Origin of the sequence: Rhodococcus globerulus, assembly GCF_019334125.1 — a bacterium.
Lineage (GTDB): Bacteria > Actinomycetota > Actinomycetes > Mycobacteriales > Mycobacteriaceae > Rhodococcus_F > Rhodococcus_F globerula.
Genome location: NZ_CP079698.1, coordinates 4,060,546 through 4,118,216 on the forward strand (window position 1 = coordinate 4,060,546; position 57,671 = coordinate 4,118,216).

Annotated in this window: 54 protein-coding genes (2 of these 54 only partly in view); 32 read left to right on the top strand and 22 right to left on the bottom strand. The window is 61.9% G+C overall.

All coding sequences use genetic code 11. The features are described 5' to 3' along the window. From KYT97_RS18485 to KYT97_RS18490, 3 genes are all read right to left on the bottom strand, one after another. Window positions 1-22, bottom strand: the 5' end (the start) of a protein-coding gene (locus tag KYT97_RS18485; RefSeq protein WP_033233782.1) for a hypothetical protein. The gene continues 608 nt to the left of window position 1, outside the view; the window shows 22 of its 630 coding nt (coding positions 1-22); its start codon is at window positions 20-22; the stop codon falls past the left edge of the window. 338 nt (window positions 23-360) lie between these two features. Further along, a complete protein-coding gene (locus KYT97_RS31285) occupies window positions 361-717 on the bottom strand; it encodes a three-helix bundle dimerization domain-containing protein (protein WP_371851331.1) in 357 nt (118 codons plus the stop codon). Then, entirely contained in the window at window positions 695-913 is a 219-nt protein-coding gene (locus KYT97_RS18490; protein WP_092804864.1) for a hypothetical protein, read from the bottom strand. Before KYT97_RS18490 ends, KYT97_RS31285 begins: the two co-directional genes overlap by 23 nt. A gap of 432 nt (window positions 914-1,345) precedes the next feature. Between KYT97_RS18490 and KYT97_RS18495 the strand changes: the two genes are divergently transcribed. After that, on the top strand, window positions 1,346-2,551 hold the full coding sequence (locus KYT97_RS18495; RefSeq protein WP_179300782.1) for a beta-propeller fold lactonase family protein: 1,206 nt from the start codon (window positions 1,346-1,348) through the stop codon (window positions 2,549-2,551). A gap of 190 nt (window positions 2,552-2,741) precedes the next feature. Here the strand turns inward: KYT97_RS18495 and KYT97_RS18500 are convergent, their stop codons facing one another. Genes KYT97_RS18500 through KYT97_RS18510 form a run of 3 tightly spaced genes read right to left on the bottom strand, consistent with a single transcriptional unit; the run spans window position 2,742 to window position 5,713 of the window. Beyond that, window positions 2,742-3,440: a hypothetical protein gene (locus KYT97_RS18500; RefSeq protein ID WP_219110407.1), complete on the bottom strand. Its 699-nt coding sequence runs from the start codon at window positions 3,438-3,440 to the stop codon at window positions 2,742-2,744. Next, window positions 3,437-4,465 (bottom strand): NAD(P)H-dependent flavin oxidoreductase, encoded by a 1,029-nt coding sequence (locus tag KYT97_RS18505; protein WP_219110408.1) that lies wholly within the window; start codon window positions 4,463-4,465, stop codon window positions 3,437-3,439. Before KYT97_RS18505 ends, KYT97_RS18500 begins: the two co-directional genes overlap by 4 nt. Window positions 4,466-4,510: 45 nt before the next feature. Further along, window positions 4,511-5,713, bottom strand: a complete 1,203-nt coding sequence (locus KYT97_RS18510; RefSeq protein WP_219110409.1) for a YbfB/YjiJ family MFS transporter — start codon at window positions 5,711-5,713, stop codon at window positions 4,511-4,513. Window positions 5,714-5,808: 95 nt separating this feature from the next. Between KYT97_RS18510 and KYT97_RS18515 the strand changes: the two genes are divergently transcribed. Together KYT97_RS18515 and KYT97_RS18520 are read left to right on the top strand one after the other, a co-directional pair. Further along, window positions 5,809-6,729 (top strand): LysR family transcriptional regulator, encoded by a 921-nt coding sequence (locus KYT97_RS18515; protein WP_219110410.1) that lies wholly within the window; start codon window positions 5,809-5,811, stop codon window positions 6,727-6,729. Further along, a complete protein-coding gene (locus KYT97_RS18520) occupies window positions 6,726-7,421 on the top strand; it encodes a hypothetical protein (protein ID WP_219110411.1) in 696 nt (231 codons plus the stop codon). The genes KYT97_RS18515 and KYT97_RS18520 overlap by 4 nt, the downstream gene beginning before the upstream one ends. A 44-nt stretch (window positions 7,422-7,465) precedes the next feature. Here KYT97_RS18520 and KYT97_RS18525 read toward each other — a convergent pair whose 3' ends face one another. Together KYT97_RS18525 and KYT97_RS18530 are read right to left on the bottom strand one after the other, a co-directional pair. After that, a complete protein-coding gene (locus KYT97_RS18525) occupies window positions 7,466-8,098 on the bottom strand; it encodes a class I SAM-dependent methyltransferase (RefSeq protein WP_219110412.1) in 633 nt (210 codons plus the stop codon). A 131-nt stretch (window positions 8,099-8,229) separates the two neighbouring features. After that, entirely contained in the window at window positions 8,230-8,694 is a 465-nt protein-coding gene (locus KYT97_RS18530) for a hypothetical protein (protein WP_033233906.1), read from the bottom strand. 259 nt (window positions 8,695-8,953) lie between these two features. Here KYT97_RS18530 and KYT97_RS18535 point away from each other — a divergent pair, with 259 nt between their 5' ends. The 5 genes from KYT97_RS18535 to KYT97_RS18555 all read left to right on the top strand — a co-directional run bounded on the left by KYT97_RS18535 (window position 8,954) and on the right by KYT97_RS18555 (window position 14,425). Continuing rightward, window positions 8,954-9,802, top strand: a complete 849-nt coding sequence (locus KYT97_RS18535; RefSeq protein ID WP_051730436.1) for a mycofactocin-coupled SDR family oxidoreductase — start codon at window positions 8,954-8,956, stop codon at window positions 9,800-9,802. Window positions 9,803-9,898: 96 nt separating this feature from the next. Then, window positions 9,899-11,071, top strand: a complete 1,173-nt coding sequence (locus KYT97_RS18540; RefSeq protein ID WP_219110413.1) for a sensor histidine kinase — start codon at window positions 9,899-9,901, stop codon at window positions 11,069-11,071. 8 nt (window positions 11,072-11,079) lie between these two features. Beyond that, complete coding sequence (locus KYT97_RS18545; protein WP_202026459.1) at window positions 11,080-11,727, top strand: response regulator transcription factor; 648 nt, start codon at window positions 11,080-11,082, stop codon at window positions 11,725-11,727. A gap of 162 nt (window positions 11,728-11,889) precedes the next feature. After that, window positions 11,890-14,118: an MMPL family transporter gene (locus KYT97_RS18550; protein WP_219110414.1), complete on the top strand. Its 2,229-nt coding sequence runs from the start codon at window positions 11,890-11,892 to the stop codon at window positions 14,116-14,118. A 133-nt stretch (window positions 14,119-14,251) separates the two neighbouring features. Next, on the top strand, window positions 14,252-14,425 hold the full coding sequence (locus KYT97_RS18555) for a hypothetical protein (protein ID WP_162487728.1): 174 nt from the start codon (window positions 14,252-14,254) through the stop codon (window positions 14,423-14,425). 173 nt (window positions 14,426-14,598) lie between these two features. Here KYT97_RS18555 and KYT97_RS18560 read toward each other — a convergent pair whose 3' ends face one another. Continuing rightward, the gene (locus KYT97_RS18560; RefSeq protein ID WP_116102414.1) at window positions 14,599-15,201 is read right to left on the bottom strand and encodes a TetR/AcrR family transcriptional regulator; all 603 of its coding nucleotides are present in this window, start codon (window positions 15,199-15,201) and stop codon (window positions 14,599-14,601) included. A gap of 160 nt (window positions 15,202-15,361) precedes the next feature. On the opposite strand from KYT97_RS18560, the gene KYT97_RS18565 reads away from it, so the two are divergent. From KYT97_RS18565 to KYT97_RS18615, 11 genes are all read left to right on the top strand, one after another. Beyond that, window positions 15,362-16,438, top strand: a complete 1,077-nt coding sequence (locus KYT97_RS18565; RefSeq protein ID WP_219110415.1) for an alkene reductase — start codon at window positions 15,362-15,364, stop codon at window positions 16,436-16,438. A gap of 30 nt (window positions 16,439-16,468) precedes the next feature. After that, the gene (locus KYT97_RS18570) at window positions 16,469-17,182 is read left to right on the top strand and encodes an SDR family oxidoreductase (RefSeq protein ID WP_095887468.1); all 714 of its coding nucleotides are present in this window, start codon (window positions 16,469-16,471) and stop codon (window positions 17,180-17,182) included. Window positions 17,183-17,264: 82 nt separating this feature from the next. Next, the gene (locus tag KYT97_RS18575; RefSeq protein ID WP_219110416.1) at window positions 17,265-18,299 is read left to right on the top strand and encodes an NADP-dependent oxidoreductase; all 1,035 of its coding nucleotides are present in this window, start codon (window positions 17,265-17,267) and stop codon (window positions 18,297-18,299) included. Beyond that, a complete protein-coding gene (locus KYT97_RS18580; protein ID WP_219110417.1) occupies window positions 18,296-19,153 on the top strand; it encodes an alpha/beta fold hydrolase in 858 nt (285 codons plus the stop codon). Before KYT97_RS18575 ends, KYT97_RS18580 begins: the two co-directional genes overlap by 4 nt. Before the next feature lie 145 nt (window positions 19,154-19,298). Further along, window positions 19,299-20,132: an alpha/beta fold hydrolase gene (locus KYT97_RS18585; RefSeq protein WP_033233799.1), complete on the top strand. Its 834-nt coding sequence runs from the start codon at window positions 19,299-19,301 to the stop codon at window positions 20,130-20,132. A gap of 135 nt (window positions 20,133-20,267) precedes the next feature. After that, window positions 20,268-20,528: a DDE-type integrase/transposase/recombinase gene (locus KYT97_RS18590; RefSeq protein WP_084702556.1), complete on the top strand. Its 261-nt coding sequence runs from the start codon at window positions 20,268-20,270 to the stop codon at window positions 20,526-20,528. 595 nt (window positions 20,529-21,123) lie between these two features. Next, complete coding sequence (locus KYT97_RS18595) at window positions 21,124-22,365, top strand: M23 family metallopeptidase (protein ID WP_172937169.1); 1,242 nt, start codon at window positions 21,124-21,126, stop codon at window positions 22,363-22,365. Between the two features lie 11 nt (window positions 22,366-22,376). After that, entirely contained in the window at window positions 22,377-23,636 is a 1,260-nt protein-coding gene (locus tag KYT97_RS18600; RefSeq protein WP_219110418.1) for a M23 family metallopeptidase, read from the top strand. A 109-nt stretch (window positions 23,637-23,745) separates the two neighbouring features. Next, window positions 23,746-24,903: a serine hydrolase domain-containing protein gene (locus tag KYT97_RS18605; RefSeq protein ID WP_219110419.1), complete on the top strand. Its 1,158-nt coding sequence runs from the start codon at window positions 23,746-23,748 to the stop codon at window positions 24,901-24,903. A gap of 444 nt (window positions 24,904-25,347) precedes the next feature. Then, window positions 25,348-26,844, top strand: coding sequence for a hypothetical protein (locus tag KYT97_RS18610; protein WP_219110420.1), 1,497 nt, complete (start codon window positions 25,348-25,350; stop codon window positions 26,842-26,844). A gap of 252 nt (window positions 26,845-27,096) precedes the next feature. Beyond that, window positions 27,097-27,522, top strand: coding sequence for an acyl-CoA thioesterase (locus KYT97_RS18615; protein ID WP_219110421.1), 426 nt, complete (start codon window positions 27,097-27,099; stop codon window positions 27,520-27,522). A 189-nt stretch (window positions 27,523-27,711) separates the two neighbouring features. Here the strand turns inward: KYT97_RS18615 and KYT97_RS18620 are convergent, their stop codons facing one another. Both KYT97_RS18620 and KYT97_RS18625 read right to left on the bottom strand, forming a co-directional pair. Next, a complete protein-coding gene (locus KYT97_RS18620; RefSeq protein ID WP_219110422.1) occupies window positions 27,712-28,704 on the bottom strand; it encodes a phosphotriesterase family protein in 993 nt (330 codons plus the stop codon). A 568-nt stretch (window positions 28,705-29,272) separates the two neighbouring features. Then, a complete protein-coding gene (locus KYT97_RS18625) occupies window positions 29,273-30,052 on the bottom strand; it encodes a GntR family transcriptional regulator (protein WP_095887476.1) in 780 nt (259 codons plus the stop codon). A 471-nt stretch (window positions 30,053-30,523) separates the two neighbouring features. Between KYT97_RS18625 and KYT97_RS18630 the strand changes: the two genes are divergently transcribed. The 3 genes from KYT97_RS18630 to KYT97_RS18640 all read left to right on the top strand — a co-directional run bounded on the left by KYT97_RS18630 (window position 30,524) and on the right by KYT97_RS18640 (window position 33,811). Further along, window positions 30,524-32,074 (top strand): FAD-binding protein, encoded by a 1,551-nt coding sequence (locus tag KYT97_RS18630; RefSeq protein WP_257013273.1) that lies wholly within the window; start codon window positions 30,524-30,526, stop codon window positions 32,072-32,074. A gap of 309 nt (window positions 32,075-32,383) precedes the next feature. After that, window positions 32,384-33,178, top strand: coding sequence for a thioesterase family protein (locus KYT97_RS18635; RefSeq protein WP_095887478.1), 795 nt, complete (start codon window positions 32,384-32,386; stop codon window positions 33,176-33,178). Window positions 33,179-33,361: 183 nt separating this feature from the next. Next, window positions 33,362-33,811: a hypothetical protein gene (locus tag KYT97_RS18640; protein ID WP_033237099.1), complete on the top strand. Its 450-nt coding sequence runs from the start codon at window positions 33,362-33,364 to the stop codon at window positions 33,809-33,811. Window positions 33,812-33,993: 182 nt separating this feature from the next. Here the strand turns inward: KYT97_RS18640 and dnaB are convergent, their stop codons facing one another. The 5 genes from dnaB to rpsF all read right to left on the bottom strand — a co-directional run bounded on the left by dnaB (window position 33,994) and on the right by rpsF (window position 37,526). After that, window positions 33,994-35,400, bottom strand: a complete 1,407-nt coding sequence (dnaB, locus tag KYT97_RS18645; RefSeq protein ID WP_080711886.1) for a replicative DNA helicase — start codon at window positions 35,398-35,400, stop codon at window positions 33,994-33,996. 492 nt (window positions 35,401-35,892) lie between these two features. Next, window positions 35,893-36,348, bottom strand: coding sequence for a 50S ribosomal protein L9 (rplI, locus tag KYT97_RS18650; RefSeq protein ID WP_033237098.1), 456 nt, complete (start codon window positions 36,346-36,348; stop codon window positions 35,893-35,895). A gap of 18 nt (window positions 36,349-36,366) precedes the next feature. Continuing rightward, window positions 36,367-36,609: a 30S ribosomal protein S18 gene (gene rpsR, locus KYT97_RS18655; protein WP_003941245.1), complete on the bottom strand. Its 243-nt coding sequence runs from the start codon at window positions 36,607-36,609 to the stop codon at window positions 36,367-36,369. 39 nt (window positions 36,610-36,648) lie between these two features. Next, complete coding sequence (locus KYT97_RS18660) at window positions 36,649-37,173, bottom strand: single-stranded DNA-binding protein (RefSeq protein ID WP_033237097.1); 525 nt, start codon at window positions 37,171-37,173, stop codon at window positions 36,649-36,651. 65 nt (window positions 37,174-37,238) lie between these two features. Further along, a complete protein-coding gene (gene rpsF / locus KYT97_RS18665; RefSeq protein ID WP_003941237.1) occupies window positions 37,239-37,526 on the bottom strand; it encodes a 30S ribosomal protein S6 in 288 nt (95 codons plus the stop codon). 201 nt (window positions 37,527-37,727) lie between these two features. Here rpsF and KYT97_RS18670 point away from each other — a divergent pair, with 201 nt between their 5' ends. From KYT97_RS18670 to KYT97_RS18680, 3 genes are read left to right on the top strand one after another with little or no spacing between them, the layout of a single operon-like run. Further along, window positions 37,728-39,065 carry a glycosyltransferase family 87 protein gene (locus KYT97_RS18670; protein WP_219110423.1) on the top strand — a complete coding sequence of 446 codons (1,338 nt, stop codon included), beginning with the start codon at window positions 37,728-37,730 and terminating at the stop codon, window positions 39,063-39,065. Next, window positions 39,062-39,646, top strand: coding sequence for a GNAT family N-acetyltransferase (locus KYT97_RS18675; protein ID WP_033237096.1), 585 nt, complete (start codon window positions 39,062-39,064; stop codon window positions 39,644-39,646). Before KYT97_RS18670 ends, KYT97_RS18675 begins: the two co-directional genes overlap by 4 nt. A gap of 47 nt (window positions 39,647-39,693) precedes the next feature. Then, a complete protein-coding gene (locus KYT97_RS18680; protein WP_141485251.1) occupies window positions 39,694-40,446 on the top strand; it encodes a DUF4190 domain-containing protein in 753 nt (250 codons plus the stop codon). Window positions 40,447-40,453: 7 nt separating this feature from the next. On the opposite strand, the gene KYT97_RS18685 is transcribed toward KYT97_RS18680, so the two are convergent. Further along, window positions 40,454-44,299, bottom strand: coding sequence for an nSTAND1 domain-containing NTPase (locus KYT97_RS18685; RefSeq protein ID WP_219110424.1), 3,846 nt, complete (start codon window positions 44,297-44,299; stop codon window positions 40,454-40,456). 263 nt (window positions 44,300-44,562) lie between these two features. Between KYT97_RS18685 and KYT97_RS18690 the strand changes: the two genes are divergently transcribed. Beyond that, entirely contained in the window at window positions 44,563-44,799 is a 237-nt protein-coding gene (locus KYT97_RS18690) for a LuxR C-terminal-related transcriptional regulator (protein ID WP_307718111.1), read from the top strand. Between the two features lies 1 nt (window position 44,800). Here KYT97_RS18690 and KYT97_RS18695 read toward each other — a convergent pair whose 3' ends face one another. The 3 genes from KYT97_RS18695 to KYT97_RS18705 all read right to left on the bottom strand — a co-directional run bounded on the left by KYT97_RS18695 (window position 44,801) and on the right by KYT97_RS18705 (window position 49,597). After that, the gene (locus KYT97_RS18695; protein ID WP_425332388.1) at window positions 44,801-46,414 is read right to left on the bottom strand and encodes a glycosyltransferase family 87 protein; all 1,614 of its coding nucleotides are present in this window, start codon (window positions 46,412-46,414) and stop codon (window positions 44,801-44,803) included. Between the two features lie 17 nt (window positions 46,415-46,431). Continuing rightward, window positions 46,432-48,582, bottom strand: coding sequence for a transglycosylase domain-containing protein (locus KYT97_RS18700; RefSeq protein ID WP_033237093.1), 2,151 nt, complete (start codon window positions 48,580-48,582; stop codon window positions 46,432-46,434). 574 nt (window positions 48,583-49,156) lie between these two features. Continuing rightward, window positions 49,157-49,597, bottom strand: coding sequence for a DUF5318 family protein (locus KYT97_RS18705; RefSeq protein WP_072782680.1), 441 nt, complete (start codon window positions 49,595-49,597; stop codon window positions 49,157-49,159). Between the two features lie 128 nt (window positions 49,598-49,725). On the opposite strand from KYT97_RS18705, the gene KYT97_RS18710 reads away from it, so the two are divergent. The 6 genes from KYT97_RS18710 (at window position 49,726) to KYT97_RS18735 (ending at window position 55,178) form a co-directional block, all read left to right on the top strand. Continuing rightward, window positions 49,726-50,565 carry a DUF1707 SHOCT-like domain-containing protein gene (locus tag KYT97_RS18710; protein ID WP_219110425.1) on the top strand — a complete coding sequence of 280 codons (840 nt, stop codon included), beginning with the start codon at window positions 49,726-49,728 and terminating at the stop codon, window positions 50,563-50,565. Window positions 50,566-50,585: 20 nt separating this feature from the next. Then, window positions 50,586-51,395, top strand: a complete 810-nt coding sequence (locus tag KYT97_RS18715; RefSeq protein ID WP_219110426.1) for a DUF1707 SHOCT-like domain-containing protein — start codon at window positions 50,586-50,588, stop codon at window positions 51,393-51,395. Between the two features lie 9 nt (window positions 51,396-51,404). Further along, the gene (locus KYT97_RS18720) at window positions 51,405-52,175 is read left to right on the top strand and encodes a DUF1707 SHOCT-like domain-containing protein (RefSeq protein ID WP_219110427.1); all 771 of its coding nucleotides are present in this window, start codon (window positions 51,405-51,407) and stop codon (window positions 52,173-52,175) included. Between the two features lie 114 nt (window positions 52,176-52,289). Further along, window positions 52,290-52,853, top strand: a complete 564-nt coding sequence (locus KYT97_RS18725) for a PadR family transcriptional regulator (protein ID WP_033237088.1) — start codon at window positions 52,290-52,292, stop codon at window positions 52,851-52,853. Further along, entirely contained in the window at window positions 52,846-53,949 is a 1,104-nt protein-coding gene (locus tag KYT97_RS18730; RefSeq protein ID WP_033237087.1) for an inositol-3-phosphate synthase, read from the top strand. The genes KYT97_RS18725 and KYT97_RS18730 overlap by 8 nt, the downstream gene beginning before the upstream one ends. 215 nt (window positions 53,950-54,164) lie before the next feature. Beyond that, window positions 54,165-55,178 carry an isopenicillin N synthase family dioxygenase gene (locus tag KYT97_RS18735; RefSeq protein ID WP_219110428.1) on the top strand — a complete coding sequence of 338 codons (1,014 nt, stop codon included), beginning with the start codon at window positions 54,165-54,167 and terminating at the stop codon, window positions 55,176-55,178. Window positions 55,179-55,216: 38 nt separating this feature from the next. Here KYT97_RS18735 and KYT97_RS18740 read toward each other — a convergent pair whose 3' ends face one another. Then, window positions 55,217-57,337 (bottom strand): NAD(P)/FAD-dependent oxidoreductase, encoded by a 2,121-nt coding sequence (locus KYT97_RS18740; RefSeq protein WP_219110429.1) that lies wholly within the window; start codon window positions 57,335-57,337, stop codon window positions 55,217-55,219. Between the two features lie 41 nt (window positions 57,338-57,378). Further along, window positions 57,379-57,671: the end of a MocR-like pyridoxine biosynthesis transcription factor PdxR gene (gene pdxR / locus KYT97_RS18745; RefSeq protein WP_219110430.1), read on the bottom strand. Its footprint extends 1,102 nt past the window's final position; only the last 293 of its 1,395 coding nucleotides appear in the window; the start codon falls outside the window, past its right edge; its stop codon occupies window positions 57,379-57,381.

The following is a 57,671-nucleotide window of genomic DNA, read 5'->3' on the forward strand; positions in this document are numbered from 1 at the left end:
AGCGTGCATACACGATCGACACCCTTCTTCTCGGTCGGCGCCTCGACGGCACCGACGGGTCAATCCCCCTCTCTCACACTCCTCCACGGGGCCAAGGCAAAGCAATGATGAAATTCGGACCTGTGGGCGAAAGAATGTACGAGTGCTTTTCTCTTCGCGCCGGTCGGACAGCAATTAGAAGCGGCTCCGCTTCTCCTCGAACAGCTCTACTCGGTTCCTTCGGATGCCCAGTCACACACCGCCCCAACAACCCCCACCCCCGCGTGCTTCGACTTCGCGCACTTCGGGGCCGGCTCAACGAAGAACCAGATACGCCCGCAATCGGTCACTGTGTACTGGAAACGGGCATAACTGCGGCCTTCATTCATGCCATACGCGAAATCGGCCTCGAGCTGGCACAGCCGCGCAGATTCGACCGTCGGATCGTGAGGGGTGTCCCAGGCATCGGTGGCCGTCGAAATGAGCGTGCACCGATGCCACCACTTGTGCGACAACGTCGGCTGACACCGACGGATACTTCGCGGACAACCGCGTCACCGCATGAGCGATCAAACGTTCTTCCACTTCGCTCTTCATCTGTAAAAACTGCGCCCTACCTGCCCATTGTTCAACAGAAGAAAAGTCGGCGACTGTCTTCGACACCGTGTATTGGTCATCGAATTCGGCTGCAGGGTACCGAGGAACCAAAGCGATCTCAGATTTCCCCGTCCCAGGCATCGTTGCGATCGTGCGTGGTGGGGGTCGGCATGCCGTGTCCAAGCCCGCGGGCCTTCATTTCTTCGTTCACAAAATAGAACCGTGCTTTTTGGTTCGGGGTGAGGCGATCAAACCTGTTGTACAGGGATTGGTACTCGTCTACCAGATCGTCGCTCGTAATTCGGTAGACCGACAGCGGCACCTCATCTTGCATCATTGTCTGTCTCCTCAATTTCGTTGGTGCTCACGACAAGAGAGATTCGAGGGTCGCACCCGCCGAACTTCAAAATGTGGACTTGCGTTGACTCATGGATCTATTACACGCCTGTCTCCGACGAGGTCAAAGGATGACTGCTGCGTGGCCCAAACCCGGTGCTAGTCGCGACTTTGCAATCGGGCGTACCGTTTTCGGTCCGCTTCGGTCATGCCACCCTGGAGATTGGCACTCATCTCAGCACTCATCTCGACGATAGGGGTCGCGGAGTCCATGGGGCGATCATGGCCACCAGGTGCATGTGTCCTCTAATGGCCACTTGAAACTCTTACATACAAGCGAAATGTTCTATATCTTCCGATGTGGTGGTTACCTTCCTGTGGCCGCTGCGCATCCCGGTACGGAGCGCTGACGACTGGAAGGGTTTGCTTCTTTATGGATATTCTCAATCGAAAAGCATTATCTCAGAGTCGATCTCGGACCACCGCGGCATTCGGCGCTGCGGTTCTGGCGCTAGCCATGACGCTCGGCAATGCCGGCGGTATCGCCGCCGCGGACACTGTCCTCGACACCACCATCCCGGTCGCCGCACAGGCTCGCGGGGTGGCGATCTCCCCCGACGGCAGCCGCGCCTACGTAGCGCACGAAACCTATCCCGGCGCTTTGTTGGTGATCGACACCGCCACCAATGCAGTCATCGGCAACCCCATCGAGGTCGGCTCGCGGTCGGTAGGCATGGCGTTCACCCCCGACGGAACCCGCGCCTACGTCACTCACGACACCATTCCCGGCAACGTATCGGTGATCGATACCGCCACCAATGCAAAGGTCGGCGAAGTCGCTATCCCCACCTATTCCAACGGGGTGGCGTTCACCCCCGACGGAACCCGCGCCTACATAACCGCCGTCGAACCTGCCGGGGTCTGGGTGGTCGATACCGCCACCAGCACGGTCATCGGCGGTCCCATACGTATCGACGGGTGGCCCAGCGGGGTGGCAATCACCCCCGACGGCAGCCGCGCCTACGTCAGTCACGAAACCAATTCAGGCTATATATCGGTGATCGACACCGCCAGCAACACCGTCGTCGAAGAGTTCACAGTCGGCGTGCGGCTTCGCAGCGTGGCAATCACCCCCGACGGCAGCCGCGCCTACGTCACCCACGACACCAGCCCCGGCAAGGTGTCGGTGATCGACCTCGCCACCAAGGCAGTCATCGAAGAGATCCCGGTCGGCGCGTATCTTCGTGGGATTGCGATCACCCCCGACGGCGCGCATGCCTACGTCGTCGACAGCAGCCGGCAATTGGTCTCCGTAATCGCGATCGACAAGGCACCCACCCTCGACGGGACACCTCCCACGGGCGCCGTCAACACGCCATACACCCACACCTTCACCGTGACCGGACAACCCGCCCCCACGGTGACCGTCACCGACGGCACATTGCCCGACGGACTCGAACTCAGCGCGGCCGGCGTCCTGTCCGGAACCCCCACCACGGCAGGATCGTTCACTTTCTCGATGACCGCGTCCAACGGCTTCGGTACACCGGCCGTCCTCGCCGATGTGACGATCGAGGTCACCCAGACTCCGCCACCTGCGACCGGACTTCTCGGATCACTCGAGAACTTCGGGTCCTGACCTCGGCGTCCTAGCCTGTTGGATACCAACGCAATACGAATCGCGGCCGCTCATCCCACTCCGGGATGGGCGGCCATCGACATTCGAAAATCCGGCGGTGAACGACGACAAGCTCTGGCCGGCAGGGTCTCCTACTGCACGGACCCGAGGTATCCGGCGGTTCGGCCTTCACCGACTTGAAGTGCGAGAGTCACGAATTGTGCAGGTGGATGGGCGAAGGAATCTTGTTGGAACGGTACGAGTCTCCGCTACGGGTGGGTCGCCACAGTCGCCAGTGTTTCGCGGACAGCCGGAACGGGAGATGGTCTTGTAGGTGACGAGCACCGGACGACAACCGTTCGTCTGCAGGCAGGTTGAGCCACAGAGACAGTGAGGATGCGGCGTTGCCAAGGGTTGCGCGTATGCCCGACTCCCCCAGGCGCCGGCCGTATCCGTCGACGGCAAAGCGGCCGAACGCGTCCGGAGTGATATCGGCGTATGGAGCGCGGGTGTCCGGGTCGATCAAGCGCACGCGGGTGCTGTAGGTCAGCGCCGCCAAAGAACGTCCGTGGGTTGTGACTGCATCGCAACCAACGAGGGCATCGAGCGCTTCGTTGACGGATCCGGGTGGAACGTTCCACTCGGTATGGGTTTGCGCTTTGTAGCGGGGCCCACCGAAGAGCTCGGTAGCGAACGATGACAACTGCGCGGTCGGCTCGGATGGCCCACCCTTGTAGATCTCGAACGTCCACGACGGCAACGACACTGGTTCGGTGCAGGCTTCCAGGAATGTCTGCAGCCGCTGAAATGCATCATCAGAACGCTTGACTCGAAGCGAGTGTGCACCACTGGGCAGCCCGTCGTATGTCACTACCTCGGGCAATGCGGCTTCCGGGGTCCGCGCCGTCACAGGTTAGCCAATCGCGAAAGCACTACCCCGGCTGGCTCCTCCGTCGCGTGGCGATAGCCAGTGCCGGCCCACAGGTGCATTCGCTCGGGATCTGCCTGCGCAACAGCGGCTTTGCGCATCGGGTTGGTCAGGTGATGGATGGCCGGATACCCGATGGGCGCTTGTGCGTCGTAGCGATCGATGAACTCGTTCCGAAGTGCTCGTGCAGGACGTCCCGTGAAAGCTCTTGTGAAGACGGTGCTTCCACGCGACGTCTCGGCCAGAGCTGCCTTGTGCGGAGCCGAAGCGCCGCTCTCCTCGGTACGCAGCAGCACTGTACCGACTACTGCCGCGTCCGCTCCGGCACGCAAGGCTGCTGCGACGTCGACGGAGGTCGCCAGTCCACCTGCCGCCAATAGCGGAACCGACGTGCGATGACGGATCTGAGCGATCAGTTCGGTAATCGGTGTTTCGGCCGGAACCTGCAGGGGAGTGAGCGTTCCGGAGTGGCCGCCCGCAGCCGACGATTGCACGACAAGCAGATCGGCACCGGCGTCGACGGCAAGAAGTGCCTCTGCCTCCGAAGTCACAGTGAGGACGACAAGTGAACCGGCAATGCGCAGCGCCTTGATGACGCCGGGTGCGGGAAAGCCGAAGGTGAAGCTGACCACCGGAACCGGGCTGGCCAGGAGCAGATCGATCTTGTCCGCGAAATAGTCGTCGTCTTCGACCGGATCACCGTCGGCAAGTGTGACGCCATAGCGATCCGCCTCGACCTGGATCGCCCTGGCATAGGCACGGTAGGCATCGACGTCGACAGGCAACGGGTTGGGAGCAAAGACGTTGACACCGAACGACACTCCCTCGGCGCGCACGGCGTCGATCTGGTCGGACAGAGCCTGAGGCGTCTTGTACCCGGCGGCGAGGAAGCCGAGCCCGCCTGCGCGAGAGGCAGCAGCAACAAGTTCCGGTGTGGAAGCGCCGCCGGCCATGGGGGCTGCGATGACAGGGACCTTCAGGTCGAGATCGGTTGTGAGTGCGCTCATTCGAACATCTCCAGTCCTACGTCGGGTAGTGCTCCGGCGGTTTCGTCATCTGACATCAAAAACTACCTCCTCAGTCGAGGTGGCCGTCCGAGGGTCCGCATCGAGATCGGAAGGGAATCGGAACCGCAAAACCGCGGCGGCCACTGCCGCGCCCAGGACGACGGCCGCACCCAACAGCAGAGCGTCGCGATACCCGTCTCGCAGCAACGGAGTGACAACGAGTGGGCCGAGAATCTGACCGACGCTGTATCCAGCAGTCAGCAACGCCACTGCGCGTGGGAACTGCAGGTGCGCGCCGATTGCCAACACAATTGACCCGATACCGAGGAAGGTGACACCGAACAGGAAAGCTGAAATCAGTGCGGGGCCGACGCCTCCGATCACAGCAGGAAGCGCTATGCCCACCGCCTGAATCAACAGGGCAACGAGAAGCAGAGTCGGCCTCGACCAACGCAGGCTGAGCCAAGCCCACAGGGCGCACGAGGGAAATGCGGCCAGACCGACCACTATCCAAGCACCGCTGCCCACCCATTCTGGAGCGGCGAGATCGATTGCGGCAACAAGGAACGTGCCCGCGATGATGTAGCCGATGCCTTCCAGGAAATAACTGATGAACAAGGCAGTGAACCCGCGTTGGGAACTGGGAGTTCCCGGCGCGTCCGGTGTGATGGTCGGACGCGGTTCCGGCGTCAATCCCCAGGCTGCGACTGCACACACCACTGCAAGGGCCGCAGATGCCAGCCAGGCTGTACTCCAGGTACCGATGAAACGGACGACGAACACGAGGACCCCGGACAGGGCGATACCCAACCCAACTCCGCCGAATCCCCATCCGGCCAGGAATTGGGACTGCCCCCGAAGGTGCGCGTGCAAAGCGCTGACGGCGATCATGAATACGAGCGCACTGGCAATGCCTGCGACGAGCCGCAGGGCGAACCAGATGGATCCGTCGTGGGTAGTGGGCATGAGCGCCAAAGTCGCGATGAGGACCACCAACGACGTACGCATCACCGCTGCCGAGCGCACCACGCCGGGAATGAGGATTCCCGCGAGCGCGCCGATCAGGTACCCGACGTAGTTGGCCGTGGCCAAGGTGGCGCCGAGCGAGGCGGACAGACCGGCCTGCGTGTGCATCAACGGCAGAATCGGTGTGTAGACGAATCGACCGATTCCCATGCTCGCGGCCAGCGCAGCGGCAGCTTGGACGGCGTGCGCTCGCGGGGAGACACCGTTGTGGACTGTGGTCATGGTCTTATCGTGTGCCCCGGCCGCGCCGGACCGCCACGACCGCTTTGCTCCTGACTGATAGGCACAACCTCCCACCGCACGTAGCATCAAGGATCGTGGAGCTGCGTCAGCTGAGATATTTCGAGGTCGTCGCCGAGGAACTGCACTTCGGCCGAGCCGCGGCACGACTACTGATAGCCGGGCCGTCATTGTCGCAGCAGATCATGGCACTCGAACGCGACCTCGGCGTCAAGCTGTTCGTCCGCGACCGTCGTTCCGTCGCTCTGACGCCAGCCGGCGCGGCCCTGCTCCCTGATGTCCGTGCGCTACTCGAGAGAGCCGAGAATCTGCGACGCCGCGCGGAGCGTCTGTCCGGAGCAGAGCCCGTCCGGATCGGCTACGTCAATTGGCTCCCCACAGAGCTGATCGCGCGCACTTCAGGGGTCGCACAACTGCACGTCGACGCCTGGGTGGTCCCATCGCACGCGCAGGCCGCGCGGGTGGCGAACGGCAGCCTCGACCTGGCGATCGCCTGGGTGCGGAAAACCGATGTCGCCCAACATGCTCTGAGCGCAAGACTGCTCGGTGCGGATCGGCTGTACGCCGTCTCCGCCGGTGCGGAAACCACACCGGTGCGGGCACGCGACGTGGTCGTACTCATCGACGACGACACCACCTCCTGGTATTCGTGGAACGTCTACGCCGAAGAATTCGCTCGCGATACCGGCGCACAGATCCTGCGCATCAACGACGGTGGTATCACCGGCCCGGCATTCTTCGATCACGTCCGTGCCATTGGCCGCCCCGTGGTCAACTCACCCAAGGGCCAGACCGTCACGCTGCCAAGCGATCTCACTGCGCGTCCGATGGTTGCCCCCACGGCAGTCTGGACGTGGTCGCTCCTTTATCGCGAGAACGAAACGCGTCCTGCAGTTCTCGCGGCCGTCGACGCTCTCACCCGGGACGTCGCTGATCTCGGAATCCACGAAGACGGAATATGGCTGCCCATGGACGATCCTTACCGGAGGCATCGATGACACGACGGGCTATTCGCGTTTTCTGGGGACGACGTCCGGAATCGGTGCAAGCCGTGGCCTCCCGGTGGCGTCAGACGTTGGAGCAAGTCGAGTTCCTGTTGCCCGAGTCGGTCGACGGGTCGTGGCAACAGATCCACTCGTCCGGACCTACCACCGCCGTAACCGTCGACCAGTTGGCACAGGTCCTCGAGAACGCGCAGGCCGCCGAAGACTGGTCGGATCGTCTGGGAATCGGATTGAGGCTCGTATCCGGTAGCGGTCCCGAGTGGGGACTCGAGTTATCTGGATTAGCCGGTGGCGAACCGGAGATAATTCTTCAGTCGATGGTTCTTGCGGTCAGTACACCGGACACCTCCGAAGTTCCTGAGGCGGAACTACTTCGGATGCTCGCCGCGGTGTGGGAACCGGACTTCGGCGACGTCACCGACGACAACATCCTCGACGCCCTCGAAGACGAGTCCGACTATCGCGTCGGCGATCCCGTGATCGGCCGAGTCGGCTACCTCTGCGCCGGACGCGCTGAAGCAGTCCCCGACAACCTGAAAGCAGGAGGCGCACTACCGGGTGGTGGCGTGCTGTTACGGATCGGGGCAGCCGGTGAGGTCGACGCAGTCGTCAGAGCATACGAGCGCCTCCGCGGCGCGGGGGCGCTCGATCCTCTTCCGCGTCCACTGGATCGGGCAGTCTTCTGATGCCGTTCGCGGCATCATGGACCCTCGCTTCACACTTCGCGCGTCTACGTGTTCTCGCCGCTCCGCCGCCTGGCAGAAATTGCGCCGTGGGGTCGGTAACCGCTTCCCGTTCGGGTATGGGCCTCGACCACTTCGAAGCCCGCTGTAGCCAGAACCCGGCTGAGTTCGGCCACCGGCCATCGATAGCCAGTCGTCGCCGCGTGATCGAAAGGCTCTACGGCTGCGCCTTCGAAGAAACCAACCAGCAACCCACCACCCGGCCGAATCACACGCGCGAACTCGGCGAGCGGTGCCTCGATATCTTGCGGATTGTGGTGGACGAGTGAGTACCAGGACAGCACTCCCCCCAGAGAATCTGCCTCGGCGTCCAATGCCTCGAAGCCCCCGATATCGAAGGAAAGATCTGGGTACTGCGCGCGGGCTCGTTCAACGAACTGAGGAACCAGATCAATCCCGCTCACAGCCAGTCCGCACTGGGCCAAGAAGTCTGTCCACTGCCCAGGCCCGCACCCAGCGTCGAGCACGGGACCTGTCAGGCTGGCGGCCCAGCTGGTCACCAGGACCCGATCGGATGGGTGCGTCGACTCCATCGAGCCGAAGAGATCGGTGTACTCCTGGGATCTGGCCGAATACGACTCTCGGACGATTTCGCGTCGGCCGGCGCTCGAGTTCTCCATGCCGTCAATGATCGCCGATCTGTGTAGTGGCCCGAAACAGATTTAAGTTTTACGCCGCGAACACTACCTTCGCAGTAATCGTCGAACTTGCGAATCTTCATACGGCCCTCAGGATCACACTTCTAGCGCCTCTACTTACCGTCTCCGTTCGCGCCGCCGCCCCGAGCTTCGATAGCCTCGACGGACTTCTTGAACGACTTACCCAACACTTGAGAGCCGAAGAGTCCGAGTACTGATGCCAGGAGCTTTCCCTTGAGGTTCTTCCCGTCGCGGACCACAACTGCATCTACATCTGTGATACCCGTGGGTTGCTGCGTCAGAGTGTAGGTGTGGCCGGACGCGCCACCCCACAAGTTCGAGTCGGTGGTCGTCATCACGACGCGATGCGGGTCAGTCCAGTCGTAGTGCAGTCGTTCCCAGATACCGCCCGAGCCCTCCGTGACATCGGCATCGTGGGGGCCTTCGTGGTGCACTTTGAGGTAGTTGTCTGCGCTGCGGCCGAAGATTTCCTCGCGCCCCGGGCCGAAGTCGGTCAGCCCGGCAAGGACCTGCTCGGGCGTCGCGGTGGTCGTCTGGTGAAGATGGATCGTGGTCATGGCGCCTTCCTTGAACACTTGGATGATCCGCTCCGGTCCAAAAAACCGGGAGGTGACTCATCCAGCACACCATTCTCACGAGCGTTGCGAAAGAGGGAGGTACGGCAACTCGATCGCCGACCTCGCTGGGAGCGTCGCAACGGGTTCACGTCTACTCCAAATGCAGTAGTCGAAGTTGATCCATCTGGACGATTCGCGCCTCGGAAAACCGCGGCATCATCGGTACAGCGTGCAGACAACCCCACCCGAGGAGTGCCCCATGACCGCCGAGATACCCGAAGCGCCGATCCCCGACGCACCCAATGCCCGGCGCTACGAAGGCAAAGTCGTCTTCATCACCGGAGCTGCCCGCGGCCAAGGCCGCGCCGAAGCAGTCCGCTTCGCCGCTGAAGGCGCAGACATCATCGCCCTCGATATCTGTGCAGACCTACCTACTACCGAATATGCCGGTGCCACACCAGAAGACCTCGCGGAAACAGTGCGGCTGGTCGAACAACACGGCCGGCGCATCGTCACGAGCATTACCGACATCACCGACTTCGATGCCCTCACAGCCGCAGTCGAACACGGAGTCGGCGAACTGGGCAGGCTCGACGTAGTCGTTGCCAACGCAGGCATGACCACCGCATCCCTGTCCTGGGAAATCGATCTGGATCACTGGCACGCCACCATCGACAACAACTTGCACGGCGCCTTCTACACCGCCAAAGCGACGGTACCGATCTTGATCGAACAGGCGACCGGCGGCGCGATCGTCTTCACCAGCTCGGTCGCCGGACTGAAGGGCCTACCGTTTCTTGCAGACTACGCAGCTGCCAAGCACGGGGTGACAGGTCTCGCGAAGACGATGGCGAACGAACTGGCAAAGTATCGAATTCGCGTCAACACCGTCCATCCCCACGGTGTCGCCACAGGTCTCACCGTCCCCGAACTGCATCAAAAGATGGAGACGCGCCAGGACCTCGGATTGCTGTTCATGGGAAGTCTCCCTGACCAGGTGAGCCAGTCCGAAGACATCGCGGCAGCTGTTGCCTGGATCGCATCCAACGAAGCCCGCCACGTCACCGGTATCCAACTGCCCGTGGACCTAGGACGTACCAACCGCTGACACACGGCGGCGGATCGTTGCGAATCCCCAGCACAGACGAGCGACGATGCTGCGTTCCGCGACGCCTCCCTCCGGGCGGGGAGGAGAATGGCGACTATGTCCTTGCTCGAATTCGAAAACCTCATCCGGCGCCCCTGGTTCCGGCAGGTCGAGGCGCTGGACCGGATAGCTCTGGTGGTCTCGATACTCGCCGTATGCACCGAGGCATTTCGGATGGTGGCCGAATCTGCACCACTCGGCGGGTACGTTGCCATCGCAGTCACTGCTCTCGGCGTCGCCATATCGCGGCGCTATACGTGGGCTGGTCTGACTGTTGTATTGGCAGGGTCCGTGATCGATGCAATCTTCTGGGATCCTTTGGTGCCTTGGACTGTTGCGGTCTTCACTGTCTTTTCGCTGACTCTGCGTGGGACCTCCGGGCTGGGCACCGGCCTGGCCGCAGGCTTCGTGGCCTACGCAGCTTCCGTGTACGCCGATTCCGCCGGACTTCTCGACTCGGCCGCTGTTGCGGGATTCGCTTCCGCGATAGCAGCAGCCGCCGCAGGAAACGCTCTCCGCAACCGAGAGCGCTACTGGAAGGCACTCGAGGAACGGGCACTGGATGCGATTGCCACGCGTGAGAGTGAAACGAATCGGCGTGTCGCAGAAGAACGTTTGCGGATCGCGCGCGATCTCCACGACATGGTCGGACATGAAGTTGCCGTAGTGAGTATGAATCTTGGTGTGGCGGAGGTGAATCTGCCTCCGGATTCGGAACGATCTCGGCAGGCGCTCGACGCGGCCCGCGTCGGCGTTTCAGCGGTACTCAACGAGACTCAAAGTATTCTGAATATATTGCGCGGTGATTCGAGCCCCATCGAGGATCAGACCCAACCCGTTCCGGGCGTCGATCAGATTTCCGGACTGATCGATTCCTATCGCCGGATCGGGTTGAACGTCAGTGCCGAAATCGACACAGTTGCAGATAAGTTGGATCCAACTGTCGACGCGGCAACCTATCGGATCGTGCAGGAAGCCTTGACCAACGCGCATCGGCACGGAGACAGTGAGGTCGACCTGACGCTCAGATCCGCAGGCGGTTTCATCGTCGTCGAGGTAGCCAATCGACGCGGCAGTGTCGGATCGAGAGATCGACTGGGAGAAGGCTACGGTTTGGTGGGGATGCGTGAGCGTGCGACATCTGCCGGTGGTGTGCTCGATATCGGAGGCGACGAAACGATGTTCACAGTGAAAGCGACCATACCCACCCAAGGGAGGTCGATCCGGTGATACGGGTAATGATTGTCGACGACCAGGAAATGATTCGCCAAGGGCTGCGTGCCATCCTCGCCGGAAACGACCGTATCGAGGTCGTGACGGATGTCGCCGACGGGTACCAGGCAGTCGAAGTGGCGAGGACCGACCAGATCGACGTCATATTGATGGATATTCGTATGCCGGGCATCGATGGCGTGGAAACGATTCGACGCATCCGCGAGTTCGCGCCGGCAGAGACGGTCAAAATTATCGTTCTGACAACCTTCGATCACGATGCGACAGTGCTGGCAGCACTGCAAGCCGGGGCCAACGGGTTCCTGAGCAAAGCTGTCAGTCCCACCGAACTAGCCACTGGTATCGAAGCAGTAGCCAGTGGTGGTGGCGCACTGTCGGGTTCGGCTGCAGCGTCGGTAATCAGCCGAGTCTCCGAACAACCCGTGCGCACAGTGGACGCGGCGCTGGCTGCTCGGTTCTCTGCGCTGACTCCTCGTGAGCGCGAGGTGGTAATCGCCGCAGCTGCAGGCAAGAGCAATACCGAGATTGCGTCCGACATGTTCCTGTCTCCGTTCACCGTGAAGACTCATGCGGGCCGCGCGATGATCAAGGTGGGCGCCCGGGATCGTGCCCAGTTGATTGTATTTGCCTATCAGGCTGGGTTGGTCGCCTGATCGCGTGTTGGGCTGCCTGCCCCGGCCGGTGTACTTCATTTGCAGTAGTTTTTTCGGTCTCGATGGACGACGACGTTGGGCCGTTTCCCAGGGAAACTGAAACAGTCCACTTCGCATGAGTTGTTGCGTGCGAACTGTTTTCACTTTCTTGTCAGGAGAATCATGCCCCTCGTACTAGCGTGGATAGGGCGATTCAGCGCCCGCCACCGACTTCTTGTCGTCCTCGCGTGGCTACTCGCGCTTTTTGCGCTGGCGGGCGTATTGGTCTCGGGTGGGTCGTCGGAGGAGAGCGCGTCGGCGTCGATTCCGGACACCCGGGCTTCACAGGCCATGGAGGTGATGAACCAGAAGTTCCCGTCCACCGGCCAGCCCGAAAGAGCGCCGGGCACTGTGCAGTTGGTGATGCAGACAACCGGCGGCGCGAGCGTGACGGATACCGATGTGCGCACCCAGATCGACGGTCTACTCGACTCTGCGTCGACTGTCGCGGATGTCGTCACAGTCAGCGACCCGTTCGACTCGTCGAACCCATTCGTTTCAGCGGACATGACGACCGCCGTCTCGACTGTCATTTTCGCTGCGATGGACGAAGATCAGCAGCATGCCGCATATGACGCTATTTTGGCACTCGCGGACACCGCTCCGAACACCCTGGTGGCAGAGGTCGGTGGGCAACTCTTCGAACCCGCGACCTCGGTAGGCGGCATCGGCGAAATTGCCGGCGTCCTTGTGGCATTCGTCGTTCTGTTTCTCACTTTCGGTTCACTTCTCGCCGCAGGCGCGAACATGCTCGTTGCACTCAGCGGCGTCGCCGTCGGCACCCTCGGGGTCCTGGCCTACGGCACCATCAGCCCGATCGAACCGACCACCATCACCTTGGGCACCATGCTCGGCTTGGCAGTAGGTATCGACTACAGCCTGTTCATCCTCACCAGATTCCGCGCCGAACTACGCGATGGTCACAGCATCGAGAAGGCTGTCGGCCGGGCAGTCGGCACGGCCGGAACAGCAGTCGTGTTTGCCGGCCTGACCGTCATCATCGCATTGGCCGGTTTGCGCGTGGTCGGGATCAGCTTCATCACCGACATGGGCATGGGCGGAGCGTTCGGAGTTCTTGTCGCAGTACTGATGTCGCTGACCCTGTTGCCGGTACTGATGCGCACCCTAGGCCTGCGGGCGTTGCCGCGCAAGGAACGCCACCTCGTCGCAGCTGTGCCTGCCGTCGCGTCACATGCTGCTGACGAAAAGCGCAGTAGTAACGCATTTTTCGCAGCATGGGTCGAATTCCTGGTGCGGCGTCCGGTGATCTCGATCGTCGCCGGCATCGGTGTCCTACTGATCGTGGCCATTCCGCTGCTCGGGATGAAAACCGCGCAGAACGTTCCCGGTGGCCTTGATCCTTCGTCTACGCAGCGTCACGCCTACGATCTGATCGTCGAAGAATTCGGCGGCATCCAAAGTCCGCTGATGGTGATCGCCGAAGGCGACAACGCAACGAATACCGCTGCGGTGCAAGAGCAACTCACCAACCTCGACGGTGTACAGAGTGTTGATCCTGGCGTGCTCAGTGAAGACGGAACCGCGGCATTGTTCCGCCTCGTGCCGACGGGTGGCCCTATCGACGAGAGCACCGAGAACCTGGTCGACAACATTCGGGACCGGGCAGACATGGCGCCTGGTGTTCACCTCGAAGTGACCGGTGAGACCGCAATCGGCATCGACATGGACGCCGCACTGCACCAAGCGTTGATCAAATACATCGTGGTGATCGTCCTTCTGTCCTTCGTACTCCTGACCATCATGTTCCGATCACTACTCGTACCGTTGATCGCCACACTCGGATACTTGCTCTCGGTCGGCGCCGCCTTCGGCGGCAGCGTCGCAGTGTTCCAGTGGGGCTGGTTGGATGCGATCATCCCTGCACCGCAAGGTGATCCGATGCTCAGCGTCCTGCCGATCATCCTCGTGGGGGTGCTGTTCGGGCTGGCCATGGACTACCAGGTGTTCCTGGTCTCCCGCATCCAGGAAATGCACAGCCGCGGGATGTCACCCAAGGACGCGGTGATATCCGGCTTCAAGACATCCGGACCGGTTCTCGTTGCGGCAGCTGCGATCATGGTGTTCGTGTTCGCCGGTTTTGCCACCAGCACCATGGCAGTCGCAGCGTCGATCGCATTCGGGCTTGTCGTCGGAGTCCTCGCGGACGCATTCATCGTGCGTATGATCTTGATGCCCGCGATGCTTGCGCTGCTGGGCAAGAGCGCATGGTGGCTCCCGCGCTGGCTCGACAAGATCATCCCCGACCTCGATATCGAGGGCCGCGCACTCGACGAGTACCCCGACGCGAAGTCCGAAGGAAATTCACAGCCCACAGCTGTACTGGTTCCGTGACAAGTCTTGATTGACACGATGTTTCGTGGGGGGCGGCACGTAGCCGCCCCCTGGGAACTCGTTCACTCTCCCCCACTAGGTCGACGGGCGAGAGCCACTGCGCATCCAGGAGGAAGCAATGGAAGGCGATGTCGTGCGAATAACAAACTTACTCAGCGCAATTCAGCAAGTCGAGCTATCGCTGGAGGAACTGAAAGACGCGGCTGATCTCTACGTCGCCGGTCCGACTCCGAGCAGTTCGGCGTTTCTCGAACTGACCCGCGCGCAATTGGTCCTCGTCGCACTGGAAGTACCACTTATCGAGTGAATGTCGAGAAGGCGCAGTCTGATCCTGCGCCAATACAACACTTGGCCGATCCCTGACAAGTCCCACCGCCCTTGGGCCACAAGGTCGACCAGACCAACGGACACCTCCGACGGCGTCGTCACCGACAGCAAAGGCAATGCCGGCCGACAGACTCCGCGGGGTCGGCTTTGCGATCAATGTGGCAGGAGAGCGGCCACCTGGCCCCTGATGTCCTCCTCGATCTCATCGACACCACGAGCCATATTGATCGTTGCCGCCATCGCAAGAAACATGATCGCCGAGACGACGTGCGCCAGCGTCGCGGCATCGGCTTCACCGACCCGTCCGCCTCGGCGCAGCACGCCTGCGATGGCTTCCTCGGTCTGGCCGACGATGTTGAGCGCTTCCGCGTGGTGCGGTTCGTCGGGGTTACCGAAGACCATCTCTCGCAAGTAGGTGCGCCCGTTGTCGATCTGGGTGCGGTTGCATCGCACGATCGGTCGGATTATCGCCATCACCGCCTCGAGTGCGTCGGGGATGCTTTCGGCATCCGTACGACCACGCTCGAGCGCGCCGCTGTAGTTCGCGTTCTGCACAAGAAGGAGCAATTCGCCCTTCGTCTTGGCATACAGGAACACCGTCCCTGTCCCGACGTCGGCTTTCTCGGCGATCTGTTGGGTGGTGACCTCGTCGACGCCGTACTCGGCGAAGAGTTCACTGGCAGCGGCTGTGATGCGGTCGAGTTTCTGCTGCTTGTTTCGCTCGCGCCGTCCGGCTGGCTGGGGAACGGATGACATGACGGATATCCTTCGGAATAAATTATGAGTACATTCAGTTCTGAGTAGAGTCACTATTGATGCGGTTCAGGTGTTCCTCTCGATCGTCCCACGAGAGTCACATCTGCTTCGCGCCGGTGACCTACGTGACCGGCCGATCAACCTAAGGAACACCCAACTCATGACCTCACCTTCACTCTGGCAGCCGTTCACTCTCGGGCGCGTCGAACTTCCGCACAGACTCGCCTTGGCGCCGATGACCCGCAACCGGGCAAATCCGGACGGCACCCCTGGCCCGCTCGTAGCGACCTACTACGGCCAGCGCGCCTCGCTCGGACTGGTCATCACCGAGGGCACACAGCCCTCCGACGACGGCCAGGGTTACCCGAACACGCCGGGGATTTACACCCCGGCACATATCGAGGGCTGGTCGAATGTCGCTGACGCGGTCCATGCCGAAGGCGGGGCGTTGTTCATCCAGCTGATGCACGTTGGCCGGATGTCGCACCCCGACAACACAACACACCACCGCCAGCCGGTAGCGCCGTCGGCCATCTCTGCCGATCAGGACATGTTCACCGCAACAGGTCCGCAGCAAACTCCGGTGCCGCGAGAGCTGAGTATCTCGGACATCGAGACCACGATCGCCGATTTCCGCCACGCCGCCGCCTCCGCCATCGCGGCCGGCGCCGACGGCGTGGAAATTCACGGCGCTAACGGCTACTTGCTGCACCAATTCCTCTCGCCGAACTCGAACCACCGCGCTGATCAGTACGGCGGATCGGTGGAAAACCGGTCGCGCTTCGTGATCGAGGTCGCCGCCGCGGTGGCCGAGGAGATCGGAGCCGACCGGGTGGGAATCCGACTGTCGCCGTCGATGCCGTTGGGCGGGATCAACGAGGGTGATATCGAAAGCGTTCGAACCCAGTACACGCACCTGGTCGGGGAACTCGCGGCGCTGAACCTTGCCTATCTTCACGTCCACCATGTCGGTGACGACGAATTGCTCCGCTCTGTCCGCGATGTATGGCCGACTGCGGTACTCGTGGTGCGCTACGGACGCACGCGGGAGCAGATCGCCGACGACATCGACGCCGACCTGGCCGATATCGCGCCACTGGGACAGTTCGCGCTGGCAAACCCCGACGTCGTCGAACGCCTGCGCAACGATGCCCCGCTCAACGATGTGGACCCGACCACGCTCTACGGCGGTGGCGAAACGGGGTATACCGACTACCCGACACTCGCGCGCGTCTGACCACCATCCTCGCAACAGAAAGAGCCTGACATGCCTTCACTCAACGGATCCGTCGTCTTCGTCACCGGAGCGAACGGCGGCATCGGCACTCACTTCGTCCGCGAAGCTCTTGCCCGCGGCGCGTCGAAGGTTTACGCCACCGCGCGCACACCTCGTACGTGGGATGACGAGCGGATCGTCCCCCTCACCCTCGACGTCACCGATCCCGCGTCCATCCAGGCCGCCGTCGCCGCCGCACCGGACGTGACCGTTCTGATCAACAACGCCGGCGCCTCGCCGTCCAGCCCAGGCATCCTCACCCACACCGATGAGGAGATCCGCACCAACGTCGAGACCAACTTCCTCGGCCCCCTCTTCCTTGCCCGCGCTTTTGCCCCGGTCCTTGCTGCCAAGGACGAGTCGGTCATCATCGATATCCACTCGCTACTGAGCTGGTACGCCGTCGCCGGCATTTACAGCGCCACCAAGGCAGCTTTGTGGTCGGCGACCAATTCCCTGCGACTCGAACTCGCACCTGCGGGTGTGCATGTCGTCGGGGTACACGTCGGCTACGTCGACACCCCCATGGCTGCGAACTCCACTGATCCCAAGACACAGCCCGCGGATCTTGTGCGCACTGTGTTCGACGCAGTCGAGGCCGGCGAGTACGAAGTCCTTGCCGACGAAGCCTCCGCTCAGGTCAAGTCGGGACTCAGCGCACCCATCGAAGCGCTCTACCCCCAGCTCAAGGCCACCGAAGCCTGAACAGCCAGCGGAGGCGTCGCGGAACAGAGATGACCGCGACGCCTCGCTAGCTGCCTGTTCCCACAGCAGAAGGATCAACGCCATGAAAGCGTTTGTCGTCACCAAATACAAAGGGCCACTGCAAGAATCAGACGTCCCAGAGCCGGTAGTCGGTGAGCATGACGTACTCGTGCGAGTGGACGCGGCCGGGCTGAACCAACTCGACGAGAAGATTCGTGCCGGCGAATTCAAACAGATACTCCCATATACGCTTCCGTTGATCCTCGGCAACGATCTCGCCGGTGTTGTCATTGAGGTCGGCGCGAAAGTGCGGTCCTTCAAACCCGGCGACGAGGTCTACGCCCGCCCCGACAAGGATCGCATCGGGACGTTCGCGGAGCGCATCGCAGTCGCAGAGGCCGATCTTGCCCTCAAACCGGCATCAATCAGCATCGAGGAAGCAGCTTCATTGCCTCTGGTCGCGTTAACCGCATGGCAGGCGCTGGTCGAGCGCGGCAACGTCCAGCCAGGACAGAAAGTTCTCATCCACGCCGGCGCCGGTGGTGTCGGATCCATCGCAATCCAAGTCGCCAAACATCTCGGCGCAACTGTGGCGACCACAGCAAGCGCCGCCAACGCGGACTTCGTCCGCGGCCTCGGCGCTGACGTCGTCATCGACTATCGCAGTCAGGACTTCGAGCAGGTCTTGCACGACTACGACCTCGTGCTCGAGAGCCTCGGCGGGGAGAACCTCGAAAAGTCGCTGCGCGTGCTGCGTCGCGGCGGCAAGGCGATCGGGATCTCCGGCCCCCCGGACCCGGCTTTCGCCCGCGAGAGCGGCCTCAATCCGCTACTGCGCCTGGCGATCACCGGCCTCAGCTTTGGCGTCCGCCGTCGGGCCCGCAAGCTCGGTGTGAGCTACGAGTTTCTCTTCATGCACGCCAGCGGTGACCAACTCCGCCACATCACAGGGCTCGTCGACGACGGCGTGCTCCGCCCTGTCGTCGGACAGGTCTTCCCGTTCCACCAGACCCCGCAGGCGCTCCAGGCACTGAGCAAGGGCGGGATCCGAGGCAAAGCTGTCATCAGTAACACCCGACGCAACGAAACCACCACCGAAACCGGAACCTCGCGATGAGTACCGACAACGGCCCCGTAATCACGTCCTACGCGAAGGCGCGCACCCGAACCGTCACCGCCGGCGACGTAACCTACGCCTATCGCGAACTCGGACCGAAGGGCGGAATCCCCGTCGTCTTCTTCGTACACCTCGCCGCGAACCTCGACAACTGGGATCCGCGCATCGCTGATGCCATCGCGAAGGACCACCACGTCATCGCCTTCGACAATCGTGGCGTCGGTGCCTCCACCGGGAAAGTTCCCGACAGTATCGAGGCCATGGCCGATGACGCCGTCACCTTCATCAACGCTCTGGGCTTCGAAAAGGTAGACATCTTCTCCTTTTCTCTCGGCGGAATGGTTGCCCAGGAACTTACGATCCAACACCCCGAACTTGTCCGCCGTCTGATCCTCACCGGCACCGGCCCCGCAGGCGGTAAAGACATCGACAAGGTCGCCGGCACAACCTATTACGACCTGATGCGAGCTACTCTGACGCGGTCCGACCCGAAGGAATTCCTGTTCTTCAACCGCAACACCACCGGCAAACGCGCCGCTGCTGCATTCGTCAAACGACTCGAAGAGCGGACCGAAGACCGCGATACATCCGTCTCGGTCAAGGCATTCCGAACCCAACTCAAAGCCATCAAACGATGGGGACGCTCCACACCGGTAGATCTGTCAGCGATCAGCCAGCCCACCCTGATCGCGAACGGCGATCACGACCGCATGGTTCCGTCGAACCTCTCCGAAGACCTGCACCGCCGAATCCCCGGAAGCGAACTGATCATCTACCCCGATTCCGGGCACGGCGGCATATTCCAATTCCACGACAAGTTCGCCCCCTCCGCCGTCGAGTTCCTCTCACACTGAACGCAGGAACGGCGCCAAGACAGGTACCGGCCCACCACGGGCAGGTCGTCCTGATCTCGTCGGTGCTCGGCGTCCTGGCTCGCCTTGACCAGCGCGGACCCCACCAGCAGAGCTCCACCACAACCACATCACGGAAGAAGATCTCATGACCACCTGGAAAGACGTGCCGACCAGCAGCATCAACGTGGACGGAGTACGTTACGTCTACCGCGAACTCGGAGCCAACTCCGAAGTACCAGTGGTCTTCCTGCACCATTTCGCCGCAGTCCTCGACGACTGGGATCCCCGCGTCATCGACGGCATCGCCGCTCAGCACCGCGTCATCGCCTTCGACAACAGAGGCGTCGGCGGCACCAACTCCAAGGTGCCAGCCGACCTCGAGCAGATGGGCGCCGACGCTATCGCCTTCATCCGGGCGCTCGGCCACGAGAAAGTCGACCTCTTCGGCTTCTCCGTGGGCGGAGCCGTAGCTCAGATGATCGCCCTACAGGCACCCGACCTCGTACGCCGCATGGTCGTTGCCGGAACGGGACCACGCGGCGGCGGCGGAATCTGGAAGATGCCGTTCATTGTCGGCGGCGCCTACGCCAAGGCGGCGCTGGCCCGCAAGGACGCCCGCCACTTCCTCTTCTTCCCCCGCAACGCGGAGGGCAAGAAAGCCGCAAACGCCTACTTCGACCGCCTCGCCGAACGAACCACCGACCGCGACAAGCCGATCTCGAACCAGGCCCGCATCGCGCAGCTCCGAGCCATCACCACCGGCGGACTCCACGCACCGGACGACCTCTCGAAGATCACCGCGCCGGTCTTCGTCGCCAACGGCGACAACGACCTCATGGTCGCCAGCGAGCACTCCGAGGACCTGGCCAGGCGCCTGCCCAACTCCAAAATCACGATCTACCCCAACTCAGGGCACGGCGGCATCTTCCAGTACCACGAGACCTTCGTCCCCGAAGTCCTGAAGTTCCTAGCCGACTGACGAAATCCAACCCTGGGAACAGCTCGCCCCTCACGGTGAGCTGTTCCCGGTTTTCCGAGAACAGCCAAGGAGCCAGCTCGATTTTCAGCCAATCTGTTCTCCTCGAAGATTCTGCCCGCAAGTACCCCGAATACGATGCCGCCAACTGAGCACCGGCAGAACAAATATTTGACCAATCGGTGCGAGAACTCCCATCAACTGACCCGGCAACGCGAACGCACCATGAAAGGGTTTCGCACTCTCAGCTCAGCCCAACGATTCCTCGCCGTTTTCAGCCGGATCTCCCAACACTTCCACTCGCCCCGTCACCGTATGACCGCCACCGACCACCGCACCGAGATAGCCGCTCGATTCCAAATATGGAATCAGGCTACCGAACTGAACGTCGCTGCTTGACCGATCGCTCCGGGTGATTGCCTGCTATTCCCGAAAACTGCTGCATCCCAAACAACTTGACAGCGCCTGTTTGACAGCGCATTTCGCCGGGGTCGGCGTCGGGCAGCCCCGCTGCGATTGAACGTCCAGCTCTGAGGGAAACGGAAGGCGATTGTGTGCGAATGACGAACTTGCTCAGTGTAATTCTTCAAGCCTAGGTGTCGCTGGAGAAGCCGAAAGCAGCTGCTGCTCTCTGGATCGCCAATTTCTCGTACTACCCCACTGCAGCCGAGGGTGAAACGTAGGGTGAAGCGGAGGGTGAAATATTCCAGTCCGGAAACACGCATTTCTTTGTGAAAGGCCCTGCAACGACGTTGATTACCTGGTCACGTGTGTGCGAGCGAGCTTGGGTGGCCTCGACTACATGTGCGGCTCTCCAGCCGTGCAATTTCGAGATTCGAAATTCATTGATGAAACTGGCAATTCGTGCATATGCTCGAACAATACGTCGACCCGGCATATCTGATTCCGCTCTCGGGTTCATGACGACGAATGGATCTGAAACTGACTGATTTACGGCGGCGAGGAATTGCCTATTCATAAAAGGACACCATCCATGCGTAGAGCTTCACTAGTCCTCGTTGCATGTGCCGCGCTACTTGCGGCTTGCTCGTCAGCTGCCGATTCCACCAAATCGTCGGCGACATCGACCGTCGACCCCCGCGGTGGCATCCCGCCCGGCTACCCGCTTGATGCCGATGTGATGGCGCCACTTGTCATTACGGCACTAGGGCCGGATCCGATTCCGGTTACCGGTACAGACGGCAAAGTTCATGTGGCCTATGAAATTTCGGTACTCAACTTGTCGCCGCGGCCCGCGACCATCACTGAGATCGACACACTGGCCGGTGGGCCGGACGGCGAGGTAGTAGCGAGCCTGACGAAAGACGAGGTGCTGGCCCGTACCTTCCCGTCGGCAAATTTCGAAGCGGCGCCGGTTACCGACATCCCCGTCGGGCGCACTGTTGTGTTGGTACTCGATGGGGTCTACGACACTCCCGCGGACGTACCGGCTGAGGTGACCCATCGGCTGGTCACCTCGTATGGCCCCTTCATCACACAGGATTCCGGCCTCAATGCGAGATATCCGGACACCGTGACTCAGATCGGTGGAGCGGTCAAGACAAGTGCACGTTCGCCAGTGACCATCGGGCCACCCCTCGCAGGTGACGGTTGGGTGGCGGCCAACGGCTGTTGCGTGATCACATCGCACCGTGGAGCGATGATGGCGGTGGGCGGACGGATCAACGGGACCGAACGTTATGCCGTCGACTGGATGCGTATCGATATGAACAACCCGGTTCTCAGTTCCAGCGACGGTGACGGCTCGAAGAACGAGGACTACTTCGCTTACGACGCACCGCTGTTGGCGGTGGCCGACGGCACCGTTGTGTCAGTTGTGTCTGACAAGAAGGACGAGCCGCCGCATCAAGTCAACCAAAGTCTGACGTTCGATCAACTCGGTGGCAACTACGTGATCATCGACATTGGCGGCGGCAATTACGCCTTCTATGCGCACATGATCCCTGGATCGGCGTCGGTAAAGGTCGGAGACAAGGTTTCCCGCGGCCAGGTAATCGGAGACTTGGGCAACTCGGGCAACACCACGGAGGTTCACTTGCACTTCCATGTCTCTCGGGCTCCGGCGCCTTTGTCCAGCGACAACGTGCCCTACGAGATCGACCGCTTCACATTCGTGGGCTCGACGGCCACAGATTCCCTCGTGAAGGGACCGGACGCGGGAGAGCGAACCGATCAGCTCCCGCTCAATTCGGACGTCATCAATTTCCCCAAGTAAGGACACCGACAATGCGAAGGGCCCCAATAGTTCTCGTTGCATGCGCAGCCCTGCTGGCGGCATGTTCATCTATCGATTCCACCGACTCGACGACAGCTTCGACACCGACCGTCGATCCTCGCGGCGGGGTTCCGCCGGGGTATCCCCTCGACAAAGATGTGGCGACGCCGTTGGTGATCAACACTCTCGGACCGGATCCGATTCCGGTCACCGGCACCGACGGGAAAGTTCATGTGGCCTACGAGATCCAGCTGCTCAACGTCACACCTCGCCCGGTGACGATCACGCAGGTCGAGACCCTCGCCGACGGGCCTGACGGCAAGGTCGTCACCACCGCAGGACAAGCAGAGGTGGCAGCACGGACTCTCCAGTTCCCGCCGACGTCCGGCGACATAGCCGCGGGTCGCACGGTAGTGCTCCTTCTCGATGACGTCTACGACAGCCGCGACGATGTTCCGGCCGAAGTGACACACCGCATCAGCGCCACGCTCGGCGCGGCGACGCCTGGATCGGAAGCACACGGCGCGTTGTACCCGGACAGCACTACCCAGATCGGCGGGACGGTTCGTACAAGTAGGGCCTCGCCCGTCGTCATCGGGCCGCCGGTTGCCGGTGATGGGTGGATTGCCGACAACAGCTGTTGCGTGATAAATGCGCACCGGGGCGTAGTGATGGCGTTGGGCGGCAGGATGAACGGCGCCGAGCGCTATGCCATCGACTGGATGCAAACCAATGAGGGCGACGCAATCGCTGTCGGCGACGGAACCCGAAACGAGGATTACTCCGGATACGGCGCCGAGTTGTTGGCAGTTGCCGACGGCAAGGTCGTGACCGTGGTGTCGGACATGCCGGATGTTCCGCCCAAGATCCTTCCGGAGGGCGTCGCCGTTGATCAGTTGGCCGGAAACTACGTCATTATCGACATCGGTGACGGGAACTTCGCCTTCTACGCACACATGATCCCGGGTAGCGCGTCGGTAAAGGTCGGTGACACCGTCACCCGAGGGCAGGTAATCGGCAAACTCGGCAACTCAGGGAACACGACTGCGCCGCACCTCCACTTTCACGTGTCCCGAGCGCCGCTACCCCTGTCGGGTGACAACGTCCCATACGAGATCGACCGGTTCACATTCGTCGGAGCTGTAGGCGTGGAGGCTTCTTCTACCGGCGAAGGCATTTTCGTCAATGTCTCGGAGGGTCCCGATGCCGGAGAGCGCAAGAATCAGCTCCCTCTGTATTCCACCATCGTCGACTTTCCGCCCGCTGCCTGATGCTCCGAGCATGCACTGCAACAGACGCTTTCGTGACGGGGCCGAATGCCGGTGAACGAACCAACCAACTTCCGCTCAACGACGACGTCGTCAACTTCAGGGAGATGCCATGAAACTCGCAGCCACGACACTCGCGATTGTGATGGTGACGCTGACAGCCTGCGCGAGCGGAGAAGCCAGCCAAACCGATTCGACATCAACGGAATTCGATTCTGCACAAACCTCGCTCGAGTCCGCGGTACTACCCGTCATCAACGAGCAGATGGAGGAAATGGGGATACCTGGATTGGTTGCCATTGTCGCCAGTCCCGATCGAGGCACCTACAAAGTTGCGGCAGGCGTCGCAAATATCGACACGAACGAACCTATGAAGGTGGAGAACCACTTTCGAATCGGGAGTATCAGTAAGACACTGACCGCGACGGTGGTCCTGCAGCTCGCCCAAGAGGGCAAGCTCGGACTCGATGATGCACTGGCACCCTACTTTCCGACGCTTGATACCAACGGTGCCACCATCAGGCAAGCACTCAACATGACGTCGGGCATCCCCACCTATACACCCGACCAATTCTTGAATGATCTTGCGAACAATCCTGCACGAGTGTGGAGTCCGGAGGAACTCCTCGCTACCACGGTCGGTCAACCGGCCGAGTTTGCGCCAGGGGCAGGCTGGGATTATTCGAACACCAACTACGTGATGCTCGCCCTTATCGCCGAACAGCATGGCCGTGCCTCACTTGGCGCCCTCGTGCAGGATCGCATCTTCAGCCCTTTGCAGATGACCGGCTGTTCGATGCCCGCCCAGGCGGATTCGACGCTTCCCGCCCCGTATAGCCGCAGCTATCAATACGGCACTGAGTGGGACAACCCGAGCCCGCCGGCACCGAAACCGGATTTGATCGATGTGACGAACTCCAATCCCTCCTGGGGATTCGGTGCGGGCGAAGCCATTTGCACTGCCGACGATATGGCGATCTGGGGCCGCGCTCTCGTTGCCGGGGATCTCTTGGATCCCGAAATGCAAGAAGAACGACTCGACTTCGTCACCGGCGGCGCGATGCCCTACGGACTGGGCATCGCGAAGCTCAACGGACTCACCGGGCACCAGGGCCATATGAGCGGCTACCAAACCCAAACGACGCGTCGGGAATCAGACGGCACGATCATCGTTGTCCTGACAAACATCACGCAGGCACCGGACGGGGAGTTGCCGGCGACAAAGATCTCGGAGCTGATCTCGCGGGCGATTCCGTTGCAGGACAAGTAGTTCCCAGACACCAACAGCTGCCGTCCAGAACGACACAAGGCTGTCCTGGGACCCGTTATCCACGCGCTTGAAAGCCTTGTCGATCGGATTCGCGTAGTACCCCGAAGGCAGTTTCACGACTGGCCAGCCACCCAGTTTGAAAATCAACTCCGCCAGCTCGTAGCTGCCCTCAACTTCGATGGCGATCTCGCCGAGAAAGACGTCGACGTCAGCCACCGAATCCGGTGCGAAGCTCAACGGTCTACCCGTGTTCGTCTGCACGGAGAACGAAGCCGCGTCAGCCAGATTGCTCATATGCTCGACGACCGGGAGAAAGGGCAGCGCCAGCGGTCTCCCATATACGGCCAAGTCATGGCACAAGGCTACTGGGGCAATTATGTCGCCAGTCATTACGCGCCGATTGACGCTGGGTACTGTTGACGCTATGACTTCACCGAAAGGCGCATGAGCCGCCACCGCACGCTCGCCGTGCAGATCGAAGGACTCGCCATCGAAGATGGGGAGATACCGCCACCGAAGATCGGCATGGTGCTCGACTTCCCACTTCACTTCACGGAACTCCCGGCCGAGAACATCGACGCCGTAACGATTCGTGCGGTCCTCATAGCCGATGGGCATCCCCCGATCTTCCAGCACACGGGGGAGGATTCACCGCACCGCTGGGAATGGAGCGGGGTGCTACGCGGTGACGGGTGGGAGGCGTCGTGGCGAGGATTTCACCCGCGCTCCGGCCACGTAGAGCTGACCGGCCGCTTCTACGGAACGCTGAGTCACCAGATCACTTCACGAGTGCGTGGCCGTGTGACCCGGGTCCAGTTGCTCAGCTTGCGATACCGGCGAGAACCCGACAGTCACGGGTGGGCGATCGTGCCAGGACACCGCTCACTGCGCGAGGTCACCGAATCACCACGGTTCTTCGACACCGACGTGTTCATGCGCGACGACGTATACGAGGTGGATCGCGAAAGCGGGGCATGGATCGAACTCGACCTCGACGACGTCCCACCCCACCCCGTTCGGCCGCAATTCGTTCCGGGTGATGTGAGTGCGGCGGGAGACGTGCTGTGGACGGTCGACAGTGGACTCCCAATCGTGGCCAGTATCGACTCCGAACATGTTGCCACCGAACATGTCCTACCCGGGCCGACCGGAGTCTCACGGCACGTGTGGGCCACCCCGGGCGGGTGCTGGGTGGCCGGTACAGACGGAACCTATCGATGCACAACAGGATTCGAACCTTGCCGCGTCAGCGACGTCCCGGTACACGCCGGTGCTGTCGTCGGGGAAATCTTGCTGGCCTGCTCACCGGGCGGACGGTGGTGGTTGCACACACCGGGGGCGGATCCGATTGCAGTGAAGGCTCCGGACGAGTACGTCAACAGTATTGCTGTAGAGGGTGATTCGTTTCTCGCACTACTCGAGGCGAGAGTATCCGATCGAGAATCGAGCAGACGGCTGATGCGGGTTACCACTGCTGGTGACGTCACCACAGGGCCCGTCCTGTCATCGGTTCCAGGCCCGCGTCGGCAGCGTCTCTTCCTCGCTGGATCCCCGCTGCGGCTGTTCAATCACGGTACGGCGTCGACGATCCTTCCCGACCTGTCACTGGGCGACGAGTACGATCTCGGTTGGGAACCGTTCCACGTCAAGCAGGTTGGCACCTATGTCTGTACGGTGGCTCATCCATCGAGCGACGCCTCTCCAATCGGACAGCGGCCGGGTGACTGTGATCCGACACGACGGTATCGACTGCTCACGCTCCTGGATGCCGCCACCCTCGAACCGGTGAAAAGCGCACCGATCTTCGCAATCCGACCGGCAATCACGGTCGACGCAACGGGCACAGTGTGGATCATCGCCGACGGCTTGCAGTCCCTTCCTGAGCAATCCATGCAGTGGCCGAATCCGCTGGATGTCGCGGCGCTACTCGACCACCCGTAGCGGCAATATTTCCACATCGGTGAAGGTGTCCGATCCGGACCCTAGCCGGCGTGTGTGGGTAATTCTGCACACAAGTCGTTCCCGGATGGCGGGGTGCGCCTCCCTGAGAGTGCTTGGGTGCATTCCGGCGCACTGATCTAGCGGACGTTGATCGGATCACGGCTCGCGAAGCCTGGCTGGGCAAGTCTCCACCAGAAGCCATCCGCCCTGCGACAATGACAACCTCACCACGAGCCGAGGAGATTTCCACCGATGACCGCCCGCACCTACACCTCACATGTCATCGTCCGGTGGTCCGACATGGACATCTTCAAACACGTCAACCACGCCCGCATGGTGACGCTCCTCGAGGAAGCCCGCATCGACTCTCTGCTCTCCGCCGGCCCCGAGATCGCGCACCTTTTCGAGACGTCCGTCGTCGCCGGGATCGAGGTCCGGTACCGCACCCCGCTCAAGCACTCCGACAGCCCACTCTCGGTCACCATGTGGATCGAGAAGCTCCGCGCCGTCGATGTCACCCTCCGCTACGAGGTTCGTTCCGCACACGCCGCGCCGGACTCGAAGCCCGCGGTCACCGCCACAACCCAACTCGCGTTCGCCGACCCTGACGCCGGTACGCTGCGTCGCCTGTCCGCGGACGAGCGGGCCGCGCTCTCAGCGTGGACCACCGAAGACTGACCCACGCATCGGCGTTGAGCCCGGTTGCGAATCGCACGAGGCACGCCCAGACAATGACTTTCAGCGACATCGACGACACCACCGCATCGTCGCCGCTCAGGTGATCTCAACAACTTGACGGTGCCGCGTCGATACTTCCGGGCTGACGTAGCGTCTTCGCCCAGAAGTACGGCGGCGCGAGAACTCACTCTAGTAAGTGCTGACGTTCTCGAAGTAGCGGCGGGGAACGTCGAACAACATCGCCGTGATCTGCTCCTCGGTGACGCCTTGCTCACGCACGTACGGGAGGACCTCCTTTTCGATATGCAGGTAGTCGAACCCAGGCATCATGTCCTTGAGCGCAGGGTCCATCCAGTCGAAGAAGCAGTTCGCGTCGTGCGAGAGCACCATCTGCTCGGCGTACCCCCGTCGACACATCTCGACCAGCGTGTCCGCCCGCTCTTCGAAAGAGACATTGACGTTGAGACCGAATCGATCCATTCCTAGTATGAATCCGCTCTCCGCCAGTTCAGTCAAATGATCTAGATCCGTGCTATCGCCACTGTGGCCCAACACAATCCGCTCGGGCTTGACGCCTTCCTCGTCACACATCACTCGCTTGACGTCGACGGCCGTCTCACTCTCCGGATGAGTGTGCACCGTAATCGGGGCGCCGGTCAGGTGGTGCGCCTTCGCCACTGCGCGCATTACCCGTTCCACACCCGGCCTGAGTCCTTCAGCATCGATCGCACACTTGAGCAATGCGGCACGGACTCCGGTGTCGGCAATGCCCACGGTGATGTCCTTGACGAAAAGATCGACCATCGGGTCAGGAACCTCCGCGCCCATCACTGCATTGAGTGCCGGCCCCCGATGTTGGAAGTAGAACGGGACGTCGGTGAAGGTGTAGCAGCCAGTGGCTACCACAATGTTCAACTCGGGTACCTGTTCGGCGATACGCTGGACCCGCGGTATGTAACGGCCCAGTCCCACCACTGTTGGATCTACAATTGTCTGCACACCTTGCGCCGCCAGGGCCCGCAACTTCGCGACCGCGTCCGCGACGCGATCGTCTTCGTCTCCCCATTCCTCTGGAAAGTTCTGTTGCATCTCGGTATTGAGAATGAAGATGTGCTCGTGCATATAGGTTCGTCCGAGCGCGGACGTATCAATCGAACCTCGAACGGTCTCAACCTGTGCCATTTCTGACTCCTCATCGGGGAATTACGCCGCACCTATTCATTTCAAGTGCAGGATTGAATACTTGTGCATGTGTTTGTTTCACCGGAGACAAGGCGAAGGAACGCAGACTTCGTCCAGACCTGGAAGCAAAATGCGGGTTACGCTGTGCCGGAGTAGTTTTCACATTCTTGTGCTATCGAGACGGCAGATCCAACAGGAAGGGCCCGGCAGCAACGAGTCGGGCACATCCGATCCGTAACTACAACCACCGCGCATACATGGACAGCAGCATCAGTCTCCATGAACTAGTACATAACGAGCCGAAACACCGCCATTCGCACAGACACTGGCGATCCGTCTGCGTCATGATTACGATCCAACGCACACCAGGGTGTCCCAGGTCTCACTCAGTGAGAACATGCCGCTAGGCCAGCCGGTCCGAGCATCAACCAACTGCCTTGAACGCTCTTGCCGGGGGCGCGCCCGAACGCCACCGTCGAGGTTGGTGACCACCAGGTCGCACGACGCCTCAGCTGGCACCCCGCGACGACGGCCGGTCTCAGCACGGCCATCGCACACACTTAGGCAGTCACTGGATTCGGTTCGGTCTTTCGCCTCGTTCAGGGACAGCTGTCCTGTCGAAAGTCGCTGCGCCCCGCACGGAATGGGAAACGACCCGCAAGCGGTCAGGTCGTGCATGGGCAATCGCGTAGTTGAAGACTCGCCCCGACATGTCTCGGATGGTTTGTTCCAACAACAGCAAGGGCGCCCCCTCGGTGGTTCTCAATACCGACGCCAGAGTTTCATCTGAGAGCACCGCACTGACCGTGAAATCGGACCCACCGATTTTCACTCCGGCACTCGAGAGGTAGGCATACCAGTCGACAACGAAGGGAGTGTCAATCAATCGCTGCGCTTCCGGGAACAACACGTAGTTGGTGGCTGCGGCGTCTACGTCTCCACTGATCGTGCCCGCCGCGTAGTCCACGCGCAAACATGGTGTTCCTGTTGGCACCTCGAGCGCCCTCGATGCAGCACCGGGCGCTGAGATCACTGTGCTCTCGAACGATGTCAGCCGCAATCTCTCATTGAAGAGACTGTCGCTCTTCGATTCTGCAGTGTCTTGAATGTCCTCGAGACGCCTGTGCGCGGTAGGGGCGACCACGTGCGTGCCCACGCCCTGAGTCCGCGCGATCAACCCTTCGTCCCGAAGGAGCGTCAGAACTTCGCGGACGATCCCCCGACTCACCGAATAGGAACCTACGAGTTCGCGCTCGCCCGGAAGGATGCCGTCAACGAAATCTCCACGCAGCACCGCGGCCCGGAGAAGATCCCTAGTTCGTCGAACCGAATCAGGTCTTGCCTTCATCCAACCTACCTCGCGCTCCAACTCTGACGAGTCTCGACGAAGTTTAGTACAGATTTTCAATTATATTGTTGCCCCGCATATTACGCCGTTAATGTATTTTTCATAACGCTGCGAGCTGGTCTTTTGATTCTCGGTTTCGCCGATACGCCGATACTGTTCGACACAGCGCGCGAGATGTTCATATTCCGCTTCGGAGTTCGCTTGTCGCAATAGGTGTGATCACCTATTGTCGGCGTGAGGCGCTGCAGGAAGTGAACCCATCGGCCGAGAATTTTGACTGCGACACAACGGTTTCCGAGAGATATTCTCTATAGAGTTTTGGCGGGGTTGCCATGGCATGCAATTCATCTTCTTGTATGAACTCTTCTGCGACGGTTTCCCAACCGATGCGCTGAGACGCTCCTCGCCTGTCGACACAACACCCGGGGCGTTGGCCCTCTTCCATCAAAATCAGTATCAATCGAAAGGACAGTGACGATGGTCAACTGGAACGAAGAATGCGACGTGTTGATAGCGGGTTCGGGTGGCGGAGGCCTCACCGGCGCATATACCGCGGCGAGAGAAGGACTCGAGGTGATCTTGGTCGAGTCCACCGACAAGTTCGGGGGCACCACCGCCTACTCCGGCGGGGGCGGTGTGTGGTTCCCATGCAACCCGGTCCTGCAGCGTGCCGGCACCGACGACACGATCGAAGACGCGCTCGAGTACTACCACGCGGTAGTTGGCGACCGCACCCCGCGCGAATTGCAGGACACGTACGTCCGGGGTGGAGCACCGCTGATCGAATACCTCGAACAGGATGAGAACCTCGAGTTCGAAATGCGGCCGTGGCCTGATTATTTCGGTAAAGCGCCGAAGGCCCGACTCGACGGCCAGCGACACATCGTCCCGACGCCGATTCCGGCAGTAGAGGTGGGAGACCTCCGCGCGTCGATGCGAGGACCTCTCGACACGGAACGTCTTGGGGCTCCGCTACCCGACGTGCTGGTCGGGGCCCAGTCGCTCATCGGTCGACTCCTCAAAGCAATTGCGAAGTATCCGAACGCCGACCTGCGGTTGAACACACCACTTGTCGAGCTCGTAGTCGAGGAGGGTGTTGTCGTCGGCGCAATTGTCGATCACCACGGCGAGTGCCGCGCGATCCGGGCCAGCAAAGGCGTGTTGCTCGCGGCCGGCGGCTTCGAGGGCAACGATGAGCTTCGCCTGAAATACGGTGTGCCCGGCACCGCCCGCGACACCGTGAGCCCCCGGGGCAACCTCGGCGGGGCACACCAGGCTGGAATGGCAGTCGGTGCCGACATCGACCTGATGAGTGAAGCCTGGTGGGCTCCGGGGATGACTCATCCGGACGGCCGCTCGGTGTTTGCGCTGTGGTTCACCGGCGGCATCTTTGTCAATCAGGACGGCAAGCGGTTCGTCAACGAGTCGTCGGCCTACGACCGCCTCGGCCGTGATGTCATCGACCAGATGGAGGATGGCTCGGTCACTCTGCCGTACTGGATGATCTACGACAACAAGGAGGGCGAGCGTCCACCGGTTCGGGCCACCAACGTCTCCACGGTCGAGACCGAGAAGTACGAGGCGGCCGGCCTGTGGCACACAGCTGACACCCTCGAGGAATTGGCCGAGAAGATCGGTGTGCCAGCCGATCATCTGGTCGCAACAGTTGCCCGGTTCAATGCAATGGTCGCCAAGGGTGTCGATGAAGACTTCGGCCGCGGCGACGAGGCCTACGACCGTGCGTTCACGAATGGTGAATCACCCTTGGTGGCAATCGACAGCGGCCCATATCACGCAGCCACCTTCGGCATCTCCGACCTCGGCACGAAGGGAGGGCTGCGGACCGACACCGCAGCGCGGGTACTCGACACCGCCGGCAATCCGATTCGGGGCCTCTACGCGGCAGGCAACACGATGGCCGCACCCAGCGGCACCGTCTATCCCGGCGGCGGAAACCCGATCGGAACCAGCATGCTCTTCAGTCACCTCGCCGCTCTCGACATGGTCGGCCGTCAAGCTTGAGAACGGATCCCTCCGCCAACTGAACCATTTCGAATGAGAACGCGCTGGGGCCGCAGACGTCGCGGCCCCAGCGATCTGCGAACGAAACCTGCGCCGCATGATCACAGGAGCGTCGACAGCACGGTCAGCACGCATGGCGAGGCCGGCGAGCCTGTGGTGGGTGTTCACGCTGAAAGCGTTGTCTCATAACACTGTTCAGCCTTCCTGGAATCGGTATCGCAAACCGATATTCACCCAGAATAAACTAGAACATGTTACGTTTCGAAATATTCGAGCAGACGAGATGAACTGAAAAGGAAGTCGGCAACGATGGTCAGTTTCTTCACCAAACGCGGGGAGCTACTCATAGCGGAGCAGTTGGCGGTCAGCGCCTGGGCACCGACCCAGGTCGGCGGTCATGCCGTATGTGGTTTACTCGCTCGCCAGCTCGAGACTCACTGCCCGACCGGCTTCGTTCCGGCCCGGCTGACAGTGGACTTGTTCAAGCCGGTCTCGACTGCCCCGATCGAGGTACGCAGCGAGGTTGTCCGCCAAGGCACGCGAATCACCGCCGCGGATGCTTTCATCGTGCAGGACGAGCAAGTGCGGGCACGAGCCTCGGTGGTGTTCCTGACTACTGGATCGGAGCCGGCCGGTCGTGTGTGGAGTCCGGTACTGGACCTTCCGGTGCCTCCGGAAGGATGCGTTTCGCCGCTGGGGTCGCCGCCGCTGTTCAAGAGTAGCGACCGTGAGTGGACACACGATTTTGCAGCGAACCAGAATGGCGACCGCAAAAATGCGTGGCACAGCCTGCCTGCGCTCGTGGACGGGGAACCGATCTCGCCGTTCCAACGCGCCGCGGTGCTCGGTGACACCGCAAACCTCATATGCCATTGGGGATCCGAGGGTGCCGGGTACATCAATGCGGACATGACCCTCACGTTGTCGCGACTGCCTCTCGGTTACGAACTGGGTCTTCGCGCAGACAATGCTGTTGCCTCCGAGGGAATTTCGATCGGTACTGCCACCCTCTACGACAGGAAAGGCCCGCTCGGCACCTGCGTGGTCACTGCACTGTCCAACGCTCGTCGGCAGATCGACTTCGCTGCTTTTTCTCCACTTTAAGAGGTCATCGTCCACCAACGTGGTGGAGGTCCGACGCACTCGGCAGCAACGCACACCGCCAATTTTCCAGCGGGGCAGCAGCAGTTGTGTCGAGATGCAGCGAAGATTAGCGAAACGTTAGAGGTCCCGGCGCCGGTGATCTAGGGTGATCATCGTTCTATCCGCTCGTGACGGGGGAAATACGTGTTCGGCTTCTATGTGACGGCGCTGTTCGTCAGCGGAATCGGCGTGATCGTTTTGGCGCTGGTGACCTCCGAGCTGCACCCCGGCCGCCGCGTTGTCAACGGTCTCATCGGCACCGCGTTCCTGAGCTACGGCATCTACCTGGCCGTGTTCTTCCACAGCGGCGAGTACACAATCTTCCTCTGGGTCTTCATCCTCCCGTTCATCTTGCTGGGCCAGGCGATGCACACCGTCGAGGTCGGGGCGCCTCCCGGGGCGCGTCGCCCCGACCTCGACGCCGACCTCGACGCCGACCTCGTCGACCCCGCCCCGGCACCGGCTCCGGCTCGTACCGCCGCCACCCGCGAACGCATGGCCGCGGCCAAGTCTGCCCAACTCGAGGCCCTTCGCGCCAAGCATGCCGCCAAGAGCGATGAGTTCGACGATCACGCGCCGTCTACGCCTGCCTGACGAGAGGCATAGCGGCGGCAACGAAACCATCAATGGTTTGCTCCGCCAATATCTTCCCCGCCACCTCGACCTACCGCGCGGTCCGACGCACATACTTTGACGAACTTCGGCGACTCGCCCAAGACCCGTCAAAGTAGCGGGGCGTGTCTCGCTAATCTTCGCTGCATCTCGACAGGCAGTTGCTAGCCTCGCGCCATGTCCACGAACTTGGACAGGTGAAGTTGGTGCGCCACAGTGATTGTGGCGGTCGGACCGTTACGGTGCTTACCGAGAATCAGGTCGGCTTCACCACCGCGAGGATCGTCGCGCTCAGTCGCATCAGGGCGGTACAACAAGATGACCATATCGGCATCCTGCTCCAGCGAGCCCGATTCACGAAGGTCGGCAACCTGGGGGCGCTTGTCGGTTCGCTGCTCAGGACCACGGTTGAGCTGACAGATTGCGACAACCGGAACTTCGAGCTCCTTCGCCAAAAGCTTTAGGCTACGGGAGAATTCGGAAACTTCCTGCTGACGCGATTCGACCTTTTTACCCGAGCTCATCAGCTGCAGGTAGTCGATGACGATCAGGCGAATATCGTGTTTCTGCTTGAGCCGCCGAGCTTTTGCGCGAATCTCCATCATCGTGAGGTTGGGGGAGTCGTCGATGAAGAGCGGCGCCTCACTGATCTCACTCATACGACGTGCGAGCTTGGTCCAGTCGTCGTCGGTCATCTTGCCGGAGCGCATGTCACCGAGCTTGATCTTCGCTTCTGCGGACAGCAGACGCATCACGATCTCGGTTTTGCTCATTTCCAGTGAGAACATGACGCTGGCCATGCCGTGGGTGATGGAGCAGGAACGCAAAAAATCCATTCCTAGGGTGGATTTCCCGACTCCAGGTCTAGCCGCGACGATGATCATCTGACCAGCGTGAAGACCGTTGGTGATTTCGTCGAGATCCTTGAACCCGGTAGGCACGCCGAGGGAAATGCCGCCTCGGCTGGCGATGGAGTCGATTTCATCCATCGTCGGCTGGAGGAGTTCGGTGAGGGGCACGAAGTCCTCGGTGGTACGACGCTCGGTCACCTCGAAGATTTCGGCCTGCGCGCGGTCGACAACCTCGGCGACATCCTGGCCGTCGGTGCCGGCGTAGCCGTATTGAACGATCCGGGTGCCGGCGTCGACGAGGCGTCGTAGCACTGATTTCTCGGCCACGATCTCGGCATAGTAGGCGGCATTGGCAGCGGTGGGCACGGTCTGGGTGAGAGTCACCAGATACGAAGCGCCACCGATTTTGCGGAGCTCACCGCGACGGTCCAGTTCAGCCGAGACGGTCACCGGGTCGGCAGGCTCGCCGCGGCTGTAGAGGTCCAGGATCACGTCGTAGACGGACTGATGGGCCGGCCGGTAGAAGTCGCCCGGCCGCAGGACCTCGAGGACGTCAGCGATGGCGTCCTTGCTCAGCAGCATGCCGCCGAGGACGGACTGCTCGGCAACCATGTCCTGGGGTGGTTGGCGGCCGAATTCCTGATCAGGCTCGGACTCGGGAGGCCCCGGGTAATCCTGTCCGGAGTAGTCGGAAGGTCCTCGATCATCCACAACAGCCATCAGAGAGACCTTCCCGTAAAACATTCGATGACACTGCGAGAAAAACGCAGGGCCCTCACTATTTGTACCTGCGCCCACCGACATCGTGCTGGTGGAAAATCACCGGTCGGTAGATAGACGCCGAGACGACGTTAGGGACTTGCCAGCCCACAAACAAACGGGCCTGTGGATGAATCTGTGGAGTAATTGTGGAAACTCCTGAAAAACTGTGTGCACCATCTGGGGATAACCTGGGGACAACTTTTGGTGTTTCCCATAAAACCCCAGCTAGATGTGCATGTGCAATTTCACACACCTGTTGATGAAAAAACTATCTCGACAGTCGGCGCGTCGGCGTGTCGGGCGTGTTGCGGAGCCCAAATGATCACGGATCAACAAGTTGAACGTCACACTGTGACAGTTATCCCCAACCCCGGATCGAGTCGCTATGTGCACAAAAAGGTCGAGCCCCACACACCGAAGTGTGCGGGGCTCGCCAAGAGAACGAATCGACTATGCGCCGACGACGTTCAGGTTGAACTTGGCAACCACATCGGGATGCAGGTTCACGGACACGGCATGCTTGCCCGTGTTCTTGATGTGAGCCTTCGGCAACGCGATGGTGCGCTTGTCGATAACCGGTCCACCGGCAGCCTTGATCGCAGCAGCGACGTCAGCAGCGGTAACGGAACCGAAGAGCTTGCCCGAACCACCAGCGGTCTTGACCGACAGCGTTACGGACTCGAGTCCCTCGATAGCGGCCTTGAGCTCCTTGGCGTGGTCCAGGCCGCGCACTGCGCGCAGTTCCTGTGCACGACGGATTCCTTCGACCTGCTTCTCGGCGCCACGAGTAGCGACGATTGCCAGCCGGCGGGGGAGCAGGTAGTTACGGCCGTAGCCGTCCTTGACCTCGACGGTGTCGCCAGGCGCACCGAGGTTGTCCACGTCAGCGGTGAGGATGAGCTTCATGTTCTTTCCTCCCTTTCCTTAGCGAGCCACGGTGGCGTAAGGCAGCAGTGCTACCTCACGTGAGTTCTTGACGGCAATGGCAACGTCGCGCTGGTGCTGGACGCAATTGCCGGTGACACGACGAGCACGGATCTTTCCGCGGTCGCTGACGTACTTACGCAGCAACGTCGTGTCCTTGTAGTTGATCTGCGTGTTCTTCTCTTTGCAGAAGGTGCAGACCTTCTTCTTCATAACCTTGTCGCGCAAGGGCGGCTTCGGCATGTCTTTGCTCTTTTCTGGATGTCCCTGATCAGGTACGGATCAGAAAGGCGGTTCGTCGTTGCCGCCGCCACCGAAGGAGCCCGAAGCCGGAGGGGCACTGCCCCACGGATCGTCTCCACCGGAAGGTGCAGCGCTCGGACGTCCGCCGCCCGACCCGCCGGAGGAACCTCCGAAGTTGCCGCCGCCACCGCCGCCGCCACGGTTGGCCTTGTTGACCTTTGCCGTGGCGTACTTCAGTGAAGGACCGATTTCATCAACTTCGAGCTCGACGACAGTTCGCTTTTCGCCCTCACGAGTTTCGTACGAACGCTGCTTGAGCCGGCCGCTCACGATTACTCGTGAGCCACGGGTCAAGCTCTCCGCGACGTTCTCGGCTGCTTCGCGCCAGATGTTGCAACGCATGAACAGCGCATCGCCGTCTTTCCATTCGTTGGAATTACGGTCGAAGGTGCGGGGTGTGGAAGCAACCGTGAAGTTTGCCACCGCAGCACCCGCCGGGGTGAAACGAAGCTCAGGATCAGCCGTCAGGTTTCCGATGACGGTGATGATGGTGTCGCCAGCCATGTGGTTCCTCCTGCTTTTGATGTAAGTCTGTTGGGTGCGAGGTTAGAGTTCGCTACCGACAGAAATCACTTGTTGTGGCGCAGAACCTTCGTGCGCAGAACCGACTCGTTCAGACCGAGCTGACGATCGAGCTCAGCAACGGTGGCGGGAGTGGCGTTGATGTCGATCACCGCGTAGATACCTTCAGCATGCTTCAGGATCTCGTAGGCGAGACGACGCTTACCCCAGACATCGACCTTGTCGATCGTGCCGCCGTGCTGGCGCACAACATTGAGGAACGTATCCAGCGAAGGAGCGACAGTGCGCTCGTCCAGGCTGGGGTCAAGGATGACCATCAATTCGTAATGACGCATAAGACCTCATCACCTCCTGTGGACTAAGTGAAAACGGCCACGGACTATCCGTGGCAGGAGGGTCGTTGCGTCAGCAACCCTCGTAGGTTACACGAGGTGCCCCTGACCAGCGAAATCGCGTCCCCGATCACAGGAAACGCCCAGAGCGCTTACGGGCGCTCGTCGAACCGTCTTGCAGCGCGAGCCCCTAGGGTGGGCTTCATGCGAACGGACCGGAAAACCTCGGCGTCGATCCTGACGCTTGTCGTCGGTCTCTGCGGGCTGGCCATGACCCTGGGCTACTTCAACAAGGCACGGTGCGCCGGCGCGCCCTTTGCGCCGGACGGCCGGAGCCTTGCCTTCGATGTCGATAAGAACGTCCGTGTCTGTTACTCCGACATCCAGCTTCTGTGGCTCGGACGCGGCATCGACCAACACCTCTTTCCGTTTGTCACCGGCGGCATCACGCCAGAAGGTTTCCTCTACGGCGGAACCGTCGAGTATCCGGTGCTCAGCGGAATCCTGATGTGGCTGGGCGGAATCGGATCCCACAACGATGCCGAGTTCCTGCTACATTCCGCGTTGATCCTGGCCCCGTTCGGCTTGCTGACGGCGTGGATGCTTGGCCGGATGAGCGGCGCGTACGCGTTGATCTGGTCGGCCACCCCGCCACTGGTGTTGTACGCGTTCCACAACTGGGAGCTGCCCGTCGTTGCAACCAGCGTCGGCGCGATCTTCGTGATGACGTTCGAGCGCATACCTTTTCGGACGCGGGCGATACTGGCGTCGATCATCCTGGCCATCGGTTTCTGCCTGAAGTTGTATCCGGGAATCTTTGTTCTTCCGCTTCTCGCGTATGTCCTGACACGCGGCCGAGACGGCAAGAAGTACGACGTACGCGGCGCGCTGATGACGGCTGGTGCCGCGGTGGCGACGGTGGTTCTCGTCAACCTTCCGTTTGCCCTCATCTCGTACGACGGTTGGCGTGCGTCCTTCAGTTTCCAGGAGAAGCGCAGCGCCGACATCACCACCAATTCGCTGTGGTTCTGGGGTCTTCGACCGTTCTACGGCTTCGGTGTACGCGAACTCAACGCGGACTACGACGCATTGGTGAGCATCCTGTCCCCTCTGATGATCCTGTTGTCGTTCGCGTTGGCGATGTATCTGGGCTGGCGACGCTTTGTGCGCGACGGTTATTTCCCGTGGATCGCGGTGAGCGCGTCAATGTTGTGCGGATTCATCTTGCTGCACAAGGTGAATTCGCCGCAGTACACCTTGTGGCTGCTGCCGTTCCTGGTGCTGTTTCAGATCCGATGGTTCTGGATCGCCGCGTATCTCGTGGCCGATGCCGCATTGGGAATCGGCATCTTCCGCTACTTCTACCAACTCGACATGAACCTCGATCCGAGCAAGTACGAAGCCGTCGTGCAGGCCAGCGTGTGGGGTCATGTGGTGTTGCTGGCCGTGTTCTTCTTCCTGTTCTTGCGGGTACCGCTGCGCTATCCGCTCGCCGGGACGGCTGTCGAGAAAACCCCACCGATACCGGAGCTCAGCAGATGACCGAAAGCTGGTTTCAATCACCGACATTGACCGGCACGCATGTCCGGCTCGAACCGTTGGTCCGTGAGCACGCCGACGCACTGATTGCCGCGTCGGACGATCCGAGCATCTTCCGCTGGACAGCCGCCCCGATCAACACTCACGCAGAGGCGGTCGCCTACATCGAGGCGGCCGAATCGAATCCGGATCGGGTAGCGTTCGCCCAGATCGACACGCGCACCGACGCCGTAGTGGGCAGCACCTCGCTGTATCAAATCGCCCCGGCGTATCGCAGTCTTGCGATCGGGTACACGTGGCTGTCGAAGTCCGCTCAGGGAACTCGGATCAATCCGGAGGCAAAACTTCTCCTGCTGCGTCGGGCATTCGACGATCTCGGCGCCGTCCGCGTCGAATGGCACACGGACGAGTTCAACGAACAATCCCGGGCCGCCATCGCCAAGCTGGGCGCGCAGTACGAGGGCTTGCTCCGCAAGCACCGCCAGCGAACGGATGGCAGTTGGCGCACCACCGCCCTCTTTTCCATGACGGACGAGGATTGGCCGACGATCGCACCGCAGTTGGAGCGACGCGTCCGCAGCTAACCAACCGCCTGCGCGGTTTGCCTGACTTCGTACCGCAAAATCAGTGCATGAGCGAACCGGGCCCGTACGGATACCAGCAGCAGTACCCACAACAGAACTGGCAGCAACCGCAGCCAACGAACGTCTTGGCGGTCCTGGCGCTGGTATTCGCGTTCCTCTTTGCCCCACTGGGAATCGTGTTCGGCCACATCGCGCGCAGTCAGATCAAACGGACCGGTGAGCAGGGCGACGGCTTGGCACTCGCCGGCCTGATCCTCGGTTACATCTTCACCGCGATCGGCATACTCTTCTTCATCGCGTGGATCGCCTTCTGGGGACTGTTCGCGACCGCTGTCACGGAGGCTGCTGACGACGCCCGGTCGAATACCTACAGCTACACCACCGCGCAGTCGTACGCAGCGACCACGGCACCCCGGACCACAACGGTTCCACAAACAACCACCGCGCCCCGGGTAACCACGACGGTGTCCGGCCCCCTTCCCACCGTCACCGGGACGGACCGGCAAGGTTTCATCTCGAACGGTCCCCGCTGCAATGCGTCCAACCCCGCCGTTGCTGTTGCGATCACTACCGGTTCACGAGTCGTCGTCTGTGAAACCGGTGTCGGCCGCTACTACTACAAGGGTGAAAGACTCAGTGACGGAGCAACAATCGAGATCGACGATCCGATCCGTACCAGGGAAGGCTTTGCCGCCCGCAACGACGACGTCACCTACCAACTCAGCCCCAATGGATTACTTGTCCTGGACGGCGGAAGTGAACTGGGCAGCGAACCGGCCGTCGAGGTCTGGTTGAACTGAGAGGCTTCTAGGCCTCGCACAGATCTCGGTACGGCACACCGGGGAGGTATCGCTCCCATTCGGCCTCGGTGATGAGAGTTCCGGCGGTACTGCATATCCGCGCGGAGACAGCATCCGGATCGGTGCCCCACACGCGAATTGTCTTCTCGGTGCCACTACCCGCAATCAGGTCGGCCGCACCCGCGAATTGTGCATCGTTGACTCGCACGGGTTGCGCCGTCAACACTGCAAACCGCTCGGGGTCCTGCGGCGCCGTGATGTCCCACAACCACACCGTGCCATCACCCACGCCGGCCGAGAGCAACTCACCTGCCCGATTGAAGGACACTGAGTAGATCGCCGATTCGGGACCGACCATTCGTGCGAGTTGCCTTGGTTCCGAAGGATTCTCGACATTCCACAACTGCACACTGTGGTCCGCACTACCGGTCGCCATGAGCGTACCGTCCGGACTGAACATCACCGCCTGGGCATAACTTTCGAAACCGCCGACACTGGCAACAATCCGCGGAGCAGCTCGATCGGATATGTCCCACAGATCGACCTCGTTCTTGGCGTTGGCAACGGCCAGCGTGGTGTCACCCGGCCGGAACGCCATCATCTGCGGGTACGACCCGGCATCGGTCCTCGACAGAAGCTCGGGCGCCGCAGGATCGGAGACGTCGACCAAGGCAAAGACGTTGTCATCCTGTGACGACACCGCCAACAGCGTTCCCGACGGGTCGAGTGCAACAACGGCCACGATGCCATCGACGTACTCCTGCCGGTCACTGGCGAGTCTCGGCGTCGTCGGATCGCTGATGTCCCACAAATACGCTCCACCCGTACCTGTTCCGGCCACCGCCAGCCGGCCATCTGCCGATATCGCCGACGCCCCGGTGAACCTGTCCTCACCGCGGGGTGTCATCTCGGGCATCAACACCGGATTGTCGAAATCCTCGGTGTTCCACGCCAGCAACGCACTACCCTTGGCGCCGACGCCAGCCAGAAGTCGCGAACCGTCACCGGCAAAAGGACTGGTGTAGATGGTGTCTCGTGCTCCCGCCCACACTGGCCCCGGCATCGACCACACGCGTGTCACCCCGTTGAGTCCGCCGGTGACCAGAATCTGCCCGTCCTCGCTGTAGTCGACCGTGGTGATGGCGCCGGAATCCGGCAGTACCTCGATCAGCGCTGCTGTACGCGGATCCCACACTCGCACGGTGTTGTCGGAACTACCTGCAGCAAAACGGGTTCCGTCGTTGCTGTAGTTGATTTCGTTGACGTAGCTGGAAAACCCGGTGAGCGCAGCCAATGGGCGCGGGCGAGCCGGATCTGCCATGTCCCAGCGCACCACTTCTCGCGCCGTAGATCCCGCAGCAAATTCCCGCCCGTCGGCGCTGAACGCAACACCCAGATAGTGATTGGTGGTGCCGTCGGGTTCGGTTGCAAAAATCGGTGGCGCAGCGGGATTGTCCCACTGCGTCACATCCCACACCCGCAGAGTGCTCTGGCGCCCACCGGCCACGAGCAAACGGCCGTCGGGACTGAACGTGGCAGTGACGGTTCCCGAAGCCGGATGCGGAAGCGGCTGCAGTGCAACCGCGTCGGCGGTGTCGTCGATGTTCCATCGCAACACGTCCGGCGTCGACGTGCCGGCAATCAACTTGGTTCCGTCCGGACTGAATTCCATGTCCTGCACCACGTGATCCGCGTCGACGAACAGTGTTCCGCGCACCGGGTTGGCCGGGTCCGACACATCCCACAGCGCGCCGCCGCCTGCTCCACCGGTCGACAGCAAACGCCCGTCCGGACTGAACGACGCCGCAAACAGAGCCGTCCCTTCCGCCACCCCGAAGAATTCCGACACCGGCGTTACCGACGCGGCACCCTCGACTATCGGATACAGGCGGACCATTCCGTCGGAACTTGCCACGGCCACAATGGTTCCCGCGGGATTGATTCGAGCTTTCATGGCACCGGGCGGGCCGACGATGCGCGTCGCCGCATGCACACCCGACGCGTCGAGCAGCGCCGAGCGGGCTTCCGTGGTCTCGCTGACGTCATACGCGGCCAATGCAAGCTGCGCCGCCAACGACGGATCCTTGGCGCGCATCCGCGTCGCCTCGGTGGCAACCTGGCGGGACATCGCTTCGTCACGGGCCGTATCTGCCTCGGCGCGTTGATGATTGGCACTGAACCCGGCGACCATCGCGACCACGGCCAGCACCAAAGCGATCACCGACGCGGCAGCCAGCGCCGAGACAAGCCGTCGTAGCACGCGGGTCCGTCGCCGATCTGCACTTTCCTGCTGATCCCGATGCGCGATACTTGCGGCGAGAAATTCTCGCTCGGTCGCGTTGAGATCGGCGATGCGGGTCTCGCTTGGTTCCAGTTCGAGGCCCAATTCACCGGTACGTAGCCATTCTTCGGTCAGATGTAGGCGGGCAGCCCCGAGCAAAGCACCGGGGTCGCGGCCACTGTCTTCCCACACCTGCGCCGCATAGGTGAATCGGCGATGGACCGCCAGACCGGCGCGATCCGAATCGATCCAATCGCGCAGCCGACTCCACGCCGACAGCAATACCTCATGCGAAACCTCGACGGTCTCCTCGTCCACAGTCAACAGACGCCTCAGCGCAAAAAGGTCGATGACGGTATTGACGTCGCCGAAGTTGTCGCCGAGAAAAAGCTCGGTACGGGGAGCTCGTCGACGCGTCTGCGTGACCTCGTCGACGTTGACCAACCGGAGGAAGATCCTGCGCGCCAACTTCTGCTGCTTCTCGGTCAGCTCGCCGTACACTTCCTCGGCGCTCTGCTGAACTGCACCCGCGATGCCGTCGGTTGCGTAGTAGTCGGACACCGTCAGGGTCTTACGCGTGGAGCGCTGCCAGGTTCCCAGCAGTGCGTGGGACAGGAGGGGGAGTGCCCCCGGGTCACTTGCCGTGTGCGAACCGCGCGGCGTCAGCTCACCGACCAGAACCTGAACCAGCTCACTCTGAACCGTCATCCCGGCCTTCACTGCCGGCTCGACGATCACGTCACGCAACTGCTCCTCGGTGAGCGGACCGACCACCATCGGCGAATCGTCGAGCAACGGAAGCAGCAACGGCTCCTCGGCCGCAAGCCCGTAGAAATCGGCCCGCATCCCGATCACGACGATCGTGGTCTCACCCAGATCAGCGAGCGCCCGAAGGAATTCCTCGCGACGATCACGATCGCGCTGCGTCCACAGTTCCTCGAACTGATCGACGATCAGGACCGCGGGAGTGTCGCCGATCGACGACGGAATGTCCTGCGAACCCGGGTGCAGAACCTCCACGTGCCAACCGTCGAACCGCGGATCGCGGTCGGCAATCTTCGGAGCCAAACCGGCCCGCAGCAACGACGACTTACCGGAGCCAGACGCTCCGATGACCATGAACTGACGGCTGCCCTCACCCCGCGTCGCCGCCGCGACTCGTTCCACCAGAGCAGTGGTGAGTTCACCTCGCCCGAAGAACCACTCGGCGTCCTCCTGACGGAAGGATTCGAGTCCGCGATACGGAACGACGGTGTCGCCGCGGCGGCGGGCAGTCAGTTGCCGCACGCGCTGGACCGCGCTGATCCAGCTCTCCTGTTGCTCGCCCGAATCGACTCCGCATGCTTTCAACAGCGCAACGAACTTCGGCATGCTGTTCGGTGTCGGAAGGTGCTGCCCGGAAAACCACCCGGCCACGGTTCCGTGGAGACCGCCTGACCGTTCGACGGCGTCGCGGACTGTCAGCCCCGCGGACTTCCGCAACGCAGTTAGCGATTCAGCAAACTGCCCCCGCGACTCGATATTTGCGGGATCGACATGATTTTCGGTGCCGGATTCCGCCTTCGAGTTCATAGCGAGGCACTTTATCCGACCAGGTCAGAGAATCGCGCGTTGTATGGACTGTGTATTGATCGCGCCTTCGACCGGAATTTCGAGCGAACGCCTGGACATACTGATCACGTCGCATTCCGGCCCGCCCGCAGCCCTTCTGCAAAGTTGCGCCGATGCGGGCACTTCCTCCCTTGGAACCTCAGCCGAAAGGTGTCTTTGTCATGGAGCTTGTCCAGTCGACGCGAATGGCCCCAACATGCATGGTTCTCGTCAGGGGACGCCGCGTGAACTCCCGTACACCGCGCTTGAGCGCCCGCGAAATCGAAGTCCTGCTTACCTGGCTTCGGGCAGATTCCAAACAGGAAGTTGCGCTCGAACTGAGAGTGGGCGTCGGCACTGTCAACACGCACATCTCCCGGATCAGGACCAAGTACATCAACGTCGGGCGACCCGCGCCGACCAAAGCGGCACTGTTCGCGCGCGCCATCCAGGACGGTCACACCACTCTCGACGAATGGTGATTCAGACGGACGAAAACTCCGGCTCTCGCACCGGTTTCGGACGCAGCCACCCCGGGAACCACGACGGCTGCTTGTCCGGTGCCTGATCGAGAACACCACCGGCCGGGTCGTCGATGAACCCGTACCGCACGAGGTCTTCGTCGGGGCGGTAGATCTGGCGAAGAATGACCGCGCACAGCACCAGAACCGCGATATCGCGCAGCACAACAGTTCCCGTGAACCACTGCTCGGGCAGACCCTTGTTCGAGACTCCGAGGTAGTACATCATCCGCGGAACCCACACCAACGCGTCGATGGTCATCCAGGCAAGAAGCAGTCGGCGATGCGGCAGGGCAAGAACCGCGAGCGGCACCAGCCACAGCGAATACTGCGGACTCCACACCTTGTTGGTCAGTAGGAATCCCGCGACAAGGAGGAAACACAGTTGCGCGACGCGGGGGCGTCGCTGCGCCGTCAAAGCGACGTAACCGATTCCCACGCAGACCGCAGCAAACAGAATGAACGACACGGCATTGAGATTCGACGGCGATTCACCTTGCGCCAGGGGACCGTCGAGGCCCGTCCACGACGTGAACGACGCGATTACGTTGTAGATCGAGTCCGGATCGGCGCCACGCTCGGAGTTGAGCCGGAAGAACTCGTACCAACCGTGCGGGTAGAGCGCTGCGATCGGAAGATTCACCGCCAGCCACGCCGCGGCCGCGCTGAGCGCCGTCACCAGCCACTCACGCGTCTTGCCCGCCCGCAGGCACAGAACCAGCAGCGGGCCGAGCAACAACAGCGGATACAACTTCGCGGCGCCGCCCAACCCCAACAAAATGCCCGCGAGGACCGGTCGCTTACGCGCCCACGCCAACAAACCGCCCATGGCAAATGCCGTCGCCAACGGATCGAAGTTGGTGAACACGTGCACGATCACGAGCGGCGAACACGCGACCAACGCGCCGTCCCACACCCGCCTGCCGGCCAAGAGCGTCGTCGCCCACACTGTCACCAACCACGCCAACGCCAAGCCGAACGCAACGACGTTGAAGTACAGGGCAACTTGAATTGCGCCCGGCAGCCACGTGATCGAATCCCACGCCTTTGCGACCTTCATGGAGCCGTACTGATAGAGCCCCGAGAGAACCGGATACTCCATGTACCGCGTCTGCACGGAACCGTCGGATCGGGTTTCCTCCCACGACTTCTTGTACGGGAACGCACCCTGATCGAGGCGCTCCGCACCGTACAGAGGAACTGTGTCCGAGTAACACAAGGCGACGTACTGGCGGGAGCCTCCCCAGTCCAGACCCAGCTGCCCCTGCTCACCGAACGGCGCCTGTTGAATACACGCAGCCTTGGTCGACCACCCCAACGCCAGGAACACGACGGCCAACAGCAAGATGACCCGCATCGGGGTGAAAAAACGGGTCCGGCCGATCAGCGCATGCCGACCGACCGGACCACCTACCGTGCCTGACAACGCAGACACCATTACATCGTTACGACTGGGAACGTCACGCCAATCTGCCGACCGCGTGTCCTCCGCCAACGGCGCAGGGGACTCGATCGCCTGCGACTCCGCATCGTCTGTCACAGAAGTCGCATCGGCATCATCTACATTGGCGGCCACTCCGCGAGGCTACCGCCTTAGCGGCCGGGACTGACACCCGCCGGAGCCTCTTCCGTCGTGGTGACGGCGCCCGGTTCCTCGGTTTCCGTGGTCGGCCTCGAGATTCCCGGAATCGGAATCGTGATGCCCGGCAGGATCTCCACGTCCGTCGTGGTCACGACAACCGGCGGCGCCGTAGTCGTACTGGGCTCTGCCGTGGTTGTCGGCGGCGCCGACGTCTTCGGAGCAGCGGGAGCCGTGTACTCGGGAACACCACCGGCCTGGCCGTTGATCTTGCCCGGCTTGGGGAAGGTCTCGTTGTCCGTACCGTCCAACGCACCGTCCATCGTGTCCTTCCAGATATCGGAAGGTAGCCCGGAACCGTAGATCAATCCGCCGTTCGAGTTGGTGATCGCCTGGCCGTCCGCGGTACCGACCCACACAGCAGTCGACAGCGACGGCGTGTAGCCGACCATCCAGGCGTCCTTGTTCTGACCGGTGTCACCGAGCTGAGCGGTACCCGTCTTCGATGCGGACAGACGTCCACCGGCCAGGTTGTGCCCACGTGAGTACGCCGCGATGGGCTGCATCGCGGCAGTCACGTTGTCCGCGACAGCCGGATCGATCCGCTGCTCACCGGTCGGCGTACCACGGTCCAGGAGAACCGTTCCGTCTGCGGCAACAACCTTCTCCACGAAGTGCGGAGCGTGGAACGTGCCTGACGCCGCGAGAGTTGCATACGCCGACGCCATATCCAGTACCCGAGACTGGTACTGACCCAACACGATTCCGTTGTTCGGGCCGGAACCGTCGGGCTCGGTCAGCGACTCGCCGATACCCGGAATGTTCTCCGGGATACCTGCCTTGTGCGCGATGTCCGCAATTTCCTGCGGTCCGTTGCCGTCGAGGCTGAGCATCTGACGGTAGAAGCTGGTGTTCAGCGAACGCTTGAGAGCCTCTGCGATGGTGCAGGTTCCACAGCTTTCACCTTCGACGTTGCCGATCGAGATGCCGTTGATCGTCAGCGGCGAGCTGTCGTACATCTGTGAGAGCGGAATTCCCTGGTCGAGCGCTGCCGCCAGACCGAACACCTTGAACGACGAACCGGTCTGCAAGCCGGCATTTGCGTAGTCGAAGCCGATTCCGTCGTCGCCGCCGTAGTACGCGCGGACGCCTCCGGTACGTGGATCGACGGAAACAACGGCGGTCCGAAGCTCCTCGTTCTCACCCTCCATATTGGTGCGCACGGCGTCCATCGCCGCGGCCTGAGCCTGCGGATCGATAGTCGTAGTGATCTGCAGGCCTTCGGTATTGAGCGACTGCTCAGTGATCCCGGCATCCGCGATCTCGCGGAGTACCTGGTTCTTGATCAGGCCCTCGGGCCCCGTTGTACCCTGACTTCCGTTCTCCACCTGGGAAAGTGGAATGAAACCTGGGTACTTCATGGGCGCACGGGCGGCTTGATCCAGCGTCCCCGCAGACACCATGCCGTCGAGCACATAGTTCCAACGCGATTCCGCGCCAGTCGGATTGGTCTCCGGATCGAGAAGCGACGGCAGCTGGATCGACGACGCCAGGACGGCGCCTTCCTCGACGGTCAGCTGGTCGACAGGCTTACCGAAATACGCGTTCGACGCGGCTTCGATGCCGTACGCACCACGACCGAAGTAAATGGTGTTCAGGTACGCGGCAAGAATGTCGTCCTTGGACCACTCGTTTGCCATCTTCGACGAGATGACAAGTTCCTTCATCTTTCGCGTCAGCGAACGCTCCGAACCGACAACCGCCGTCTTCACGTACTGCTGCGTGATCGTCGATCCACCACCCGCACTGTCTCGGCCGAGGACATTGTCACGGGCCGCGCGTGCAAAACCGGAAATCGAGAATCCGGGGTTCGTGTAGAAATCCCGGTCCTCGGCAGCAAGCACTGCGTTACGCACGTGCACCGGAATCTGATCGAGCGCCACCTCGCGACGGTTGCCTTCTTCCGGCGGAACAACGGTACTGAGCACCGAACTTCCGTCCGACGCGTAAATCGTCGCAACCTGATTGGTCGGGAGGTCGCCGGGTTTCGGTACGTCCTGCACGATGTACGCCGCCATGAAGGCCAGCACCGGCAGCACCAGGCCGAGCGCCACCAACACGTACGCCGAGCGGCGAACTGTGCGCCACTTCGACTTCTTCTTCACTGCTTTCTGTCCCTTCGGGGGCTCTCCACCATTGCCGTCGCCACCACCGGGACCGCCTGTCGGCGGCTTCGTCGGCGGGGGTCCAGCGGGCGGACGGGAACCGGCATCAGTGCGAGGCAGTGCCGCAGCGGCTGCGACGCGCTGTGTGGGTTCGGCGCCCGGTGCCGGTCGATTCTGGGGTGCGCCTTGCTGCGGACGGCCCTGCTGCGGACCTTGCGGCGGCGGGCCCATCGGGCGGCCCTGCGGCGGGCGTCCTTGCTGGGGCCCTTGCGGGGGTGGGCCCATCGGTCGGCCCTGCGGGGGCGGGCCCATCGGGCGACCCTGCTGCGGCGGGCCCATCGGGCGTCCCTGCTGAGGCGGGCGTCCTTGCGGCGGCGGGCCCATCGGGCGGCCCTGCTGCGGACCTTGAGGCGGACGGCCTTGCGGGGGGCGCCCCTGCGGCGGACCGCTCGGACCACCTGGTCCCGAGGGACGGTCGCCGGGGGTGTTGTCGGGGGAACTCACGAAATCAAATCTCCAGTGGTCATGGACCGATCACATGGGACTTCGATCGGGCCCTTTTTCGGGTGTGGCGTTACTCGCTGGCGGTGCGCCGGCTCGCAGACTGCGTTCGTCTGCTCGGTGGACGTGCTCTCCGCGGTCGCGGCGGCGCAGGCACTGCGCCGAGCACATAGGACTGCACCAAGTGGTTCCAGCTGCAGGAACGGCACACTTCTACGTCGTGCACCGTGAACTCCTCTGCTGTCTCCGCAAGCCGAGCGAGCTCGTCCGTCGTTCGGGCTGATCCCGAAACCTGGCCGAGCTTCTCGCCGAACACCCAGGACACGAGCGTCAACTGTTCCTTACGGCAGATGGGGCAGAGAACGTCACTGCCCCGGCCGTGGAACTTCGCGGCTCTGAGTAGGTAGGGATCGGCGTCGCATACCTGCTTGACGCCAGTCCTACCCGCAGACACTTCGGCCAGCACAGACCGACGCGCGAGCGCGTAGTCCACAACTTGCCGCTGTATCCGCACTTGACCAGAGTACGTGCGTCCAACCGGTCACGGACGGTTCGGGAGGGTCACGATGAACACATTTTGTGGTCCGGAGGCATGGCGACCAGCCATTACGATCACTTCCTGTGAAGTCATCCCGTTCCCCGATGACGCGTGCTCGTGATCTCGATCGCGTCGAAACGTGCAATGTGTTGGACGCCGCGTACGCCGAAGGGCAGTTGAGCGCGGAGGACTACTTCGACCGGACCGAGAAGGCGAGGTCCGCGAAGACCCTGCTCGAGCTCGCGCGCCTGGTCAACGATCTGCAGGTGCCGAAGATCGATACCACAACGGCACCTCGGACGTCGGTGACACGCAAGGCTGTGTACATCGGTGGCGCTGCTCTGATCGTCGTCGGCGCCGTCGCCGCTGTGGCCTGGAGTCGCTCACCGTTGACGCCTTCGGAACACATCACCGCCAGTTATGCCAGCAGCACTTCGCTCGCGCCACCGTTTCCGACCACCACTCTGGTGCCGGAGCCGACCGTCGAACCGATCCTGATCGCACACATCGACACGTTGACTCCAGAGGGTATCGGCGCATTTATCGAGAGGTATCGCGACGAGTTCGGCGACATGTTCATCGATGACGCCAGCTTCCACGGCGACCACTCTCTGGTGAGCCGGGCGGTCCCCGACGCTCCAGCTCTCACCGAGTCCATCAGTTTTCGCGACGGCTTCGAGCGAGATGTGACATCCATTCCGCGGCGAACGGGCCAGCCGACCTTCGACCTCGGTTCCATCCAGATCGACAAGCTCGCGCCGTACATGGTGAACATCGGCGGCTACATCAATGTGCCGGACGCCGCGATCACGCACTTGATCGTGGACGTGAACTACGGCGTACCGAAGATCAGGATCTACGGCGAGAACGGACTTGGCCACAAAGGTCGCATCGAGGTCACGCCGTGGGGCGAGATCTCTCGTTCGTACCCGTACGAGAACTAGGGTGGGTGGGTGAGCGGGGCATGACTACTAACTCTTCGCGTACGCGAGCGCGTGACGTCGATCGTTCCGATACCTGCGCTGTGCTCGATGCCGCCCTGTCCGACGGCCAGATCACGGTCGACGAGCACGCGACCCGAACGGCGTCGGCCATGACCGCGACCACGCTCGGACAGCTCGACCTATTGGTCCACGATCTGCAGAAAGAGACGCTGCGGAACGCCGTCGCGAAAGTTCGTCGTATCGACAAGATCTGGTACGTCGCGGCCGCGTCTGTTGTCTTCTCGGCCATGGTCGGCTTCCTCACCGTGTCCGCCGACGATTCGTCCCCGGCGCCGTTGCCGGTTGCAGCCCAGGGGGCCGAACCACTTGCCCCCATCGTGAGTTCGACGCTGAACACGGTCACCGCAAGCGGAATACGGGAGTTCATAACCCGGTACAACAACAAGTTCGGCACGACGGTGATCGATTCTGCGAACTTCTTCGACGACCATGCAAGCGTCACTCGCGCAGCCGCCATCTCGCCGGATTTTGAGGAGGACATCGACTTTCGAGGCGGTTTCACGACCAGCGAGGGGTCCACCTCCCGATCGGCCAGCACCACAACATTCGACCTCGCTACCGTCGACATCGACAAACTCGCCGGGTATCTGGCGGGAGCGTCGACAAATCTCAACGTCCCCGACGCCAAGGTCTCACACATCGGCATGAGTTCGTCAAACAAAGAGCCACGCATTTCCATCTACGCCAGCAACGACCTCGGCGCGAGCGGATCGATGGAGTTGACCCCGGATGGCCGCCCGATCCGCTTGTCTCCCTTCACTCCTCGATAGGCCCCGGACATGCCGAACGATCTGACCAGGACCACCCGTGCTCGCAATGCCGATCGCGAGGCCACTTGCGCAGTGCTGGACACCGCCTTCGCCGACGGGCAACTCACGGCGACCGAGCACGACGAATTGACCGAACTCGCCGCGGTTGCAGTCACTCTCGGCGATCTCGAAGATTTGACGTCGGATCTGCAGACCGAGGCGTCTCTGCCTGTTCTCCGGAAAGAACCTTCGCTCGACACGCGTTGGATCGCCCTTGCGATCATCGCTCTGTCACTGGTCTCGGCTATCGGTTTCGGAATCAAATACGCCGCGTCCGACGCCACGATCTTCTCGAGCCCCGAGCCACAGTTGCACACCGTCGACGGCCTGGGTGCGATGTTCCGTGCCATCGAAACGGAGTACGGCAGCGGACTGGTCGACGAGATGACCATCTATCCCACTTACGCACGCGTAACGCGCGCCGATCCTGCCGCACCTCGCAAGGCCCTCGACAGCTACTACCGAGGCGACCTCGAGGACACGACTTCGGGAGGATCGCGCGAACCCGACGTGGCACAGATCGACGTCACACAGCTCGATCCTCGCATCGTGATCGCCCTGCTCGACGGCGCCGGAACCACGACGTCGGTGCAAAATCCGTCCACTCGGTACGTCTCTGTCGACGGCACCGAAACTGTGCCGACCATCGAGATTCACGTCCGCAACGACCTCGACGAAAGCGGGTCCCTGACCGCTGCCCTCGATGGGGAAATCATGTCGATCAACCCGTTCACCCCCTGATCTAGCCGTGACACCTTGGTACACGTATCGGGCCGCAGTATGGTTTTATATATCGGCGCGATATAGTTGGGTATCGCATCAAGCGGTTAGATCCACAGACTCGGGAGGTGTCACTTGCTCGAACTCGCAATTCTCGGGCTACTCCTCGAGTCACCGATGCACGGATACGAGCTGCGTAAGCGGCTCACCGGTCTGCTCGGCGCATTCCGTGCGTTCTCGTACGGATCGCTGTACCCGGCACTACGGCGCATGCAGGCCGACGGCTTGATCTCGGAAGACATCGACAACACCACCGGCCCACTCAAGCGTCGGGCCCGTCGCGTCTACCAGCTCACCCCGGAAGGCCGGCAAAGGTTCACTGAATTGGTTGCCGACACGGGACCGCAGAACTACACCGACGACGGCTTCGGCGTTCACCTCGCCTTCTTCAGCCGCACCCCCGCAGAAGCGCGGATGCGGATCCTGGAAGGCAGACGACGCCAAGTCGAAGAGCGCCGCGAAGGCCTTCGCGACGCCGTCGGCCGGGCCAGCGGATCGCTGGACCGATATACCCGCCAGCTCCACCAGCTCGGACTCGAGTCGAGTGAACGCGAAGTGCGTTGGCTCAACGAATTGATCGCAGCCGAGCAATCGATACCAGGAACATCCAAGAAAGAAGGAGAGCCCGACCATGGGTGAGAACAGCACCGCGGTGCGCGTAGCAATTGTGGGCGTGGGTAACTGTGCCTCGTCCCTGGTTCAGGGCGTCCACTACTACAAGGATGCAGACGAGACCGGCACCGTTCCCGGCCTCATGCACGTCAAGTTCGGTAAGTACCACGTCCGCGACGTGCAGTTCGTCGCTGCTTTCGACGTGGACGCCAAGAAGGTCGGCTTCGACCTCTCCGAGGCAATCCTCGCCAGCGAGAACAACACCATGAAGATCGCTGACGTCCCGCCGCTCGACATCCCCGTCCAGCGCGGCCCGACACTCGACGGCATCGGCAAGTACTACGCCGAGACCATCGAACTGTCCGACGCCGAGCCCGTCGACGTAGTCCAGGCACTCAAGGACGCCAAGGTAGACGTCCTCGTGTCCTACCTGCCCGTCGGCTCCGAAGCTGCTGACAAGTTCTACGCACAGTGCTGCATCGACGCAGGCGTCGCGTTCGTCAACGCGCTTCCCGTGTTCATCGCCTCCGACCCGGAGTGGGCTGCCAAGTTCAAGGACGCCGGCGTCCCGATCGTCGGTGACGACATCAAGAGCCAGGTCGGCGCCACCATCACCCACCGCGTGATGGCGAAGCTGTTCGAAGACCGTGGCGTCGTGCTCGACCGCACGTACCAGCTCAACGTCGGCGGCAACATGGACTTCAAGAACATGCTCGAGCGCGATCGCCTGGAGTCCAAGAAGGTCTCCAAGACTCAGGCCGTCACGTCGAACCTCACCGGCTCCCTCGCCGGCAAGGTCCACGACCGCAACGTCCACATCGGTCCCTCGGACTACGTGGAGTGGCTCGACGACCGCAAGTGGGCATACGTGCGCCTCGAAGGCCGTGCTTTCGGTGACGCTCCCCTCAACCTGGAGTACAAGCTCGAGGTCTGGGATTCGCCCAACTCCGCAGGCATCATCATCGACGCCGTCCGCGCAGCCAAGATCGCCAAGGACCGCGGCATCGGCGGACCGGTTTACCCGGCATCCGCTTACCTGATGAAGTCCCCGCCGGTACAGATGGCCGACGACAAGGCTCGCACCGAGCTCGAAGCGTTCATCATCGGAGCCGATGAGGCGTAGGTCTACACCGGGCCGATGAGGCGTAGGTCTTTTCAGCTCACACAGATTCGGGGTCTTGCGCCACTGGCGCAGGGCCCCGATTTCTGTATCCCGCAGGGCGTTTCCGCAGCCGCGCGGCTGATCACGCCTGCGGATGCGGAATCGCCGCGCGGGGCCAGGTGCCGGGCTGCGTGGAATGATGGACGGTAAGGACCATCACACGAATCGAGGACCCCATGTCGATTGCGTCCCTGCCTGTTCTCGACCTCGCACTGGCGGAGAATCCCGAGACTGCCGAGCAGTTCCGGACTCAGCTCCGCGACGCGACCCACGACATGGGCTTTTTCTACCTCGTCGGCCATGGAATTCCCGACGCTTTGCAACGACGCCTCCTCACGGTCGCTCGCGAGTTCTTCGCTCTCCCTTTGACGGAGAAGCTGGCGATCGAGAATCTGCGCAGCCCGCACTTTCGTGGATACACACGCCTGGGCGGTGAACTCACCGAAGGTAAGCAGGACTGGCGTGAGCAGATCGACATCGGTGCCGAGCAACCCGCTGCAGCGCGCACAGCCACGTCGCCGGACTGGGAGATCCTGCAGGGGCCCAACCAATGGCCAGACGCCCTTCCCGAACTGCGGGAAGTCATCGCCGAATGGAATGACGAACTTACCGGCGTCGCATTGCGACTGCTCCGGGAGTGGGCTGTCGCTCTGGGGCAGGATCCGCACATTTTCGATGCCGCGTTTGCGAAGGATCCGTCGATCCTGATCAAAGTGGTGCGCTATCCAGGTCGGCCGAAGAACGCGGGAACTCAGGGAGTCGGCGGCCACAAGGACGCCGGCGTACTGACCCTGCTGTACGTCGAACCCGGCAAAGCCGGCCTGCAGGTGGAGCACGACGGTGACTGGATCGACGCACCGCCACTCGAAGGCGCGCTGGTGGTCAACATCGGCGAACTACTCGAGGTCGCAACGGGCGGATATCTGAAAGCCACTGTGCACCGGGTTATTTCACCGGAAGGCGCGGGCGAGCGAATCTCCGTGCCGTTCTTCTTCAATCCGAACTACGCCACCCAGGTCCCGGAGTTCGATCTCCCACCGGAATTGGCGAAGCACGCTACCGGCGTCACCGTCGATGCGAACAACCCGATCCACGATTCCTATGGCGCCAACGCGCTCAAGAGTCGCTTGCGGGCGCATCCCGATGTTGCCGCACGATGGTGGCCGGACATTGTTGCTGTGCGCCTTTAGTAACCGCCCGCGGTTACTAAAGGCGCACAGCAGAGGGCTCAGATATCCATCGCAGCTTTCCACGCGGTGTGCATGGCACCCTCGATGTAGTCGACCTCGGAGGCGTCACCGACAACACGTACGTCAGGCACCACACCTGCCAATGCGTCGGCCAGCGGCGCCTGAGCCGACACGCCCGAGGCGACGACAACCATGTCGGCCGGAGCTGTCAGTGTCTTGTCACCGGAACGGAATTCGACGTGTTCCTTGGTGATTCGCTGCACCGTCGAATTGCGGTGAATGTTCACACCGACATGCTTGGCGTGGCGCACAGCGGTCCAGCGGCGCGGCATCGCCATCGGAATGCCCAACTGCTGGCCTTCTTCGATCAGCGTCACGTTGCGACCGCGCTCGGCCAGGAACTCCGCAAGTTCGAGCCCGACAAGCGAACCGCCGATGACCACGACGTTCTTGCCCATGGGCAGGAACTTGCGGGTCACCGCACGAATCGCGGCGGGGCTCTTGGTGATTCCGGAGAGCTTGCCCAGCTTGGCCATCGTCCGCAGGAACGGCGGAACCTGCGACGTGTCGCCGGCACCGGTCATCAAGGCGCGCAACGTGTCACCGGTGTGCACGTGCGGCAGGTCGCCGCCGGGAACGGACGGGCGGTCACGAACCGCGCCGGTGGCCACCACAACCACGTCGGCGCCGAGAGCCTTGATCGAAGCGACCGTGGCCTCGGTGTTCAGCCGGATATCGACGCCCAGACGCGAGGTTTCCACCTTGAGCCAATCCAGCAGACGACCGTTGTCCGGCGTCGTGAGGCTCGAGAACCAGAGCGTGCCACCGAGCCGATCTGCCTTGTCCACCACGGTGACTCGATGTCCGCGTTCACTGGCGACTCGCGCGGTCTCGAGGCCACCTGGTCCGGCACCGACAATCACGACGTGCTTGGGTGTCGTCGACTTGACGAAAGGTACGAGCGCCTCGTTGCCGAGCGCCGGGTTGACAGCGCACAGCGGGGTCTCGTCCCAGAAGTTCTCCTGCACGCAGACGTAGCAATTGATGCAAGGCCGAACCCGCTCGGGTGTCCCGTCTTTGAGTTTGTTCACCAACTGTGGGTCAGCCAGGAGCTGACGGCCCATTGCGGCGAAGTCCGTGCGTCCTTCCGCGATCATCTTCTCGCCGACCTCGGGGAGCATACGTCCGACGGTGATCACGGGGATCGATATCGCCTGCTTGATTCGCGTTGCATTGTCGGTGTAATAGCCGACCTTGTCTGGCAGGGGGCCGTCTGTGAAGTTGGCAAAAGCATTCAGTGCGGTACCGGTGACGTGGATGGCGTCAGCGCCGGCCTCTTCGAACATCTTGGCGGCAGCAACAGCCTCGTCGACGGTTAGCCCGTCGGTTTCGCCGTACTCTTGACCGGCCAGACGCACGATGACGGCAAGCGAACCGCCGACCTCCGCCTTGACTGCGCGAATAACTTCACAGGCCAGGCGAGCCCGATTCTCCATCGAACCGCCGTACTCGTCGCTGCGCTGATTCGTGTACCGACTCAGGAACGCTCCGAGGACGTAGTTGTGGGCGCAGTGAATCTCGACTGCGTCGCCGCCCGCCGCCTTCACCCGTCCGGCAGCCTCGGCGAACATGCGGACCAGCCAATCAAGATCTTCCTGGTCGGCCTCGTGGTAGGTCGCCCTCTTGCCCTCGTTGATGGCAGCCATCTTGCCCAGTTCTTCGGGTGTGCAATCGGCCATCGCACTCATGTCACCCGGCGGCTTCGGCATGGACGGCACCAGCTGCGGTCGGCCGTCGAGGGTGTCGATTCGCGCGACCTTGCCGTGGTGCGTCATCTGCACACACAGCTTGCTGCCGGCGTCGTGCACCGCGTCGGCCAATGCCTTGAGTCCGGGGATGAACCGGTCTTCCGAGAGCCCCGGTTCCTTGCGGCTGGTGCAGCCCAACGGATACGCAACAGCGCAGCAGCCGGTGATGATCAGCCCGGTTCCACCGGCCGCACGCGCCACGAAATGGTCGATGTCGCCCGTCTCGATTTCACCGTCTTCGCAGAGGTTCATGTCCATGGCGGGCAGAACAACGCGGTTGGGCACGGTGATGGGACCGATGGTCCCGGGTGCGAGCAAGTGCGGGAAGGTCTGGTTGCGGATCACGAGCAAACGCTAGAACCGAGAGCCGCACCTCGGGGCGCCGTTCCCGATCAACGGGATTCAACGCCGTGATCTGCGAGACAGTTAGCGATCACCTCGAGTGCATATTCCAGGTCGCGTGCGTCCACTCTGCCGTATCCGATCACGAGTCCGCCCGGGTTTTTGTGACTGCGCGCAGACTCCGTCAGAGTCGGTACCTCCACTCCGTATTCGAGCGCACAACGTGCGACGGTCTCGGCCAGATCCGCATCCAACACCAGCGTCGTGTGCATGCCGGCTCCCAGCCCGCGCAGTTCCCCGAAGCGGGACAGCGCAGCGTGTACCAACCGATCGCGCTCCCGAT

Bases quoted from the DNA above. Each gene is read 5' to 3' on its own strand.
- KYT97_RS31285 (WP_371851331.1), bottom strand. From the start codon at position 717: ATGCCTGGGACGGGGAAATCTGAGATCGCTTTGGTTCCTCGGTACCCT.
- KYT97_RS18490 (WP_092804864.1), bottom strand. From the start codon at position 913: ATGATGCAAGATGAGGTGCCGCTGTCGGTCTACCGAATTACGAGCGAC.
- KYT97_RS18495 (WP_179300782.1), top strand. From the start codon at position 1,346: ATGGATATTCTCAATCGAAAAGCATTATCTCAGAGTCGATCTCGGACC.
- KYT97_RS18505 (WP_219110408.1), bottom strand. From the start codon at position 4,465: ATGAGCGCACTCACAACCGATCTCGACCTGAAGGTCCCTGTCATCGCA.
- KYT97_RS18510 (WP_219110409.1), bottom strand. From the start codon at position 5,713: ATGACCACAGTCCACAACGGTGTCTCCCCGCGAGCGCACGCCGTCCAA.
- KYT97_RS18520 (WP_219110411.1), top strand. From the start codon at position 6,726: ATGACACGACGGGCTATTCGCGTTTTCTGGGGACGACGTCCGGAATCG.
- KYT97_RS18525 (WP_219110412.1), bottom strand. From the start codon at position 8,098: ATGGAGAACTCGAGCGCCGGCCGACGCGAAATCGTCCGAGAGTCGTAT.
- KYT97_RS18530 (WP_033233906.1), bottom strand. From the start codon at position 8,694: ATGACCACGATCCATCTTCACCAGACGACCACCGCGACGCCCGAGCAG.
- KYT97_RS18535 (WP_051730436.1), top strand. From the start codon at position 8,954: ATGACCGCCGAGATACCCGAAGCGCCGATCCCCGACGCACCCAATGCC.
- KYT97_RS18540 (WP_219110413.1), top strand. From the start codon at position 9,899: ATGTCCTTGCTCGAATTCGAAAACCTCATCCGGCGCCCCTGGTTCCGG.
- KYT97_RS18545 (WP_202026459.1), top strand. From the start codon at position 11,080: ATGATTGTCGACGACCAGGAAATGATTCGCCAAGGGCTGCGTGCCATC.
- KYT97_RS18550 (WP_219110414.1), top strand. From the start codon at position 11,890: ATGCCCCTCGTACTAGCGTGGATAGGGCGATTCAGCGCCCGCCACCGA.
- KYT97_RS18560 (WP_116102414.1), bottom strand. From the start codon at position 15,201: ATGTCATCCGTTCCCCAGCCAGCCGGACGGCGCGAGCGAAACAAGCAG.
- KYT97_RS18565 (WP_219110415.1), top strand. From the start codon at position 15,362: ATGACCTCACCTTCACTCTGGCAGCCGTTCACTCTCGGGCGCGTCGAA.
- KYT97_RS18570 (WP_095887468.1), top strand. From the start codon at position 16,469: ATGCCTTCACTCAACGGATCCGTCGTCTTCGTCACCGGAGCGAACGGC.
- KYT97_RS18575 (WP_219110416.1), top strand. From the start codon at position 17,265: ATGAAAGCGTTTGTCGTCACCAAATACAAAGGGCCACTGCAAGAATCA.
- KYT97_RS18580 (WP_219110417.1), top strand. From the start codon at position 18,296: ATGAGTACCGACAACGGCCCCGTAATCACGTCCTACGCGAAGGCGCGC.
- KYT97_RS18585 (WP_033233799.1), top strand. From the start codon at position 19,299: ATGACCACCTGGAAAGACGTGCCGACCAGCAGCATCAACGTGGACGGA.
- KYT97_RS18590 (WP_084702556.1), top strand. From the start codon at position 20,268: ATGCCGCCAACTGAGCACCGGCAGAACAAATATTTGACCAATCGGTGC.
- KYT97_RS18595 (WP_172937169.1), top strand. From the start codon at position 21,124: ATGCGTAGAGCTTCACTAGTCCTCGTTGCATGTGCCGCGCTACTTGCG.
- KYT97_RS18600 (WP_219110418.1), top strand. From the start codon at position 22,377: ATGCGAAGGGCCCCAATAGTTCTCGTTGCATGCGCAGCCCTGCTGGCG.
- KYT97_RS18605 (WP_219110419.1), top strand. From the start codon at position 23,746: ATGAAACTCGCAGCCACGACACTCGCGATTGTGATGGTGACGCTGACA.
- KYT97_RS18610 (WP_219110420.1), top strand. From the start codon at position 25,348: ATGAGCCGCCACCGCACGCTCGCCGTGCAGATCGAAGGACTCGCCATC.
- KYT97_RS18615 (WP_219110421.1), top strand. From the start codon at position 27,097: ATGACCGCCCGCACCTACACCTCACATGTCATCGTCCGGTGGTCCGAC.
- KYT97_RS18620 (WP_219110422.1), bottom strand. From the start codon at position 28,704: ATGGCACAGGTTGAGACCGTTCGAGGTTCGATTGATACGTCCGCGCTC.
- KYT97_RS18625 (WP_095887476.1), bottom strand. From the start codon at position 30,052: ATGAAGGCAAGACCTGATTCGGTTCGACGAACTAGGGATCTTCTCCGG.
- KYT97_RS18635 (WP_095887478.1), top strand. From the start codon at position 32,384: ATGGTCAGTTTCTTCACCAAACGCGGGGAGCTACTCATAGCGGAGCAG.
- dnaB (WP_080711886.1), bottom strand. From the start codon at position 35,400: ATGGCTGTTGTGGATGATCGAGGACCTTCCGACTACTCCGGACAGGAT.
- rplI (WP_033237098.1), bottom strand. From the start codon at position 36,348: ATGAAGCTCATCCTCACCGCTGACGTGGACAACCTCGGTGCGCCTGGC.
- rpsR (WP_003941245.1), bottom strand. From the start codon at position 36,609: ATGCCGAAGCCGCCCTTGCGCGACAAGGTTATGAAGAAGAAGGTCTGC.
- KYT97_RS18660 (WP_033237097.1), bottom strand. From the start codon at position 37,173: ATGGCTGGCGACACCATCATCACCGTCATCGGAAACCTGACGGCTGAT.
- rpsF (WP_003941237.1), bottom strand. From the start codon at position 37,526: ATGCGTCATTACGAATTGATGGTCATCCTTGACCCCAGCCTGGACGAG.
- KYT97_RS18670 (WP_219110423.1), top strand. From the start codon at position 37,728: ATGCGAACGGACCGGAAAACCTCGGCGTCGATCCTGACGCTTGTCGTC.
- KYT97_RS18675 (WP_033237096.1), top strand. From the start codon at position 39,062: ATGACCGAAAGCTGGTTTCAATCACCGACATTGACCGGCACGCATGTC.
- KYT97_RS18680 (WP_141485251.1), top strand. From the start codon at position 39,694: ATGAGCGAACCGGGCCCGTACGGATACCAGCAGCAGTACCCACAACAG.
- KYT97_RS18685 (WP_219110424.1), bottom strand. From the start codon at position 44,299: ATGAACTCGAAGGCGGAATCCGGCACCGAAAATCATGTCGATCCCGCA.
- KYT97_RS18710 (WP_219110425.1), top strand. From the start codon at position 49,726: ATGACGCGTGCTCGTGATCTCGATCGCGTCGAAACGTGCAATGTGTTG.
- KYT97_RS18715 (WP_219110426.1), top strand. From the start codon at position 50,586: ATGACTACTAACTCTTCGCGTACGCGAGCGCGTGACGTCGATCGTTCC.
- KYT97_RS18720 (WP_219110427.1), top strand. From the start codon at position 51,405: ATGCCGAACGATCTGACCAGGACCACCCGTGCTCGCAATGCCGATCGC.
- KYT97_RS18730 (WP_033237087.1), top strand. From the start codon at position 52,846: ATGGGTGAGAACAGCACCGCGGTGCGCGTAGCAATTGTGGGCGTGGGT.
- KYT97_RS18735 (WP_219110428.1), top strand. From the start codon at position 54,165: ATGTCGATTGCGTCCCTGCCTGTTCTCGACCTCGCACTGGCGGAGAAT.